Source organism: Devosia sp. YIM 151766 (assembly GCF_030285925.1).
Classification (GTDB): Bacteria; Pseudomonadota; Alphaproteobacteria; order Rhizobiales; family Devosiaceae; genus Devosia.
In genome coordinates this window covers 2,652,397-2,708,545 of the sequence record NZ_CP127251.1, presented here as the reverse complement: position 1 = coordinate 2,708,545, position 56,149 = coordinate 2,652,397, and the positions used below count along the sequence as shown (strand labels likewise).

At 61.5% G+C, this 56,149-nt stretch carries 53 protein-coding genes and 2 tRNA genes; 28 read left to right on the top strand and 27 right to left on the bottom strand.

Features of this window, described 5'->3' with window-relative positions; translation table 11 throughout:
- Positions 1–457: 457 nt before the first annotated feature.
- The 3 genes from O9Z70_RS13325 (at position 458) to O9Z70_RS13315 (ending at position 2,879) form a co-directional block, all read left to right on the top strand.
- Entirely contained in the window at positions 458–580 is a 123-nt protein-coding gene (locus O9Z70_RS13325; RefSeq protein WP_286019931.1) for a hypothetical protein, read from the top strand.
- 191 nt (positions 581–771) lie between these two features.
- The gene (locus O9Z70_RS13320) at positions 772–1,881 is read left to right on the top strand and encodes a helix-turn-helix transcriptional regulator (protein ID WP_286019930.1); all 1,110 of its coding nucleotides are present in this window, start codon (positions 772–774) and stop codon (positions 1,879–1,881) included.
- 134 nt (positions 1,882–2,015) lie between these two features.
- Positions 2,016–2,879: a hypothetical protein gene (locus O9Z70_RS13315; protein ID WP_286019929.1), complete on the top strand. Its 864-nt coding sequence runs from the start codon at positions 2,016–2,018 to the stop codon at positions 2,877–2,879.
- A gap of 32 nt (positions 2,880–2,911) precedes the next feature.
- Here O9Z70_RS13315 and O9Z70_RS13310 read toward each other — a convergent pair whose 3' ends face one another.
- The 6 genes from O9Z70_RS13310 to O9Z70_RS13285 are packed head-to-tail and all read right to left on the bottom strand — an operon-like array spanning position 2,912 to position 9,949.
- Positions 2,912–3,715 carry a hypothetical protein gene (locus O9Z70_RS13310; RefSeq protein ID WP_286019928.1) on the bottom strand — a complete coding sequence of 268 codons (804 nt, stop codon included), beginning with the start codon at positions 3,713–3,715 and terminating at the stop codon, positions 2,912–2,914.
- Position 3,716: 1 nt separating this feature from the next.
- Positions 3,717–4,451, bottom strand: coding sequence for a hypothetical protein (locus O9Z70_RS13305; RefSeq protein ID WP_286019927.1), 735 nt, complete (start codon positions 4,449–4,451; stop codon positions 3,717–3,719).
- Positions 4,452–4,459: 8 nt separating this feature from the next.
- A complete protein-coding gene (locus O9Z70_RS13300; RefSeq protein ID WP_286019926.1) occupies positions 4,460–5,887 on the bottom strand; it encodes a hypothetical protein in 1,428 nt (475 codons plus the stop codon).
- A gap of 59 nt (positions 5,888–5,946) precedes the next feature.
- Positions 5,947–6,831 carry a peptidoglycan-binding domain-containing protein gene (locus O9Z70_RS13295; protein ID WP_286019925.1) on the bottom strand — a complete coding sequence of 295 codons (885 nt, stop codon included), beginning with the start codon at positions 6,829–6,831 and terminating at the stop codon, positions 5,947–5,949.
- A gap of 5 nt (positions 6,832–6,836) precedes the next feature.
- Entirely contained in the window at positions 6,837–8,420 is a 1,584-nt protein-coding gene (locus O9Z70_RS13290; protein WP_286019924.1) for an ankyrin repeat domain-containing protein, read from the bottom strand.
- A gap of 29 nt (positions 8,421–8,449) precedes the next feature.
- A complete protein-coding gene (locus tag O9Z70_RS13285) occupies positions 8,450–9,949 on the bottom strand; it encodes a hypothetical protein (protein WP_286019923.1) in 1,500 nt (499 codons plus the stop codon).
- A 269-nt stretch (positions 9,950–10,218) separates the two neighbouring features.
- Between O9Z70_RS13285 and O9Z70_RS13280 the strand changes: the two genes are divergently transcribed.
- The 8 genes from O9Z70_RS13280 (at position 10,219) to O9Z70_RS13245 (ending at position 18,915) form a co-directional block, all read left to right on the top strand.
- Positions 10,219–10,707, top strand: a complete 489-nt coding sequence (locus O9Z70_RS13280; protein WP_286019922.1) for a hypothetical protein — start codon at positions 10,219–10,221, stop codon at positions 10,705–10,707.
- A gap of 250 nt (positions 10,708–10,957) precedes the next feature.
- On the top strand, positions 10,958–11,665 hold the full coding sequence (locus O9Z70_RS13275) for a lysozyme inhibitor LprI family protein (protein ID WP_286019921.1): 708 nt from the start codon (positions 10,958–10,960) through the stop codon (positions 11,663–11,665).
- Entirely contained in the window at positions 11,658–12,092 is a 435-nt protein-coding gene (locus tag O9Z70_RS13270) for a hypothetical protein (RefSeq protein ID WP_286019920.1), read from the top strand. The genes O9Z70_RS13275 and O9Z70_RS13270 overlap by 8 nt, the downstream gene beginning before the upstream one ends.
- Positions 12,093–12,433: 341 nt before the next feature.
- Positions 12,434–14,755 (top strand): LPS-assembly protein LptD, encoded by a 2,322-nt coding sequence (locus O9Z70_RS13265; RefSeq protein ID WP_286019919.1) that lies wholly within the window; start codon positions 12,434–12,436, stop codon positions 14,753–14,755.
- The gene (locus O9Z70_RS13260; protein ID WP_286019918.1) at positions 14,752–15,267 is read left to right on the top strand and encodes a hypothetical protein; all 516 of its coding nucleotides are present in this window, start codon (positions 14,752–14,754) and stop codon (positions 15,265–15,267) included. Before O9Z70_RS13265 ends, O9Z70_RS13260 begins: the two co-directional genes overlap by 4 nt.
- A 118-nt stretch (positions 15,268–15,385) precedes the next feature.
- Positions 15,386–15,979 carry an alpha/beta hydrolase gene (locus tag O9Z70_RS13255; protein ID WP_286019917.1) on the top strand — a complete coding sequence of 198 codons (594 nt, stop codon included), beginning with the start codon at positions 15,386–15,388 and terminating at the stop codon, positions 15,977–15,979.
- A gap of 107 nt (positions 15,980–16,086) precedes the next feature.
- Positions 16,087–17,793 carry a sensor domain-containing diguanylate cyclase gene (locus O9Z70_RS13250; protein ID WP_286019916.1) on the top strand — a complete coding sequence of 569 codons (1,707 nt, stop codon included), beginning with the start codon at positions 16,087–16,089 and terminating at the stop codon, positions 17,791–17,793.
- A 66-nt stretch (positions 17,794–17,859) separates the two neighbouring features.
- Entirely contained in the window at positions 17,860–18,915 is a 1,056-nt protein-coding gene (locus tag O9Z70_RS13245; protein ID WP_286019915.1) for a DUF3298 domain-containing protein, read from the top strand.
- A gap of 4 nt (positions 18,916–18,919) precedes the next feature.
- On the opposite strand, the gene O9Z70_RS13240 is transcribed toward O9Z70_RS13245, so the two are convergent.
- Positions 18,920–19,216, bottom strand: a complete 297-nt coding sequence (locus O9Z70_RS13240; protein ID WP_286019914.1) for a GNAT family N-acetyltransferase — start codon at positions 19,214–19,216, stop codon at positions 18,920–18,922.
- A gap of 265 nt (positions 19,217–19,481) precedes the next feature.
- On the opposite strand from O9Z70_RS13240, the gene eda reads away from it, so the two are divergent.
- From eda to O9Z70_RS13215, 5 genes are all read left to right on the top strand, one after another.
- Positions 19,482–20,117, top strand: a complete 636-nt coding sequence (eda, locus tag O9Z70_RS13235) for a bifunctional 4-hydroxy-2-oxoglutarate aldolase/2-dehydro-3-deoxy-phosphogluconate aldolase (protein WP_286019913.1) — start codon at positions 19,482–19,484, stop codon at positions 20,115–20,117.
- Positions 20,118–20,144: 27 nt separating this feature from the next.
- Positions 20,145–20,513, top strand: coding sequence for a winged helix-turn-helix domain-containing protein (locus tag O9Z70_RS13230; protein WP_286019912.1), 369 nt, complete (start codon positions 20,145–20,147; stop codon positions 20,511–20,513).
- Between the two features lie 60 nt (positions 20,514–20,573).
- Entirely contained in the window at positions 20,574–21,311 is a 738-nt protein-coding gene (gene modA / locus O9Z70_RS13225; protein ID WP_286022018.1) for a molybdate ABC transporter substrate-binding protein, read from the top strand.
- 286 nt (positions 21,312–21,597) lie between these two features.
- Entirely contained in the window at positions 21,598–22,278 is a 681-nt protein-coding gene (gene modB, locus O9Z70_RS13220) for a molybdate ABC transporter permease subunit (RefSeq protein WP_286019911.1), read from the top strand.
- Positions 22,279–22,625: 347 nt separating this feature from the next.
- Positions 22,626–23,810: an alpha-hydroxy acid oxidase gene (locus tag O9Z70_RS13215; protein ID WP_502870132.1), complete on the top strand. Its 1,185-nt coding sequence runs from the start codon at positions 22,626–22,628 to the stop codon at positions 23,808–23,810.
- A 19-nt stretch (positions 23,811–23,829) separates the two neighbouring features.
- On the opposite strand, the gene O9Z70_RS13210 is transcribed toward O9Z70_RS13215, so the two are convergent.
- Positions 23,830–25,467, bottom strand: a complete 1,638-nt coding sequence (locus tag O9Z70_RS13210; RefSeq protein WP_286019910.1) for a Na/Pi cotransporter family protein — start codon at positions 25,465–25,467, stop codon at positions 23,830–23,832.
- A 192-nt stretch (positions 25,468–25,659) separates the two neighbouring features.
- Between O9Z70_RS13210 and O9Z70_RS13205 the strand changes: the two genes are divergently transcribed.
- Positions 25,660–26,613: a PfkB family carbohydrate kinase gene (locus O9Z70_RS13205; protein WP_286019909.1), complete on the top strand. Its 954-nt coding sequence runs from the start codon at positions 25,660–25,662 to the stop codon at positions 26,611–26,613.
- Between the two features lie 52 nt (positions 26,614–26,665).
- Here O9Z70_RS13205 and O9Z70_RS13200 read toward each other — a convergent pair whose 3' ends face one another.
- The 3 genes from O9Z70_RS13200 to O9Z70_RS13190 all read right to left on the bottom strand — a co-directional run bounded on the left by O9Z70_RS13200 (position 26,666) and on the right by O9Z70_RS13190 (position 28,798).
- A complete protein-coding gene (locus O9Z70_RS13200) occupies positions 26,666–27,517 on the bottom strand; it encodes a fumarylacetoacetate hydrolase family protein (protein WP_286019908.1) in 852 nt (283 codons plus the stop codon).
- An 81-nt stretch (positions 27,518–27,598) separates the two neighbouring features.
- The gene (locus tag O9Z70_RS13195; RefSeq protein WP_286019907.1) at positions 27,599–28,033 is read right to left on the bottom strand and encodes an RbsD/FucU family protein; all 435 of its coding nucleotides are present in this window, start codon (positions 28,031–28,033) and stop codon (positions 27,599–27,601) included.
- Positions 28,034–28,048: 15 nt separating this feature from the next.
- Positions 28,049–28,798: a GntR family transcriptional regulator gene (locus O9Z70_RS13190; RefSeq protein WP_286019906.1), complete on the bottom strand. Its 750-nt coding sequence runs from the start codon at positions 28,796–28,798 to the stop codon at positions 28,049–28,051.
- 128 nt (positions 28,799–28,926) lie between these two features.
- Between O9Z70_RS13190 and O9Z70_RS13185 the strand changes: the two genes are divergently transcribed.
- Positions 28,927–30,486, top strand: coding sequence for a UxaA family hydrolase (locus O9Z70_RS13185; protein ID WP_286019905.1), 1,560 nt, complete (start codon positions 28,927–28,929; stop codon positions 30,484–30,486).
- A 40-nt stretch (positions 30,487–30,526) separates the two neighbouring features.
- On the opposite strand, the gene hpt is transcribed toward O9Z70_RS13185, so the two are convergent.
- The 5 genes from hpt to O9Z70_RS13160 all read right to left on the bottom strand — a co-directional run bounded on the left by hpt (position 30,527) and on the right by O9Z70_RS13160 (position 39,112).
- A complete protein-coding gene (gene hpt / locus O9Z70_RS13180; RefSeq protein ID WP_286019904.1) occupies positions 30,527–31,066 on the bottom strand; it encodes a hypoxanthine phosphoribosyltransferase in 540 nt (179 codons plus the stop codon).
- Between the two features lie 179 nt (positions 31,067–31,245).
- Positions 31,246–32,673, bottom strand: a complete 1,428-nt coding sequence (locus O9Z70_RS13175) for a glutamate synthase subunit beta (RefSeq protein WP_286019903.1) — start codon at positions 32,671–32,673, stop codon at positions 31,246–31,248.
- Between the two features lie 159 nt (positions 32,674–32,832).
- Entirely contained in the window at positions 32,833–37,545 is a 4,713-nt protein-coding gene (gltB, locus tag O9Z70_RS13170; RefSeq protein ID WP_286019902.1) for a glutamate synthase large subunit, read from the bottom strand.
- Between the two features lie 492 nt (positions 37,546–38,037).
- Positions 38,038–38,511, bottom strand: a complete 474-nt coding sequence (gene dps, locus O9Z70_RS13165; RefSeq protein ID WP_286019901.1) for a DNA starvation/stationary phase protection protein Dps — start codon at positions 38,509–38,511, stop codon at positions 38,038–38,040.
- Positions 38,512–38,656: 145 nt separating this feature from the next.
- Positions 38,657–39,112 (bottom strand): Hsp20 family protein, encoded by a 456-nt coding sequence (locus O9Z70_RS13160; RefSeq protein WP_286019900.1) that lies wholly within the window; start codon positions 39,110–39,112, stop codon positions 38,657–38,659.
- A 421-nt stretch (positions 39,113–39,533) separates the two neighbouring features.
- Between O9Z70_RS13160 and O9Z70_RS13155 the strand changes: the two genes are divergently transcribed.
- Positions 39,534–40,505: an alpha/beta fold hydrolase gene (locus O9Z70_RS13155; RefSeq protein ID WP_286019899.1), complete on the top strand. Its 972-nt coding sequence runs from the start codon at positions 39,534–39,536 to the stop codon at positions 40,503–40,505.
- 396 nt (positions 40,506–40,901) lie between these two features.
- On the opposite strand, the gene O9Z70_RS13150 is transcribed toward O9Z70_RS13155, so the two are convergent.
- Together O9Z70_RS13150 and O9Z70_RS13145 are read right to left on the bottom strand one after the other, a co-directional pair.
- Positions 40,902–41,693, bottom strand: a complete 792-nt coding sequence (locus O9Z70_RS13150) for an inositol monophosphatase family protein (protein ID WP_286019898.1) — start codon at positions 41,691–41,693, stop codon at positions 40,902–40,904.
- Positions 41,694–42,134: 441 nt separating this feature from the next.
- Positions 42,135–43,031: an N-formylglutamate amidohydrolase gene (locus tag O9Z70_RS13145; RefSeq protein ID WP_286019897.1), complete on the bottom strand. Its 897-nt coding sequence runs from the start codon at positions 43,029–43,031 to the stop codon at positions 42,135–42,137.
- A 209-nt stretch (positions 43,032–43,240) separates the two neighbouring features.
- Here O9Z70_RS13145 and cpdR point away from each other — a divergent pair, with 209 nt between their 5' ends.
- From cpdR to O9Z70_RS13130, 3 genes are all read left to right on the top strand, one after another.
- A complete protein-coding gene (gene cpdR / locus O9Z70_RS13140) occupies positions 43,241–43,600 on the top strand; it encodes a cell cycle two-component system response regulator CpdR (RefSeq protein ID WP_286019896.1) in 360 nt (119 codons plus the stop codon).
- A 211-nt stretch (positions 43,601–43,811) separates the two neighbouring features.
- Positions 43,812–43,886: transfer RNA gene (locus O9Z70_RS13135), tRNA-Val, on the top strand.
- A 26-nt stretch (positions 43,887–43,912) separates the two neighbouring features.
- Positions 43,913–43,987 (top strand) — tRNA-Val (locus tag O9Z70_RS13130).
- Between the two features lie 104 nt (positions 43,988–44,091).
- Here the strand turns inward: O9Z70_RS13130 and O9Z70_RS13125 are convergent.
- The 7 genes from O9Z70_RS13125 to O9Z70_RS13095 all read right to left on the bottom strand — a co-directional run bounded on the left by O9Z70_RS13125 (position 44,092) and on the right by O9Z70_RS13095 (position 49,216).
- Positions 44,092–44,289, bottom strand: coding sequence for a hypothetical protein (locus O9Z70_RS13125; RefSeq protein WP_286019895.1), 198 nt, complete (start codon positions 44,287–44,289; stop codon positions 44,092–44,094).
- Between the two features lie 71 nt (positions 44,290–44,360).
- On the bottom strand, positions 44,361–44,990 hold the full coding sequence (locus tag O9Z70_RS13120; RefSeq protein ID WP_286019894.1) for a hypothetical protein: 630 nt from the start codon (positions 44,988–44,990) through the stop codon (positions 44,361–44,363).
- Positions 44,991–45,037: 47 nt separating this feature from the next.
- Positions 45,038–45,409, bottom strand: a complete 372-nt coding sequence (locus tag O9Z70_RS13115) for a SpoIIAA family protein (protein WP_286019893.1) — start codon at positions 45,407–45,409, stop codon at positions 45,038–45,040.
- 175 nt (positions 45,410–45,584) lie between these two features.
- A complete protein-coding gene (locus O9Z70_RS13110; protein ID WP_286019892.1) occupies positions 45,585–46,238 on the bottom strand; it encodes an HD domain-containing protein in 654 nt (217 codons plus the stop codon).
- A 28-nt stretch (positions 46,239–46,266) separates the two neighbouring features.
- Positions 46,267–47,553 carry a TRAP transporter large permease gene (locus O9Z70_RS13105; RefSeq protein WP_286019891.1) on the bottom strand — a complete coding sequence of 429 codons (1,287 nt, stop codon included), beginning with the start codon at positions 47,551–47,553 and terminating at the stop codon, positions 46,267–46,269.
- A complete protein-coding gene (locus tag O9Z70_RS13100) occupies positions 47,550–48,104 on the bottom strand; it encodes a TRAP transporter small permease (protein WP_286019890.1) in 555 nt (184 codons plus the stop codon). Before O9Z70_RS13100 ends, O9Z70_RS13105 begins: the two co-directional genes overlap by 4 nt.
- A gap of 44 nt (positions 48,105–48,148) precedes the next feature.
- Complete coding sequence (locus O9Z70_RS13095) at positions 48,149–49,216, bottom strand: TRAP transporter substrate-binding protein (protein ID WP_286019889.1); 1,068 nt, start codon at positions 49,214–49,216, stop codon at positions 48,149–48,151.
- A 130-nt stretch (positions 49,217–49,346) separates the two neighbouring features.
- Here O9Z70_RS13095 and O9Z70_RS13090 point away from each other — a divergent pair, with 130 nt between their 5' ends.
- The 6 genes from O9Z70_RS13090 (at position 49,347) to O9Z70_RS13065 (ending at position 55,407) form a co-directional block, all read left to right on the top strand.
- Positions 49,347–50,249: a LysR family transcriptional regulator gene (locus tag O9Z70_RS13090; protein ID WP_286019888.1), complete on the top strand. Its 903-nt coding sequence runs from the start codon at positions 49,347–49,349 to the stop codon at positions 50,247–50,249.
- Positions 50,250–50,683: 434 nt separating this feature from the next.
- On the top strand, positions 50,684–51,487 hold the full coding sequence (locus O9Z70_RS13085; RefSeq protein WP_286019887.1) for an IclR family transcriptional regulator: 804 nt from the start codon (positions 50,684–50,686) through the stop codon (positions 51,485–51,487).
- Entirely contained in the window at positions 51,484–52,272 is a 789-nt protein-coding gene (locus tag O9Z70_RS13080) for an RraA family protein (protein WP_286019886.1), read from the top strand. The genes O9Z70_RS13085 and O9Z70_RS13080 overlap by 4 nt, the downstream gene beginning before the upstream one ends.
- Positions 52,273–52,359: 87 nt before the next feature.
- Entirely contained in the window at positions 52,360–53,349 is a 990-nt protein-coding gene (locus O9Z70_RS13075) for a tripartite tricarboxylate transporter substrate binding protein (RefSeq protein ID WP_286019885.1), read from the top strand.
- Positions 53,350–53,431: 82 nt separating this feature from the next.
- Positions 53,432–53,881: a tripartite tricarboxylate transporter TctB family protein gene (locus O9Z70_RS13070; RefSeq protein ID WP_286019884.1), complete on the top strand. Its 450-nt coding sequence runs from the start codon at positions 53,432–53,434 to the stop codon at positions 53,879–53,881.
- A complete protein-coding gene (locus O9Z70_RS13065) occupies positions 53,881–55,407 on the top strand; it encodes a tripartite tricarboxylate transporter permease (protein WP_286019883.1) in 1,527 nt (508 codons plus the stop codon). Before O9Z70_RS13070 ends, O9Z70_RS13065 begins: the two co-directional genes overlap by 1 nt.
- 182 nt (positions 55,408–55,589) lie before the next feature.
- Here the strand turns inward: O9Z70_RS13065 and O9Z70_RS13060 are convergent, their stop codons facing one another.
- Both O9Z70_RS13060 and O9Z70_RS13055 read right to left on the bottom strand, forming a co-directional pair.
- A complete protein-coding gene (locus O9Z70_RS13060) occupies positions 55,590–55,778 on the bottom strand; it encodes a hypothetical protein (RefSeq protein ID WP_286019882.1) in 189 nt (62 codons plus the stop codon).
- A 123-nt stretch (positions 55,779–55,901) separates the two neighbouring features.
- Positions 55,902–56,141, bottom strand: a complete 240-nt coding sequence (locus tag O9Z70_RS13055; protein WP_286019881.1) for a PepSY domain-containing protein — start codon at positions 56,139–56,141, stop codon at positions 55,902–55,904.
- Positions 56,142–56,149: the final 8 nt, after the last annotated feature.

Genomic DNA, 56,149 nt, shown 5'->3' with positions numbered 1-56,149 from the left:
GTACTCACGCGGCGGGACGCCCCGAGAGCGATGGTAGTGAGCCGGTCATTGCGCTCGATACAGGCTTTGACGTGGTGGGGTAGGGTTGCCACACCGTCCGCTTTGCAGAATCTCCATGTTCGAGTCGGGCAATCAATTGCTAAAAGGTGTCCTTCGGGACGCCTTTTGCTTACTTGGAGCACTCGCTGGTCTCGTGTAGGCATTGTGTAAGCATGCGAGCACGATTGCAGGGTAGTTTGGCCGCGCCAATGAACTCCGATTTCGTCTGATGGCTCCCTCTCAGGCCCCGGGTACGGGCCGGGCGCTACGGCGGCGCCCGAAACCCCGGCTGATGACAACAGGAACCGCGGTCAATGCTACGCTGACCCGGCACGCCGTGATGATCGTCAATGGAACACCCGTAATCCAGCGCGTCGAGCCCGTACGGAGCCGGATCCCCAAGATAGGAGGACCGAAGATGGTCCTCGTGATCGTGCTGGCCGTGCTCCTGATCGGCATGCTGTGTGCATTCGCCTCTATTGAGCACCAACAAACGCTTGTGAGTTCTAGCATCGAGTCGCGTATCCGCCATGCAGTGTAGAATTTGGCGGAGCCGAAAGCGCTGAAAATATCGGCATCAATACATTATAATCAAAGGCCATTCTTCCGGTTCCTCGACAGGAGCTTAAATCTCGAGCGATCGACTGCATTGACTAGCCAATCTCAGTGTGGGCTAATCTTAAAACAGCATCGAAACATCTTTTAAGGTGACGGGGAAAGGGAGGTCCTGGGATGCGGTCTGAATCGGTACACGAGAGCGCACGACGCGAAGATCTGGTCGATCATCTCTATGCGGCATTGCTCGGCGAATCTTCCTGGAATGTATTTTTTGATCAATTGCTGGATCGAAAGGGCGATGGCTGGGCCGTTCTTGTCTCTCACGATGCCCGCGACGGCGAGGGTATGTTCGGGCACTATTATGGCTGCGATGAAGTCCTGGTCTCCGATTACGAAGACTATTTCGCGGCGATCAATCCCTGGGCTCCCAATTGCGTCGCCAAGGATGAGGGCCAGGCAGTGATCGGTGACGATCTGCTGCGGCGGGACCGTTTCGTCCAATCCGAGTTCTTTAACGATTTCCTGTTGCCCTATGATACGCGGGATGGCGCGGGGCTCACGATCGTCAAGAATGCTTCGCGTTCCGTCATGTTGAGCGTCCTGACCGCCGACGAGGATCAGGAACACGTTCAAACCTTGTCGGATCGGCTGGCGTTTCTTTATCCGCATCTGCGTCGGGCGGCGGATTATTATCGTCGCCGGGAGGGCCAGGAACTGTCTGGTTTCGGCGAACAGTTGTTCGAAGCCATCGATGTTGGCGTTGTGGTGCTCGGCGAGGGCATGCGTCCGAAAACCATCTCCAATACCGCAGCTGCTTTGATAGACCGCCATCCGGAGCTGGCGCTCCTGGCCACGGGCCGTCTCCACATTGCCGGTGAGGAAGCGCGGCTCGCAGCAACAAAAATGCTTCAGCACGGCTATAGGGGCGAGAAGTCCCGCAGCTTTCGGGTCGGCGCCCTCAAGCTCACGCTCACCCGCATCGAAAAAGACCGATTGTCCTGGTATTTCGCCGGTCCTACTGTCGTCGTCTTGATCGAGCCGCTCGGCGGCGCGGGGCGCCGGTTCGATCCGGAGGGTTTCGCGCTTCGATACGATTTGACGCCCGCCGAACTTCGGGCCCTCATTGGCATCGCTGGCGGAAAATCCTACTCGCAGATCGCATTGGAAGCCGGCGTCTCGGTGGAAACTGTGCGAACGCAGGTCAAGCACCTCTATCTCAAGCTGGGCGTGAATAGTCAGTCGGCCTTGCTGCGGCTGATCCATGCGCCGGTGCAATTGGGATAGGCGAGCGCGTGGAGCCATCACCCCGGCGGGGGATTTTTCTGGGACGAAATAAGCCAGGATCGGCGTGGGCTCCGCCACCGCGCCGACACGAGGGCTCAACCTGGCGCTGGTTGAGGTGAGAAAGTGGTGTTCCGATGAATATGCGAGCCGTTCTTTGTGCATCTCTTCTGGCGCTTACTGTTGGATCATCCGGGCAGGCCGGGCAACTCGCCACCCCTATCACCATCGATGAAAACAGCATGGTGGAATGGGGTTTTCAGGGCGGCGCAACGCTCTACCAGTATGGCGATTTCAGCTTCTCCGCGGCGCGCGCTGCGGAGAACGCGCTAGAATTGCGGATCCTCAAGAACGGTTTGCTGTTCAGCCAGGAGATATTCGAAACCAGTTATGGGGCAGGCATCGGCATCTATGCGATGGCTCTTGGCGCCCCGGTGCTGGTCATCGCGACATATTCGGGGGGCGCGCATTGCTGCACGGATTTCAATCTGCTGCCCTTGGCTTCCCCGCCCGTCTGGATGAGTGCCGGCGGATTTGAAGGCGATGTCTTCGAGCTCGATGACGTCGATGGCGATGGAGTTTTCGAAATTGCCCGGCCGGACCCGCGCTTCGGTCATGCCGAAGGCGCTATGGCCGAGATGTGGGCGCCGCCGCTTATCCTCGGTATGCGGGATGGCCGGTTGAGCGATGTCACCCCGGACCCACGCTACCGAAACCATCTTTTGGAGGCCGCAATAACCATAGCGGACGATTGCGGCGGCGACGGGGGATGGCACAGGCAAGCATGCGTGGCCTGGGGCGCGATTGCCTATCGGCTCGGTACGCTGGATGAGGTCCTGCCACAAATCTCGGCCCGCATGGAGGCGGCGCCGGCGGATGCCGGCCTGGCCGGGGCAGAGATCGACACCATCGAAAATGAAATCAACGAGACGATACGCGCGCTGCAGCTAACTGGCCCAGGTGCGCCCGCGCCCCCCAGTCCACTGCAAACGGACCGCTAGCCTGGCCTCAGGCCGGCGCGAACTGAACGGCATCAATCGCCGCCGCCCTGATAGCCGGCGATCTGCCAGCCCTGCTCGGTTTGGTCGAAACAGATGCGGTGGTCGAGCCAGTTCTCGACCTGCGCATCCATCAGATAGCCGCGCGCGCCGGTTGGCAAGGCCACCTCATACCAGAAGGAATCGTCTTCTTCCTGCAGGAATGTCCAGCCGGCGATCTGTGCTGCTTCGTTCTCTAGCTGCGCGATAACGGGCGCGGCTGCATCGGGAATATTCCGAACGTCCTGACGGTTCCGGACGTAAATCCAGTCGATGTCATATTGGCTCTCGGTCGCTCGAGCGACCGTCTCGGCCAAGACCGGATCGATAAAGGCCGGGTCGGCGCGCGTGCAATACACCCCCGCGCGTTCGGGGTGCGCCATGAACGTGTTTTCCCGCAGGAGCCGATCGAGATCGTTCCAACGTTTGGCGACGAACGATCTCGAGGTCTTGGTCGCATCGAGTGAGAGCGCCGCCTTGAAGTTGTCCAGAGCCAATGCAGCCTGCTCGAAGCCGCCGCCATAATCTCGTTCCCAGAAAAAGTCCCGGGCCAGGAACGGCTCCAGACGTTGGGCATCGCGGCCCGTAGCAATGTCGGCCAGTTCGGACGTAAACCCGGTCAGCCCTGGCGGTGGCGGTGGAGAAACGAATTCGAGCAATATCCGCTCATAGGGTGCGACGCTTGCGCCAAACGCCTCATTCTCGTTGGCATCACTATCGGCAATAGCCCCATTGGATGCGGCCAGGACGGCACCCGATAGGGCGATTGCGCTCAGCCATCGACGATCAAAAGACGACATTTCATTCCCCTTCCATGAATGTCCCGTTTGCGTGGGCAGTATTGTCGGTGACATCCCGCAGTTCCGGCCCTCGCAGTGCATAGACCAGAACGGGAATCGGCTCCGGCCGTGTCCGTCTCCCAGCCGCCAGATAGTCGCTGTCGAGGCCGACGAGTTCGGCATAACCGTCTCCGTCGACATCCATGATCCTGTAATGCAGGTCGGCATATTGATAGGGCGCCTCGATCCGCTCCCAGCCGCTCGCGATCTTGGAAAAAATGGTGGTCTCAAAACAGCAAATCGCGCCGCCGCCCTGATTGCGCGTCATCACGATCTGGGGCTTTTCGGTGCCGGGATCGAGCCGGGCAAACGCCACCCATACCGACCCGCTGACGGTTTCGCTGTCGCTGAAGACAGCCGAAATCGCGGGCATGTGCTCGTCGAATATCTGGATGACCGGCACGACATTTTCGGCCAGGCGCTGAGAAGGGAGATGGTCGATATAGATGACAACGCCGTCCTGTTCGACCCGCAACGACTCGTCACGATTCACCGACTGGTACGGCATGTCCGGATGCCCTTTGGCGAAGAAGAAATACTGGGCGTCACCGTGCCATTGCAAAGCTACAAAATCAGCAGGTAATGGATCGCCCCTGGCTGTCGTGCAGAAAAATGACAGAACAAGGATAGCCACGACATTTCTTGGCAGCAGCAAATTGTTCAAAAGCACGTGAATATGGGATATAAATACCTGCAATTTATATCCTACTTCCTAGTTATATCTCGCAAGCAATCTCTAATAATTTGATTGAACGTGGGGTATTGGCTGGATGGGTGAGCAAATCCGATATATGTATCTCTATCGCAAGTGTATTCAAATCCGTTATTTATGACCGGAATATTTGTATTATTCAGAGACACGTCGTAATCGCAGTGGTTGCGCACGTGAATTTTTCCCGGGTGGTGGCTCAACTCCTCCACTTCAACACAATCTGGTTTTGAAAGCTCGCCCCCACTCGAACTCTGAGCAGAATAAACATTCTGCGATTCCCAGATTTGCTGCTGCACTTGCATGGCCCACTGTCTTTCCGCTTCCGCCAGCCGCTCGCTTTCGAGACGAGCCTGAACCTCACCGAGGCTGGCCAGCCTCTGCTGTTGCAATAGCCCATCTTCATATTCTGACGCCTGCCGCAATGGCTCCTCGTCCTCGATGATCGCCAAGCTCGCGCCTTGTCCGCCAGTGACGCTCCCCGCGCTTATGGCGGACTGGATTTGCGTCTGCGACAGGGGCGTCGTCAGCGTGCCGTTGGCACGCGCATAGGCGAGGTCGGTCAAATATTGGGCGTTCGCACCGACGACGGCGCTCTCGCCGCCAAAGGGCAGATGCACTTGCAGCGCAGCGGCCCGCTCCGCCTGGTCCAGCGGAGCGTTCAACTCGTAAGCGATCTGCGCCTGGGTCGGCCGGCGGTCATAGGGCGATGAAGCATTCGGCCCCGCCCCTTCCGTGCTCATGCCCAGCGCGGCGTTCAGCGCATTCTCGAGCTGGTTGAGCGAATCCATGCGGATGCGATTGGCTGCGGCGCCGCCGATCGCCGAAAATTCATTCGACAGATGCAGGGCGCCTATCGGCAATCCCACGGGAATGCCGCCAGCGGCTGCTGCGCCAAGACCCCCCGCAACCGCGCCTATCTGAACATCGATCGCCGCCGCCATTGGATTGCCTTGCGCACGCTCGAGTTCGGCGGCTTCTCTCTGGCGCGCCGCCTCCGCCCGCTTTTCATCGGCCTGTCGGCGTCTTTCCTCCGCCTCTTCCTGCTGGTGAAGTCTCACGCGGGCCACGCACGCGTCACGCGCCAGTCTTTTCTGTGCCTCCAGTTCGCATAACTGATTGTCCAACGGTAAGCAGGATTGGGCGTTTGAACGGCCGCACTGCGAAACCGGTCCCCATGGTTCGCCGGGCACTCGCCTCATAATACATATGTGCAGTTGCTCTCTTACGGACGATAACCTGCTGCTGAACTGCGCAGTCTCGGCGTTACAATCTTCAATACGGGTTGGATTATTCGGATTTGCCAATGCGGGCGTGGTGCCTGCGAGGCCAGTGGCAACAATTACCATAGCAAGGATGCGCAGCGGCAGAGACCGGCATGAAAGATGCTGCGGACTGTCGCTTGAAACGCCTAATTCAAACATTCTTGCGACCTTTCCTTGGTCTTGGAATCCGGCCTAGGCCGGCCTGACGGCGACGCGGCTTACTCGATGATATGCGTTGGTATTTGGGTCGGGGTCTGGTGCCACCGGAATTCTCCAAAAAGTTCTATAACCCCATCAATATTCATCCCCAAAGCTGTGAAAGGAAAATCGAGAATATAACCGTTTCCAAGTATAATTTCGCCATTCAACAAGGGGCATGTGAATGCGCGATCTATCGGGCGGAGGTCAGATAGAATTTCGTCGTCATTATGCACTTTGCAGGCTTGGTCGGGGCTGCCCTCGATTGCATAGGAGAACTGATAAATGTGGGCCCCGTCTCGCTCGAACGAGTACCCGCTATAGCCTGCGGGCTGCATCGCCGGCGCCCCATCTACCGCCACCCTTCTGAACTCGCCGGCCCGGTCTCCTTCCACGCCATAGCCCAATTCGGAATGGCCATCGCGCCATGGTGCGGCCTTCTTGCCTCGTCTGATGGCCTCGATGCCCCGGTCCACCAAGCTCTGTTCCAGGTTTTCCATATAGGCCAGCAATGCCGCGTGGGTTTTTTCGCCCGGAATTCCATCGATGGCGGCGTCATAGAAACCGGCGGCCTGGAGCTTTTGCTGGACCTGCCTCCAGCCATTGCGGTCGGCAGGCATGCCGAAAGGCAGATCGTATTCAAGCGGCGGCAGGAATTCGGGGGCGGATGTGCCATATTCCAGCCTGAAGTCTTCCAATTGTTGCAAGAGGTCCTGGCGCAGATTCTCCAGAAATTCATCTCCCTCGCGCAGGAGTTCTTCCGCTTCCGGGGTTAGCGGTTCGGGACCGCCGGTGACAATGCCGCCCTGCGCCGCGGCCCCGGAGACCAAATGTGCCCCCGCCGCAATGACGAGCACCGGCAGCAGGAGGGGACGCATGAATTGCAGAACTGATGCTGCGAACATTGTCGTTATTGTCCTCCCGGTCGCGGTATCTGGAACGGAGAGGAGCGATTTGTAAGGGTGAGGACGCTGTCTTCGCCCGAGCCGAAATCGAGCGACAACCAGGTTGAATCGTAACTGCTGGTATTGGTCAGCGTCACCACGCCGTTCAGCAATGGGCAGCGGAACATGCGGCTGCGCGTGTCCGGGTCGTCATTGGTGACAATGCAGTGTTGCGGCCCGCCATCGAGGGCAAATTTGAAGCTGTAGCGGGGCTCGCCGCCATCCGGGTAATAGATATATCCGGTATATCCAGCGGGTATTCTGCGGTCAGTCCCGTCGACAATGGCGATTTTATATTCGCCTTTGCTATCGCCGACCTCGCCATACCCGAAATAAGCCCCGGGCACCGGCTGGCTATCCGCATTATCGGCCCGGATCATTGCCTCCATGGCGCGATCGGCAAGAATTTGCTCAAGGGGTTCCAGATAGGAAAGCAGGGCGGAATAGGTATTCGGCCCCGGAAAATCGTCGACAATTTCGAGCAACCCCTCGGACTCAAGCACCGTTTGCACGATCCACCAGCCGGTCTGGTTGTCCGCAATGGCATAGGGCAGGTAATATTCGAATTCAGGCAGAAATTCCGGGGATGACAGGCGGTCGGAACTCCGCCCGGCATCCGCGCCCGGCTCCAACGCAGGATCGATGATGAGCGGATCATAATTCATGCGCTCCGCTACAGATCGATAAAGCCGGAGGCGCTCTGCCGGAAAGTCGCCATCGAACAAATCGGTCCGCAGCCTGCCGAGCAATTCGACGACCTTTTGGTGATCTGGCTCCAAGCCGCCGCCTTCGCCGACCAATGCGGCCAGCACCACATCGAATTTATCTTGTCCTACGGTCCGGTTCCGCTCGCTGGCCAGACCATCGGCACCGTCCCGCTTCAGTTCCGACACCAGCAGACTCAGGATCTCTTCATCGCCTGCCAGCGCTGCAAGCATCACAGCCGACCAGCCATTGACGGCAGAGGCTCCAAGGCTGGCGCCATTAGCCAAGGCGAAATTAATGCCCTCGAGGTCACCATGCTCGACAGCCAGCAGCAGCAGACGATCGGCTTGAGCCTGATCGAGGGTCAGCACCGGCGCAGTCCGTCCGGAATCAAAGCCCTCGGCGCCGATAAGCTCGGCGAGGGTTTCGGCGCTGTGGCCGTCATGGCCCAGCACGTCAAGTTTGACGCCGCGCTCGCGGAAGAGCAGCGCATTCTCCAGATTTCCCGCTGCCAGGGCGGCCATTACCAGAGTGTAACCCATAGCGTTGCGCGCCTGGACATCACCTCCCAGCCCGATCAGGAGATCGATGGTTGTTTCCTGCGCTTCTTCCGCCGCAAGGAACATCAAACGCCGGCCGTCATCGCCAAGAAGGGCGAGATTGAGCCCTACTTTCGAGAACGCCTCCAGGTGCTCCGCGTCATTTCGCAGAATAGCCGATTGGAGTTGGCCCACCATCGTCTGCGCCACCGGGTCCGCCACAGGCTGCGCGACGCCCTGCGAAGGATATAGCGCTGCGGTGGAAGCGCCCATCAGAATGGCAATGGCGCGAAGCAGTGCCAGCATCCTGGCTCTCCGCAGGACTATGAGCCGCATTACAAGCCTGCCTCCCCGACGGCCGCGCCGCATCCGGCCTCTGAGAGCAGGGCCGGCAGGTCGATATCGTCGCCGAAAGCGCTGACAATTCGTCTGATCGAGAAATGGGCGCGCATGGCGGCGTCGCCTGAAGTGGTGAGATCGAAGCTCTCGCCGCGCAAGGCGTTCCCAAAGAACCTTGCGATATCGCCGTCATCGAACGCCAGTGTTGATCCATCCCTATCGGCGACCAGCACGAATGCGGTGTCATGCTCCTCGTCCCACCGCCCTTTCACATTGGCGGAAACCGGCTCGCCGGCCGCCCAGAGCGGCGAATGGGCCGCATACAGCATGGCGGCGCCCAACTGCCCCGCGCCGCAGGTAATCTTGAGATAGGGCGTGCCATCGCTTCGTTCCCTTTCAGAAATTTCAAACTCTGCTAGCGGCCCGTATTCAAGCGAATGCGCGCGGATAAAGAACGCCGCGCCGCCGGGCTCGTCCCGCCGGATCAGCCTGGGAGAACGCCAATGGGGCAATGCCGCGGCGGGCTGGTCCTGTGTGCCGGTAAGCGCGGCAAATGCCTGGCACCGGGGCAATTTGGACCCGTCATCGCCCTGTTGGGGCAGGCACCAATCCGCAATCGTGTCGGGCGCCTCTGCATGGAAGAGGTCGGTGAGGCATCCGGTATCGTCGCGCGCGCATCGGCTGAGCGCCCCCAGAATAGCGCCGCTTTGGGCAACGGCACCGAGACAGTCCGGCTGCTCCCATGGCTCTCCCCCCCGGCAGGCCGCAACATCTGCCGGAAATACCGTCCCATACCGTACCGCCAGCGGCAGGTCCGCCTGATAGTTCTCGGGAACCTCGACTATTTCGATCCTGTCCTCGTGTTCAATGTCGAACCGGGCCAGCCCGTCACTGCTGAAACTGTCGGGCGGGAATGACAGCCCAGCCTCCTCGGTGCTCAATGACTCGATCCGGTTCCAGCCGGTCCCCGGATCGAAGCTGACCAAAACCGCCGCAACTCTCTCCGAGCCCATCTGGTAGCGTTGCGCGACCGCCGGCGACCAATTGGCGGTATAATCGAAGAAATAGACCCGTCCCGGCCGCCCGTCATCGAGCGTTACGGGAATGATCGATGTGGGCCGGATATCGGCGAAACTGCCCTGCAAGGCAAAACAGGCGGAACGCGTGTCGGGGGCGACCTCTATCAGGGGATCATCGGCTGCGACCAGTTCGACCAGCACGGCACCGCCGTCGACGGATGGTTCGGGGGTTGGATTGCCCAGGTAATCCGAAAAAGTCACCGTCACCGCGTCGATCTTGTCCCACCCGCCCAGATCGACCGCGCGGTCGAAGCTCAGCCCGGCCTGTTCGGCGCCCGACGCCGCTGGTGCCTCGGCGGCATATTGATGATTGCCGAGCGGAATAGTGACGCAGGATGACGCCCAGCTCTCACGCAGTTGAAGCGCCACCTCTTCGAGTATTTCGGCCTCGAGAGCGAGCGCCGGCGCGGACGCCATCAACGCCAGAGGCAGAGCGATAAATCGAAGACCGTTCAACATTTATGCCTGCCCAGCCGGTTTCGTTTCAAGACTGCGTTTTCCGCCGGCGAAAAAGCTTTGTACTGTCATGGTGTCCGCCGGAATCCCGTCAGCAATTGACGATAACAGCGACTGCCGGCGACGGCATCACCCTTACGGGTGATTGCGCGCCCCTTGTTCCCGTCTAACGTCAAGCATTTGCGGCCGTGCTGACCGGACGCAATTGTTGAAATGCGAAGGAGTGGACTGTGAGGATAATCCTGCAGCTATTGGTGCTGGTCACGACGCTGACATTTTCAGGCGCCGCTTTCGCGAATTGCGGGCCGGCGTTCTATGGGTACTGGCGAAATGATATTGGTCCGATCAGCGGGCAGTACGCCAGAATGAATTTTATGGCGCAATCGTACTACGTATTTCTTGACACTTTGACGGCAACGAGTTCTGACTTTGGCTCAAGAGCGACAATATACGAAGCGTCATACATGGAGCCGCAGCACCTTTCTGCCACGGCAACAGGCACGAATACCTGCGTAATAAAGTTCGTCGGCAAGCCGAGTATTCTTAAAGATACATATAACGCCTACAGAGATTATGCGCAGACGGCCAATTTGACGGTCAATGGAAGCAATCTGCGGTGGTGTTGGAGCCGGGCCGGACATCATGGCGGCGATTGTGTGAATTTCCGGCTGTTGCGCAAAGGTGTCGAAGATTGGGGGACTGTCTCAAGGATGGAATGAGACAGCTCGTGTGACGATTGCTGGAATATTGCGGACAAATGCGTCAGGGGAATAGGACGATGCGAGCAGTGGCGATATGAAGAGTGCCGGCGGCCTATCGACTATTGCAATATCATTGGTATTCGCTTCGGCCCTCCTTGGGCTGGCTGGCACGCCGACCGGGGCTGAGTCCTTCAGTCTCGGCGAAGCCTATGAGGCTTGCCTCGATCAGCCTGATTACGCTCTCGGCGGCGCGATGGCCGGCGATTGCATGATCGATCGGAGCGCCGTCCTCGATCTGGATATCGAGACCGCGCTCGCGCGAGCGGCAAAGAACTATTGCCGCGCGGCGGATCGCGATGCGATTGCCGCTGCGCAATCGGCCTGGCTCGACTATCGCGAGAGCTATTGCACGCTGATCGAGAATTCCCCCGGCAATACCGGCGCCTGGATCAATGCTGGCGCCTGCCGGCTGGACCTGACGCAAAAACGGCTTGAGAGCCTCGTCTTTCTCACCGACCATGCCTATGCGTGGTGCCGGGACCTGCAATTGCTGCGCGCCGCCAGCCATTTCGGCGACCCCACCGGTCTCGCCCGCAGCGATGAGGAAGCCGGCATTGCCTGGGCCACGCGGCAGGATGGCGATCAGCGCTTGCTCGACATCTCACTGGCCGATGGGCAGCGCGAAACGATAGACATCACCTCGTGCAGCTATTGCAATGGCGGCGCGGACTGCGACGACGGCATTTTCCTGTTCGCCAGAGAAAACGATGAAGGCGACGTCAGTCATGCCATCGCCAATCTGTGTACCGTCGACGGCAATGGGCCGCGTCTTGAAATCCTCGGGCCAGTGCCGGCCGCCCCACCCGCGCGGGCCGTTTTCAGCGCGACCAACCACATTGGCTGGGTGATCGAGAGCGGCCAATTGAGGATCACGCAGGACGGCGAGCAGGGCGCGGTCTGGCCGACTGATGAATAGTCTGATCAGCGCATCATTCGTCGCGGTACTCGCGTCGTTTGGTTTACCCACCGGGCTCCGAGCTGACCAGCCGGCGGCAAGTTGCGTCTATTCAAGCAAGACTATCGACGCCGAACTGAAATTCAACCATGCCGGCGAAGCCAGTCTTTCCGGCGTCCTTGGCGAGGTCGCGTTCCAATGTCAAATGCACCTTGCCGACATCAAGGATTGCCGCCGCTGCGCGTCCATCGTGAACTATATCCTGACATTTGATCGCCGGGAATGCAGCACAAACCCCGCCAACATCCCGCTGGGCCAAATGTCGGACCCTATTCCACTGCATATCTTCTCATCACGCGCCGAGCTTGGCCTTCTGGCAGGAATGCCGCGCGTCGATTGTCGAACCTATTCGTTTGATGAAGATTTCGAACTTTTTGAAGACGGCTAAGGCGTCCAGGAAGCGACTAAATTCCTGTGGTGCGGTCCCCGGATACAATTCCGCATTCACGACGATCCTTGCGGGTGGCTTAGGAGACCGGACAGGAAAATCGTGCCGTTGCGTCCGAGCGGGGTGACCAGCGACCAGGCCCCGCAATGTTGCGGAGATGGCGCTATGGCACGGCGCGACTGCGTGGTTTGCACATTGTTCATTGCCCGGGGCTAGATTGGGCGGTACTTTATCGATCTGGTTTGGTCCGCCATTGCGCGTAGGGAAGCGATAGTGTTTGAGTTCGGGCGCAGCGCGGCGCTTTCTTCCTGGCGAGAGCCTGGAAAGAAGGGCGAGAATTCTTGAGGCCGGTATATCGCCATAATCTTCTGGGCCTGGCGGCTTTGGCCGCCATTGTCGGTTTCGGACTGGCGGGCCTTGTGCCGGCCCAGGCGCAGCGGCTGGTGCCCGAGAGCTTTTTCAATGCTCCCATCGATCCGGCGGCCTCCACGGCGGTCGAGGCTGAGGAGCTGGTTTTCGATTCGGTGCGCAATATCATCACCGCCCGTGGCGAGGTGGTGCTACGGGTCAGCGGCTATACCATTACCGGCAATGAGCTGGTCTATCGTCGCGGCGGCGGTGAGATGGATGTGGTGGGCAATGTCCGGGTCACCGACCCGGCGGGCAATGTTTCGCAGAGTTCCACCCTGGCGCTAACCGGCAATCTCAAGCGCACATTGCTCGATTCGATGACGATCACGGCCTATGACGGATCGCGGATCACTGCCGATAGCGCCGATTTCGACCGGGAATTGCGCTCTATCCTGATGAATGCGGATTATGCGCCTTGCGGGGAATGTATCGGCAAACATGGTGGCCGGATCGGCTGGTCGATGAGCGCCGCCAAAGTGGTGCAGAATGTCGACGATGGTTCGGTCAGCTTCGAGCAGCCGATCCTGTCGCTGCTCGGCGTGCCGGTGGCATGGCTGCCCTATTTGTGGCTGCCCGATCTCAGCAATGAAGCGCTGGACGCCCTGCCGCGGCCCAGCCTGGGCTATAGCGAGCAGATCGGCATGCGGGCGGAAATGTCGTTCCCGGTCTATTCGACCCGCACGACCGATATCATTCTGACGCCAACGCTTTTGTCCCGCCAGGGATTTCTCCTTGGCGCCGAATGGGTGCAGCGGTTCGATCAGGGCTCGTTCCGCATCAAGGCTTCGGGCCTGCACCAATTCGATCCGAACGCCTTCAGCTTCCCCGATGCCAAACGCGATTGGCGCGGCGCCGTGCAGGCACAGGGCGAGTTCCGGCCGGTCGAGGATTGGACGCTCGGCTTTGCCTATGCGGCCTTTACCGACAGCGCCTATTTCAAGGATTATCAGCTCAGCCCCCGCCGCGCGGCGGTCAATGAAGTCTATGCGACGCATCTGACCGAGGACACTTACATCGATGCGCGGCTGCAGCAATTCAATCTGCTTGGCGACAATACGGATCAGAAGCGCGAGCAACAGGGCATGGCGTTGCCCAATCTGCGGGTGGAACGGACCTTCAAGCTGGCTCCGGGAGCCGGACAGGTCGCGGTGGAAGCGCGGATGCTGGGTATTTATCGCGAGCGAGATCATTATTCCGCTCCTGGTGGTGTCCCTTACGACTTTGGATATGCAGGAACCCGTATGCATGGCATGGCGCAGGCGAGCTGGCAGAACCAGTGGATCGCTGGCGGCGCCGTGGTGACGCCGTTTGCCGGTATCAGGCTAGATACGGCAGGATATGATGGGCAAAGCTCGGCGAAGGAAGCCCCTGCTGCCAGTACGCTCCTGGGCGCGACGCCCATTGCGGCGCTCGATGTCCGCTATCCATTAGTGGCGCGCAGTCCGGGCATCACCCATCTGGTCGAGCCCATTGCGCAAATCGTCTATCGGGGCGCTTCGAGCATCCAGCCAGGCATCACCAATGAAGATTCGCAAAGCGTGATCTTCGACGATACCAATCTGTTCAGCTATAACCGCTTTACCGGCATCGACCGGCAGGAGACCGGGCTGCGGCTGAATGTCGGCGGCCGCTATCTGGCCAGCCTTGATGATGGAAATTATCTCGAATTGGTGGCCGGGCAATCCTTCCAGCTTGCCGGAACCAATGTCTTTGCCGCGCCCAACCGGCAACGGGCCGGTGTCGCATCCGGCCTCGACAGCGCGGCTTCTTATGCGGTGCTCGGCGCCTATGGTGTCGTCGCCGATGCCTTCAAGTTCGGCGGCAAGGCGCAGCTTGACACCGATGATCTGAGCCTGGCGCGGGCCGGGCTGGGCGTCGCCTATAGCCAGGACGGCTGGGGCGGCGCGCTCAATTATCGCTATGCCGCGGCGACGCCATTGGCGGGGAATACAAGAAATCTGCATGAGATCGGCGCCGAGTTGACCGTGCCCATTGACGAATATTGGTCGGCCTCCGGCAATTATTATTGGGACATTGCCGGCAATAGCTGGCTGCAGGTCGGCGGCGGCGTCGCTTACAATGATGGCTATCTCAATATGGCCGCCAACCTCACCCGCACAGGCCCGACGCATATAGACAAGAATGACCTGCGCGCCACGGTCACATTCCGCCTGTCGGCGCCGGCCGGTTTCAATGTGGGCTATTCGGGCGCCGTGCCGCTGCAATCCTGGCTCAGCGGAGGAACACCATGAAAAGACGCGATGTCATGAGCTTGCTGGGTGGTGCCTTGCTGGCTGGCCTCTTAAGCGGCTGTACCAGTTTTGCGCCGGTCTATGGGGATCGATCGAGCGCGAGTCTGGCCGACGCGCGGTTCAATTTCGCACCGCCGGCCAATCGTCTGGAACGGATTATCCTTGACCGATTGAGCGTGGCGTTTCCGAACCAGGCGGGGCCGGACGACCCGGTTCTGCGCGTCTCGGCAAGCAGCAGATCGGTCGCCTCCGCCCTGTCGGATGCCTTTGCCGTGGGGCGGCCGGTCAATGTCCGGGTCGAAGCGCGGATCGCGATCGTTCAGGATGGGGAAACGCTGTTCGCCGCTACCCGCTTTGCCGATAGCGCCTATCAGGGCGGAAAATTGTCCCCGACCAATCTCGCCTCGGCGCGCGGTGTGGAAGAGCAGGCAGCGGAAAGCGCGGCCGAAGCCTTGCGCGCCGCAATCCTGGCCGGATACCGGCCCGGGCTGGTCAGCACTCAACCGCGTTGACGTCCGGGCATTGGCCTGGCGCAATTGTTTCTGAATATGCAACGGAGTGTGGCGTAGCCGGCATATTGTGTCGGCGCCGATGATCGCCAATATCGGGGCCGACAGCCAGGAGAAGAAGATGTCTCGATATCATTTCCGCAGCGCCGAGGGCGCCGATAAGGCAGCTCCCGTCATTTTCCTGTTTCATGGCACGGGCGGCGATGAAGACCAGTTCTTCGACCTTGCCGGACAATTGCTGCCTGGAGCCCGGCGGGTGGCGCCTCGCGGCGACGTCAGCGAGCAGGGGGCGCTCCGCTATTTCCGCCGCACCGCGGAGGGCGTCTATGACATGGATGACCTGGCGCAGCGTAAAGCCGCGATGACGGATTTCATTGCGGAGCAGATCGGGGATAGCCGTCCGTCTCGCGTGCTGGGGCTGGGCTATTCCAACGGCGCCAATATCCTAGCTTCGGTGATGTTCGCGGCGCCCGATCTGTTCGACGCCGCCGTACTTATGCATCCGCTCATTCCGTTTACGCCGGCCGAGGCTGATTTTTCCGACCGACAGGTATTGATCACGGCGGGCCGGTACGATCCGATCGCCCCGGCCGCCGCAAGCCAGGCGCTGGCAGATTATTTCACGGCCAATGGCGCCAATGTCAGCCTGACCTGGCATGAGGGCGGGCATGAATTGCGCCAGGAGGAATTGGCGGCCGTCCAGCAATTTTTGTGAGCGCGGCGCGGATTGGCTTTAACGGGTTTTTGAGGCGTTGCCAGCCAATATCGACGCCTTGAACGAGGTGTTCCATCCGCTCCATCGGTCAGCACATCGCCCGCACCTTGTCGTTGAGGGTCCTGGTTTTCGTCCTGCTCGGCTTTGCCGCGGTGGCCATGCCCGCCTATGCCGCGTTTAACTGGATCGCCAATTCCACCATTATCCAACTCGGTACGCTATTTGCCGAAAAGCAGGTTCTCTATGACCGGCATCGCGGCCTGGGGGCGTTGACGCGGGAAGTGGCGCTGGCCGAGGCGCTTGCCGGCAGCCAGGCCATGCGCGACTGGGCCAGCGACGAGAACAATCCGAGCCTGAGGCGGCGCGGTATTGCCGAGCTTGAGCATTATCGCCGGAGCTTCGCGGACGGCTCCTATTTTTTCGTCATCGACCGGTCCGGCAATTACTATTTCAACGATGCGGCCAATTCCTATGCCGGGGACCAGTTCCGCTATGCGGTGGACGCTAAAAATTCTCGTGACGCCTGGTATTTCACCACCAAGGCGCTGGGAGAAGGCTGCCATCTCAATGTCGATAACGACGCCAATCTGCATGTAACCAAAGTCTGGATGAATTGCGTCATTCGCGACGGGGATACGGTGCTTGGCGTCTTGGGCACCGGCATCGATCTCTCCGCCTTCATTCAGGAAGTGGTCAACATTCCTCAAATCGGCGTGACCTCCATGTTCGTGGACCGTCACGGCCAGGTGCAGGCCCATCGCGACGAGAATCTGGTCGATCTGGCGAGCCTGGCGGCGGAAACGGCCGGCAAACGCAGCATTTTCTCACTGGTGGACAACGATGATGACCGGATGCGGCTGCGGGCCTTGATGGCGGAGGTCGCATCCGGAACCAGCTTGGTCCGTTCGACCTTTGTAACCGTTGGCGGCCAGCAGGCGCTGGCCGGTATCGGCTATCTCGACCGGCTTGGCTGGTTCAACATCACCCTGATGGATGTGGACGCGATCATCGACCGGCGCCTGTTCCTGCCAATTGGATTGCTGCTGGTTGGCGTCATGGGGCTCGTCGCCTTCATGTTGATGATGGTTTTCAAGCAGACGGTGCTCGACCGTCTGGTCCGGCTCGAACAGGTGGTGCATGCGGCGCGGGCCGGCAATTTCGAGCCGGCCCTGGGATTCGGCAGCGGCACCCGGGATGAGATCGGCCGGCTTGGCCGGGCTTTTGCCGAAATGGCCGCGGTGGTGGACGACAATACCCGACTGCTCGAAGCCCGGGTCAGCGATCGGACCCGGGAACTGCAGCAATTGGCGTTCAAAGACGGGCAGACCGGCGTTCTCAATCGACGCGGCTTGGCCGCCGTCCATGCGGAAACCGCCTCGACAACCCAATATGGATTGCTGCTGGTCGATATTGATCACTTCAAGCTGGTCAATGACAATTACGGCCATGCCGCTGGCGATATCGTCGTGATCGAGGTGGTCCGGCGCATTACCGGCGCTATCGCGGATCGACACACTTGCGCTCGGTGGGGCGGGGACGAATTCATCGTCCTGCTGCCCGATGCCACGCCGCAGATGGTGCGGAACGCGGCGGAATCGGTGTTGGCGGCAATGGGGCAATTGCCGGTTCTATTGCCGGATGGCCGGGAGATTTCCATGTCAGTCAGTATCGGCGCTTGCCTCGCCGAAAAGGGAGATGCGCTGGAAATCGTCGCCGATATGGCCGATGCGGCGCTTTACATGGCCAAGTCGCAGGGGCGCGACCGGCTGGTCGTGTTCGACCATCAAATGCAGACCCGGCCATTGCGGGCCTGACTGCAGGTGACGGAATGGCGCTTCGCCGCTATCGTGGGGGCGATATCGGCACAATGGAGGCTTAAGATGATCCGCTTCTTTTCCGGTCTTGCCGTGGTTTTTGCTGGATTCTTCGGCTCCGTGGGAGTGACGGCGGCAGCGAGCTTCGACTGCGCCGAGGCCGCGACGCCGTTTGAACAGGCCATTTGCAATAGTCCCGACCTTTCGGCTGTCGATGAGCGGCTTGCGGCAACCTATGAGACGGCAACCGGGGGGCTGTCGGAATCGGCGCGGGGCGAGATGCGTATCGGCCAGCGCGAATGGCTGAGCTATGCCCAGCGCGCCTGCACCAGCGATGCCACGCCGCTGGCGGCCGGGGCCTATGACGAGCGCGGAATAGCCTGTCTGGTCGATCTTTTCACCAATCGCAGCAAGGCTCTGGAGCAGAGCCGGATGATCGAGGGGCTGCGTTTCTATCCCGTCTCCCGCTATGCGGCGCTGCCCGATCCCCGTGAGACCGGGAACCCGGATTCCTGGTGGCCGGTGGCCCGGCATGAATTTTCCATGGTGCAACTCGATTCCAGCGAGGACTTCGCCGCCGGCTTCAACGAGGCGGTGCAGGCCGAGGGCGAGCGCATGGCGCCGGTCATTGTCGAGGGGGAAAGCTCGGGTGAAAACGACGACGACAACAGCATCGACACTAATAATTCGCTGATTATACAAGAGGTTGCGGGGACGGGGCGGATCAGTCTCAAGGCCAGTACATATTGGTATGGTCATGGCGCCGCCCACGGCAATTGGGGTATCAGCTATCGGCATTACCTGATCAAGGAGGGGAGGTTCCTCGAGGCGCAGGACCTGTTCGCCGGCGCGGGATGGCAGGAGGCCCTGATCGAATTGGCGCTGGCTGCGGCCAGGCTCGAACATGGCGACAACCTGATGCTGGACGATATCAGCTATCTGAGCGAAGCCGTGGTCGATCCGACGCGCTGGAACCTCTCCGATGCTTACGCCCTGGTCATCCAGTTCCAGCCCTATGAAATCTCGGCCTATGCCTATGGCGCGCCGGAGGCGCGGGTGCGCTGGAGCGATCTGGAGCCATATCTGGCCACGGGAGCGGAGGAAATCCGCTATGGTTTTTAAGGGCTTAGCTTAAAAGTACGGCCCATTCGGGATGACGGCGGAATTGCGCGACCACATAGGAGCAGACCGGCGTAATCCTGAAGCTTTCCTGGCGGGCATCGGCAATGGCGGCCTTGACCAATCGCAGGGCAATGCCCCGGCCCTCGAACTCGGGGGGGACGCCGGTATGATCGATGATCATCGGGCCGGAGCCGGCTTTTCTATAGGTCATCTCGGCCTCGGCGCCCGGAGCCAGGCGAATGACATAGCGGCCGCGCGTCGGGCCTTCCTCGCGGGTGATCTTGTATTCGCCTTCGGTCATGATCGCTTCCTTCAAGCATCGAATGGACAATGTGGGCGTTTCGCATCCCAGTCGCAAGTCGGTCGAGTGGGTAACACATCGTCAACGTCGAGCGCGGCACATCGGTCCATCGGCTAACGGATCGGCCGCTTAACGGGTGATCGCCGGCACGGTTTCTTCCTTCACGCCGGTTCGGTATTTTCTCCCGGCAATTCAATGAAGGAGCTTGCAGGAAATTGGCCGGGCGCCTAACGCTGGGGCAAATTCCAGCCGAGGAGTAGTTTTCATGCCGCAGGACGCCAATGCCATTCGCTCCATTCTGTCGCTTGCCCCGGTAGTACCGGTCATCATTCTGGACGATGTAGCGCAGGCGAGACCCTTGGCGGAGGCTCTGGTGGCGGGGGGCCTGCCAGTGCTGGAGGTGACGCTGCGCACCCCCAATGCGCTCAAGGTGATGGAAGAGATGGCCAAGGTCACCGGCGCCATTGTCGGCTCGGGCACGGTGCGCAATGCGGCGCATATGCAATCGTCGATCGATGCCGGCTGCCGTTTCATGGTGTCGCCGGGCGCCTCGCCGCGCCTGCTCGATGCGGCCGAAGACGTGGCCATTCCGCTGCTGCCGGGAATCGGCACGCCGACCGAGGCGATGGCGGCGGCCGAGCGGGGCTATTCGTTCCTGAAATTTTTCCCGGCCGAAGCGCTGGGCGGTGCGCCGGTGCTCAAGGCCTTCGCTTCGCCCTTGCCCGATATCACCTTCTGCCCCACTGGCGGCATCGACGCGGCCAAGGCCAGGACCTATCTGGCGCTGCCCAATGTGATCTGCGTGGGCGGCTCCTGGGTCATGCCGGCCGATGCCATGGCGAGCGGCGACTTCGCCCGGATCGAGGCGTTGGCGCAGGAAGCGAGCGGATTGCGGGGATAATTTTGCGCGGGAAGGCGAGCGGCGCTCATGAGCAAACCCGTTCCCGAACACGGCCTCGGCCATCTGCGTATCGTGCTGACCGACACGGCCTATATCGGGCCGGGCCGGGCGGATCTGCTGGAGGGGATCGTGCGCACCGGCTCGATCAGCGCCGCCGGCAAGGCGATGGGGATGAGCTATAAAAGGGCCTGGAGCCTGGTGCAGGCGCTCAATGAGGGATTCGGGCGGGCGCTGGTGGTGTCGAGCCGCGGCGGCGCGGCGCAGGGCGGGGCCAGCCTGACGCCGCTGGGGCATGAGGTATTGGAGAAATACCGGGCCATGCAGGACAAGGCGCAGGCGGCGATCGGGGAGGATGTCGCGGCGCTGCGGTCGCTGATCACCGATAGGTCTGGCTAAACATATCGCTTGCGCCGGCGCGGGATTTTGGCCATCGATATGTACAGTCAAACATATCGGATGATTGCCGTGACCCGTATTCTGCTTTCCGCCGCCCTGCTGGCAACGACCGCGCTTCCGGCTTTTGCCGAGAGCGTCAATGTGGCCGTTGCCGCCAATTTCACCGCCGTTTCCGAAGAACTGGCGGCCCTGTTCGAAGCCGAGACCGGTCATGAGGTGGTGCTGAGCTTCGGCGCCACCGGGCAGCTCTATACCCAGATCACCCAGGCGGCGCCCTTTGGCGTGTTCCTGGCCGCCGATATCGACCGTCCGCAAAGGGCCATTGACGAGGGCTTCGGCGTCGAGGGCACGTTCTTCGTCTATGCCGAGGGGCGGCTGGCGCTATACGGGCCGGGCCGCGATCTCAGCGATGGGCGGGCGGCGCTGGGCGCTGAATTCGGCAATCTGGCGGTCGCCGATCCGCAGGCCGCGCCCTATGGCGCCGCGGCGGTGGAGACCATGACGGCGCTGGGACTTTACGATGCGCTGGAGCCCAGGATCGTCTGGGGCGAGAATATTTCGCAAACGCTGCAATTCATCGAAAGCGGCAATGCGGAACTGGGTTTCGTGGCCGCCAGCCAGGTGCTGGGCAAGACCGATCAATGGATCGTGCCGGCCGAATTGCACGAGCCGATCGCCCAGGGCGCGGTGCTGCTCAAGGAAGGCGAGAACAATCCGGCGGCCTTGGCCTTGGTGGATTTTCTGCGCTCGGAAACGGCTTTGGCGGTGATCGAGGCGGCGGGGTATTCGGTGCCGTGAGGGGTGGCATGGTCGGCGGTTCTTTCAGGGAGTCGCGGTTAGGCGCCAAGGTCGCGGTTCCTGCGCCCTCCCCCTTGAGGGGAGGGTAGCGTAGCTGGCCTGAAGGGCCATAGCGCAGCTGGGGTGGGGGTGGCGGAGCGCGGGCAAGACTGCTGATTTTGCGGGAACCGCAGCACCCCCACCCCGGCCCTCCCCTCAAGGGGGAGGGGGCGATGGGGTCGCTTTTCTTGAGGTAGCCGAATGTCCCATCGTAATGGGCTAAAACCGCGAATTTTTGGAAATCATCATGGACCTCGCTCCGCTCATTGCTCCGATCGGCCTCACATTGATGCTGGCGTTTTGCGTCACAGGCATCCTGTTGGTCGCCGGCACGCCCCTTGCCTGGTGGCTGGCGCATGGGCGCTGGGCGGGGAAAGAGGCGGTGGGGGCCTTGGTGACGCTGCCCCTGGTGCTGCCGCCCACGGTGCTGGGTTTCTATCTGCTGCTGGCGCTGGGGCCGAACGGGCCGGGCGGGGCGCTGGCCGGCCTATGGGGGGCGCGGACGCTGGCCTTTTCCTTTGGCGGATTGGTGATCGGCTCGGTCATCGCCTCCCTGCCTTTCATGGTGCAGCCGCTGCGCAATGCCTTTGCCGCCATCGAAAAAGAGGTGCTGGAGGCGGCCGATACGCTGGGCGCCAGGCGCTGGCAGCTTTACTGGCGGGTGGTGCTGCCCCTGGCGCGGCCCGGCTATCTGGTGGGCGGCATCATGGCCTTCGCCCATAGTGTGGGCGAATTCGGCGTGGTGCTGATGATCGGCGGCAATATTCCGGGCCGGACCAAGGTGATCTCGATCGCCATCTATGATTTTGTCGAGCGGCTGGAATGGGACAAGGCCCATATCCTGGCGCTGGGCATGGTGGTGTTCGCCTTCGTGGTGATTTTCGCGACGATGACGGTGAACAAGCGGATGAGTGCGCCGGTTCACTAGGGTGTGGGAAATTATCAGCCGTCAGTCGTCACTCGTCACTCGTCACCCTCGCGCTCGACGCGAGGGTTTTGTGTTTTCGGGGCGTGTCGCAAGAGCCCTCGCGTCGAGCGCGGGGGTGACGAGCCGGGGAGGACCGGCTGCGGGCTGCCATTCGAGCATAGCTCTCATGGCCTTCCGCGCTGGCGCAGCGCCACCGGCGCTGCTTGTCCTTCGGACACGCTTGGAAGTCTCATGGCCTTCATGCCTAAAATCGCTCCACCGGAGCGATTTTACCCGCAGGGCCGGCATGAAGTTGACTGCTAACATGTTAGTTGCTAGGGCAGGCGAAACAGCCGGAGTGCCCGTGAATGACCGCTATCGACAAGGTTCTGACCGTCGACGAAATGAAGCGACTGGCGCATCGGCGGGTGCCGAAGATGTTCTTCGACTATGCCGATAGCGGCTCCTATACCGAGAGCACCTATCGCGATAATGAGAGCGACTTTGCCAAGATCCTGCTTAACCAGAAGGTGGCGGTGAACCTGGAGGGGCGCAATCTCAAGGTGAAGATGCTGGGCCGGGACATCACCATGCCGGTGGCCATCGCCCCGGCGGCGACCGGCGGCATGCAGGTGGCGGATGGCGAGATCAAGGCGGCCAAGGCAGCCGAGAAATTCGGCATTCCCTTTTCGCTTTCCACCATGAGCGTCTGCTCGATCGAGGACATCGCCGAAAATACCGGCGCCCCGTTCTGGTTTCAGCTCTATGTGATGCGCGACCGCGATTTCATCCATCGGCTGATCGACCGCGCCAAGGCGGCGAAATGCTCGGCGCTGATCCTGACCATGGATTTGCAGATCCTGGGCCAGCGGCACAAGGATATCCGCAACGGGCTCTCCACCCCGCCCAAATTCACCCCGCATTCGATCTGGCAGATGATGCAGCATCCGCTCTGGTGCCTGCGCATGCTGGGGACGAAGCGGCGTACCTTCCGCAATATTGTCGGCCATGTGAGCGGCGACCACGACCTGGCCTCGCTGTCGGCCTGGACCGCCAGCCAGTTCGATCCGACGCTCAATTGGAGCGATGTGCGCTGGATCAAGGAGCGGTTCGGCGGCCCGGTCATCGTCAAGGGCGTGCTCGACGCCGACGACGCACAGGCGGCTATCGACAATGGCGCCGATGCCATCGTGGTCTCCAATCATGGCGGGCGGCAATTGGACGGCGCGCCATCGACGATCCGGGTCTTGCCGGAAATCGTCGACCGCGTCGGGCACAAGACCGAAATCTATCTCGATAGCGGCATCCGCTCGGGCCAGGACGTGATCAAGGCGCTGGCCTATGGCGCCAAGTCGACCTTTATCGGCCGGCCTATGCTCTATGGATTGGGTGCGGGAGGCGAAGCGGGCGTGACGCGGGTGCTCGAGATCATGCGCAGGGAACTCGACACCACCATGGCGCTGTGCGGAGAGCGCGACATTCTCAATGTCGGGCTGCACAATATCTATTCCAACGACCTTCCGCCGCGCAACGCGCCGATAGCGCGCGGGTGACGAGAAGGGGGCCGTCGGCCTATTGCGGCTGCGGGTCTTCGGTGCGCTGGAGTACCGGATAGGCGACGCTGGCCAGCAGGGAGTTGATATTCTTCAGCGCCCGGACGGTTTCCAGATGCAGATCGCTGGTGGCGATGGACCGTTGGGCGCCCTCGCGCAGGCGCACCAGATGCTCGGTGGCGCTGGCGCGGCCGGCATGGCCGAGCGAGGCTTTCTGCTCGAGCAGCAATTCGGCCGAGGCGCGGTCATCCGACATCAGCACATTGAGCGCCAGATGCAGGTTCTCGACCACGCGGTAATGCAGGTCGTTGAGCTCGCGCCAGCCGGCGGGGGAGAATTTCACCTTCTGCTCGGCGCGGGTTTCGGCGAGCTTGACCAGGGTTTTGACCACCGCATCCCCGACATATTCCAGATTGATCGCCAATTGCGCCAATTCCTGGCCGCGCAGGGCTTCCGGGCCGTTGGGATGGGCATAGCGGATGCGGGAGAGATAGAGCTTGATATCGGACTGGGCGGCATTGACCGCGTGTTCGAGCTGCTTGATCTCGCGAATCTTTTCGGGATCGGCGCTTTCATAAAGCTCCATGACTGGCTGCAGCATGCGCTCGACGATCTCGGCCATGCGCAGCAATTCGCGCTTGGCGCTGGCCAGGGCCAGGGCCGGTTGCTCGATCAGCCTGTCGTCGAGCCGGCTGGGCGGGACCAGGAGTTGCTCCCGCTCCGGCCCGGCGCGCACCAGGCGCAGGGTGAGCCGGGCCATGGGCGTCGTGAGCGGCAGGGCGATCAGCAGCAGGACGACGTTGAACAGCAGGTGGAAATTGATGATCTGCCGGGCGGCGTCGGGGCCGAGCCAGGTGCCGGGGAGATGGCTGAGCCAGAGCAGGCCGAGCCCGACCACGGCCAGGCTCGCCCGGAAGATGAAATTGCCCAGGGTGATGCGCCGCGCGGCGGCGGTGCCAGCGCGGGTCAGCATGAAGGCGATGATGGAGGAGCCCATATTGGCGCCCAGCACCAGGGCGGCGCCCAGCTCGAACGGCACCAGGCCCTGCATGGCGAAGGTGGCGACGAGCAGGACGAAGGCGACGCTGGAATGAATGATCCAGGTGAAGATGGCGGCGAGCAGGAAAGCGGTGAAGGGGTCGCCGGCGAGATAGGCCACCACATCGGGCAGAAGCGGGGCCTCGCGCAGGGGCGCGGTGGCTTCGCCGATCAGCCGCAGGGACATCAGGATCAGGGCAATGCCGATGACGATGCGCCCGGCCTGGCGGATGTCGCGGTTCTGGCTGCGAAAGAACATCAGGCCGCCGGCAATCATCAGCAGGGGCATGAGCCAGGCGGGATTGACGCTGAGCAATTGCACGACCACGGCGGAGCCCAGATCGGCGCCCAGCATGGTGGCCAGGCCCGCCGAAAGCGTCAGCTTGCCGCTGGCGGCGAAGCCGGCGGCGATCAGCGCCACGGCAGTGGAGCTTTGCAGCAGGATGGCGACGAAGCCGCCCAGGGCCGCGGATTTGATATGGCCACGCTTTCCCTGGCTCAGCAACCGGTGCAAAACGGCCTTTTGCGACCGCTCCATGCCGGTGCGGACCATGCGGGTCGCCCATAAGAGCAGCGTGACCGCACCGGCAATGTTGATGAGCACGAGATAGACGTTCATGGCATCCTGAAAAAGCGTGAGGGGCCCAGCTATGGCCGAAGATCATCGGCTAGTCCGCGGGCGGCCGCAATACCTTTGTTTTATAAGCGTTTATTACGGCCAAGTCATGGCCCCGCACCGGCCGTTCGCCGAGACGCTGGTGACAGGGTGGCAGAAAGTGTTATTGGCACGCTGCGAAGATTGGCGAGGGGAATGCAGGGCATGTTTGTCGTCGGCGGCGAGAGCCTTATCGATCTGGTGCCGGTCGCGGCCGGAGCGGATGCGGAGCGGGTGGCGCTGGCGGGCGGATCGCCGTTCAATTGCGCCATCGCGCTGGCCAAGCTGGGCAATGATGCCGGCTTTCTCTGCCCCATCAGCCAGGATGCGCATGGCGAGCTATTGCTGGCGCCATTGGCCGAAGCCGGCGTCAGCATATTGCTCGGCGAACGGGTGGCGGCGCCGACGACCCGGGCCATCGTCACCTTCAACGAGAAGATGCAGGCCTCTTATATATTCGAGCGCGGCGCCGACCGGGCCTTTAGCCGTGAGGGCCTGCTGGCGGCCCTGCCCGAGGCGGTGCAGCTCTATCAGATCGGCGGCTTCTGTCCGATCCTGGCCGAGGATGCGGCGATCTGGACCGATGTGGTGGCGGCGGCGGCGGGGCGCGGCGCCGTCATCTCGATCGACATCAATGTGCGCGAGAAGCTGATCGAGGACGAGAAGGGCTATCGCTCGCGGCTCTCCGGTTTCCTCGACAGCGCCCATATCATCAAGCTGTCCGAGGAGGACCATGCCTGGCTGGAGCCGGGACGCAGCATCGAGGACCATGCCGCCGATTTGCTGCGGCGCCGCCATTGCCGATTGGTGGTGGTGACGCTGGGGGAAGCGGGCAGCCTGGCGTTCTCACGCCGCGCCAAGGGGCAGGCGCCGATCTATGCGCCGCCCGTTTTCGGCGACACGGTGGGCGCGGGCGACAGCCTGATGGCGGGAATCCTCACCTGGCTGGCCGAGCATGACGCGCTCCGGCCCGCCGAGCTCGGTGAGCTGGGCAGCGAACAGCTTCACGCCATGCTGCGTTTCGGTGCGGTGGTGGCGGGGATCAATTGCGGGCGCAAGGGCTGCAATCCGCCGACGCGGGCGGAAGTGGATATCGTGCTGGGGCAATGAGCGCCTTCCCCCTTGAGGGGGAGGGGGAGGGGGAGGGCGCGGAAGCGTGCGGTCAGGCGCTATAGGCCTTGACGTTCTGGGTCTGCTCGCCGAGGCCGTCAATGCCCAGGCGCATGACATTGCCGGGCTTGAGCCAGACCGGATCGGGCTTGATGCCCATGCCGACGCCGGGCGGGGTGCCGGTGGAGATGATGTCGCCCGGCTGCAGGCTCATGAACTGGCTGACATAGGAAACCACATTGGCGACGCCGAAGATCATGGTCTTGGTCGAGCCGTCCTGGTAGCGCTTGCCGTCGACTTCGAGCCACATATTGAGGTTCTGCGGATCGGGAACCTCGTCGCGGGTGACGAGCCAGGGGCCGATGGGGCCGAAAGTGTCGCTGCCCTTGCCCTTATCCCAGGTGCCGCCGCGCTCGGTCTGGAAATGGCGCTCGGAGACGTCGTTGACGAGGCAATAGCCGGCGACGTGGTCGAAGGCGTCGGCCTCGTCGACATAGCGGGCTTCCTTGCCGATGACGATGCCGAGTTCGACTTCCCAATCCGGCTTGATGGCGTTTTTGGGGATGATGACGTCGTCATTGGGGCCGATAATGGCGCTGGTGGCCTTCATGAAGATGATCGGCTCGTCCGGGATCGGGGAGCCGGTCTCGGCGGCATGGTCGGCATAATTGAGGCCGATACAGATGAACTTGCCGACATTGGCCACGCAGGGCCCGATGCGCTCGGCGGCGTCCAATTGAGGCAAATTGGCGATGTCGGCGGCGGCGATCCTGGCGAGGCCGGCAGGCGTCAGCGCCTCGCCGCCAATATCGGCGACGACGCCCGACAGGTCACGGATGGAACCGTCCTGGGCAAGGATAGCGGGCTTTTCGGCGCCCTTGGCGCCGACGCGAAGCAATTTCATGGCAGGGTCTCCTAGTGTCGTGGCCCCTCATAGGGCTCACATGTTAGGCTGTCGAGGGCGGCTTTGGTCCAATCCGTCTTGTCAGGCGGCGGCGCGAATGACGCCCTTCTTGAGGATGACATTGCCATAGAGCCGGGTTTCGCCGGTCTGGATCACGGCGGCGGCCTGTCTGGCGCGGTCGTAAAAGGCGTAGCGCTCAATAGTGGAAAAACCGGCCTTGGGCTCGTGGCGGGCAATGATCGCCGCGAACTCGGCAAAGATGGGCGGGCGCGCCTCGGGATCGCCCACTACCGCCATGCCGATGGCGGCCTGGTCGACGAAATCGTCGAGCGGCAGCAGCGTCAGCACCGCATCGAGCATGTCGGTGGCGGCGATGCCGTCGGCGCGATGCACTTCCGGGCCGAGGAAACTGGCCGGAAAATTGGCGTCGGCGATGACGATCTCGTCGCCATGGCCCATGGCGCGCAGGGTGGCGAGAAGCTCGGGGCCGAGAAGCGGCGGGATATGTTTGAGCATGGCGGTTCCGTGGGTTCAGCCGAAAGGAAAATCGTCTTTGTCGGGAGTGAATTCGGCACCGTCGGCAAAAAGTTCGGGATGTTCGCCGGCAAAGGCGAAGAGCTCGACCATGACGGCGTCGATATGGGCGCGGATGGCGGCGATGGCCCGGGGGGCGTCGGCGGCGAGAATGCCGTCGAAAATGGCCTGATGCTCGGCAATGGTCAAAGCCAGTCGGCGCGGGGTGATGATCAGGCGGCGGGCGCGGTCGAGATTGGCGCGGGCCTTGTCGATGATGGCCTTGACCTTGCTGAGCCGCATGGTGCGGAAAATGGTGTCATGGAAGGCGACGTCGATCTGGTGAAAGGTTTCGGCGTCGTCGCGCGAGGCCGCGTCGCGCTGGGCCGCCATATTGGCGTGCAGCGCCGCGATGATTCCGGCATCATGCTTGCCGATCAGGACGCGCAGGGCCTCGCTTTCGAGGCCTTTGCGGATCAGCATATATTCGCGGACATCGGCGATTTTGACCAGCGACACGGTGGAGCCGCGCTGTGGAGCGATGTCGACCAGGCCTTCATCGGCCAGTCGCGCCAGCGCTTCGCTCACCGGGAAGCGCGAGACCCCGAGCTGGGTGCAGATGGCGGTCTTATCCAGCATGGCGCCGGGAGCCAGCGCCAGGGTGACGATGGCCTGCCGCAGGGTATTGGTGACATCCAGCGTGACGGTGCCGCGCGAAAAGGTGCCCGCCACCGGGAGAAAATCGTAAGGACCGGCTTCCGTTTTCATGCTAACATGTTAGCTAGAGCGCTGGTGAATGACAATGCCGGTTTCTCCCTTGGCACACGGCGAGGGGGTAAGCCAAGGCAGGACGAAGCACCTTGCGATGTTTTCAAGCCCCCGGAACCTTGATTGCCATGACCGAGACCATGACCATGACCCGCCCGCCAGAGGGCAAGACCCTTGTGCTCAATGTCGCCGACAATATCGGCGTGGCCCTGGCCAATCTAGAGGTGGGCGCACAAACGGCGCAGGGCGTCGCCATTATCCGCCGGGTGCCACGCGGGCATAAATTCGCGACCCGCCCGATCGCCGCCGGCGAGGCGGTGATGAAATTCGGCCAGATCATCGGCTTTGCCAAGGACGGCATCGCCCCGGGCGACTGGGTGCATGAGCACAATTGCGGCATGGGCGGCGCCGACGGCACGCTGACCCATGATTATGCCTTTGCCGAAGGCGTGATGCCGGTGGATTTCGTGCCGGAAGCGCAGCGCCCGACCTTCGAGGGCTTCAGGCGCGCCAATGGCTCGGTGGGCACGCGCAATTATATCGGCATCCTGACCTCGGTGAACTGCTCGGCGACGGTGGCCAAGTTCATGGCGGAGGCGATCAATCGTTCCGGCGCGCTGGACGACTATCCCGAGATCGACGGGGTGATCCCCTTCGTGCATGGCACCGGCTGCGCCATGGATTTGAGCGGAGAAGGCTACCAGATCTTCCGCCGCACCCAATGGGGCTATACGTCCAATCCCAATCTCGGCGCCGCCTTGCTGGTGGGTTTGGGCTGCGAGGCGTTCCAGATCGACAAGATGAAGGAAGCCTATAACCTCAAGGAAACCGACACCTTCCAGACCATGACGATCCAGGAGATCGGCGGGACGCAGAAGATGATCGACTGGGGCGTGGAGCGGATCAAGGAAATGCTGCCCATCGCCGCCAGGGCGCGGCGCGAAACCGTGGATGCCAGCCATCTGACCCTGGCGCTGCAATGCGGCGGCTCGGACGGCTATTCAGGGATCACCGCCAATCCGGCCTTGGGCGTCGCCGCCGACATCCTGGTGCGCAATGGCGGCACGGCCATCCTCTCGGAAACGCCGGAAATCTATGGCGCCGAGCATCTGCTGACGCGCCGCGCCGTCTCTAAGGAAGTGGGCGAAAAGCTGATCCAGCGCATCCATTGGTGGGAAGATTATACCGGCCGCAATGGCGGGGAGATGAACAATAATCCCTCGCCCGGCAACAAGCTGGGCGGGCTGACCACCATTCTGGAAAAATCGCTGGGCGCGGCGGCCAAGGGCGGCACCACGCCGCTTACGGCGGTCTATGAATATGCCGAGAAGGTGACCGAAAAGGGCTTCGTGTTCATGGACACGCCGGGCTTCGATCCGGTCTCGGCGACCGGGCAGGTGGCGGGCGGCGCCAATATCCTGGCCTTCACCACCGGACGCGGCTCGGCCTATGGCTGCAAGCCGGTGCCATCGATCAAGCTGGCGACCAATTCGGACATGTATGCGCGCATGATGGACGACATGGACATCAATTGCGGCGATATCGTCGAAGGCGTGTCCATCGAGGACAAGGGGCAGGAGATTTTCGAGTGCCTGCTGCGCGTGGCTTCGGGCGAGAAGACCAAGTCCGAGGCGCTGGGCTATGGCGACAATGAATTCGTGCCCTGGCAGGTCGGGGCGGTGATGTAGGGGTTTTCTTCTCCCCTTGTGGGAGAAGGGAGAACGGAGATTATTCGACGAACCTCACCTTGCCGATATGGGGCAGGTTGCGGTTGCGCTGGGCATAGTCGATGCCGTAGCCGACGACGAATTCGTCGGGAATGTCGAAGCCGATCCAGCGGGCGGGAACCTCGGTCTCGCGGCGGCTGGGCTTGTTGAGCAGGGCACAGACTTCCATGCGGCGGGGATGGCGGGTTTCGAGAATCTGCAGCACGTGCTTGAGCGTGTGGCCGGTATCGATGATGTCTTCCACCACCAGCACGTCGCGCCCGGCGATCTCGCCCCGCAAATCCTTGAGAATGCGGACTTCCCGGCTCGATTCCATGGCACTGCCATAGGAGGAGGCCTCGATGAAATCGACCTCGACCGGCAGGTCGATCTCGCGCACCAGATCGGCGATGAAGATGAAGGAGCCGCGCAGCAGGCCGATAACGACGAGCTTGTCGGTCTCCTTGAAGGTCTCGGTGATCTCGCGGGCCAGCGCTTCGACGCGGGCGGCGATGGCCTTGGCGGAAATCAGCTGGTCGACGACATAGGGGGCTGGGGGCATCGGCCTCTTGAACCTCATCCTGAGCCTGTCGGAGCATGGGTTCGCGGATGCTGGATATTCCGCGGGCCCGACCTCGTGGTTCGACAGGCTCACCATGAGGTCTTCGAGCCGAAGTGCTGGCGGAAACTGGCCCCCGGGTCAAGCCCGGGGGCAGCTGGATGCCTGAGAAAAGGCCGGTATCAGCGCGGCAAATCCGTTCGGCCCATCAGGTCCTTGTCGATGGCGCGGGCGGCCTGGCGGCCTTCGCGGATGGCCCAGACGACCAGGGATTGGCCACGGCGCATGTCGCCGGCGGCATAGATTCCGGGAATGGAGGTCTGGTAGCCGAAGGTGTCGGCGAAGAGATTGCCGCGCTCGTCGAGGTCGGCGCCCAGTTCGCCGAGCAAGCCTTCCTGGATCGGGCCGGCAAAGCCGATGGCGAAGAGCACCAGGTCCGCCTTGATAATAAACTGTGTTCCGTCAATGGGTTGGCGCTGGCGGTCGACGCGGGCGCATTCGACGCCGGTGACCTGGCCCTTGGCATTGCCGAGGATTTTCATGGTGCCGGCGGCGAATTCGCGCATGGCGCCTTCGGCCTGGGAGGAAGAGGTGCGCATCTTGACCGCCCAATTGGGCCAATTGGTCAGCTTGTTTTCCATTTCCGGCGGCATGGGGCGCACGTCGAGCTGCGTCACCGCCAGGGCGCCCTGGCGGAAAGAGACGCCAATACAATCACTTGCGGTATCGCCGCCGCCCACGACCACGACATGTCTGCCGGCGGCGCTGAGCGGGAATTCGCCCGAGACATCCTCGCCGCCGGTGCGGCGATTCTGCTGGACCAGGAAGGGCATGGCGAAGTGGACGCCGGCCAGGGCGCTGCCTTCGACATCGACGGGGCGGGGCTTTTCGGCGCCGCCGCAGAGCAGCACGGCGTCGTGACGTCCGGCCAGATCGGTTAGCGGAGTGTTAACGCCGACATTGACGCCATAGTGAAAAACCACCCCTTCGGCTTCCATCTGCGAAACGCGGAAATCGATATGGTGCTTGTCTAGCTTGAAATCGGGAATGCCGTAGCGCAGCAGGCCGCCGGCCTTGGGCTCGCGTTCATAGACCTGCACCGCGTGGCCGGCCCGGGCCAATTGCTGGGCGGCGGCGAGACCGGCGGGGCCGGAGCCGACAATGGCGATTGTCTTGCCGGTCCGCTGAGTAGGCCGCTGCGGCGTGACCCAGCCGGAGCGGATGGCCCGGTCGGCAATGGCCTGTTCCACCGTCTTGATGGCGACCGGAACGTCCTCGAGGTTCAGCGTGCAGGCTTCCTCGCAGGGGGCGGGGCAGATGCGGCCGGTGAATTCGGGGAAGTTGTTGGTCGAGTGGAGATTGCGCGCCGCCTGCTGCCAATCGCCATGATAGACGAGGTCGTTCCAGTCGGGGATTTGATTGTTGACCGGACAGCCATTGTCGCCATGGCAGAAGGGGATGCCGCAATCCATGCAGCGGGCGGCCTGATCCACCACCCGGCTCTCGGTGAGCGGAATGGTGAATTCGCCAAAATGGCGGATGCGGTCGGAGGCCGGCTCATAGCGGGGCTCTTCGCGTTCGATTTCGAGAAAGCCGGTGACTTTACCCATGGCTGTTTCCCTATCTGTATTGAGCGCCGGGGCGCTTTCGACATTTTCGGGGTCATCCCCGCGACAGCGGGGATCTCTGTTTTCGCCGTTGGCTTGGCAATTGAGGTTCCCGCTCTCGCGGAAATGACCCGGTGGACTTAGTCGTCTAACGCCGGCGGCTTATTCGGCCGCCACATGGGCGCCGCTGGCGCGCTTCCGTTCCATTTCGAGGATGGCGCGGCGATATTCGACCGGCATGACCTTGACGAATTTCGGCCGCATCTCGACCCAGTTCTCCAGAATCTGCCGGGCCTTGGTGGAGCCGGTATAGTGCAGATGGTTGGAGATGAGCTGATGCAGGCGCTCGTCGTCGTGTCGGGTCATATCGCCGGAAATATCGACGCGGCCATGCCATTCGAGGTCGCCGCCATGATGGTGGAGCTTCTGCATGAGGTCTTCCTCCTCCTGCACCGGCTCGAGATCGACCATGGCGAGGTTGCAGCGGGAGCGGAAGCTGGCATCCTCGTCGAGCACATAGGCGACGCCGCCCGACATGCCGGCGGCGAAATTGCGACCGGTGGGGCCAATGACGACGACGAGGCCGCCGGTCATATATTCGCAGCCATGATCGCCGGTGCCTTCGACCACGGCGATGGCCCCGGAATTGCGCACGGCGAAGCGTTCGCCGGCCACGCCGCGGAAATAGCATTCACCGGCAATGGCGCCATAAAGCACGGTATTGCCCACGATGATCGCCTTGTCCGGATCGAAGCCCGCCCGGTCGGAAGGGCGCACGACGATGCGGCCGCCGGACAGGCCCTTGCCGACATAATCATTGGCATCGCCCACCAGGTCGATGGCAATGCCCTTGGCGAGGAAAGCGCCGAAAGCCTGGCCGGCCGTGCCGGTGAACTTGATGGCGATGCTGTCCTCGGGCAGGCCCTCATGGCCGTATTTCCGGGCCAGCGCGCCCGAAAGCATGGCGCCGGTGGAGCGGTCGCGGCTGCGGATCGGCAGGTCGATCTGCACCGGATTGGCGCTGTCCAGCGCCGGGGCGGCCAATTCGAGCAATTGGCGGTCGAGCACCGTGTCGAGATGGTGATCCTGGCGCTCGGAATGGTGCAGGCTGTCGCCGCCGAGCGGTTCGGGCTTGTAGAAGATTTTGGCGAGGTCGAGCCCGAAGCTTTTCCAATGGGTGTCGGCGCGGCGCTGGTCGAGCAGGTCGGAACGGCCGATCAAGTGGTCAAGCGTGCGGGCGCCGAGCCCGGCCATCAGACCGCGCAGTTCCTCGGCGACGAAGAAGAAGTAGTTGATGACATGCTCGGGCGTGCCCTTGAAGCGCTTGCGCAGCACCGGGTCCTGGGTGGCGACGCCAACCGGGCAGGTATTGAGATGGCATTTGCGCATCATGATGCAGCCCGCCGCGATCAGCGGGGCGGTGGAGAAGGCGAATTCATCGGCGCCGAGCAGGGCGCCGATCAGCACGTCGCGACCGGTCTTGAGGCCACCATCGACCTGAAGGCGGACGCGGGAGCGCAGGCGGTTGAGCACCAGCGTCTGGTGGGTTTCGGCCAAGCCGATTTCCCAAGGGCCGCCGGCATGCTTGAGCGAGGTCAGCGGCGAGGCGCCGGTGCCGCCGTCATAGCCGGAAATGGTGATGTGATCGGCGCGCGCCTTGGCGACGCCGGCGGCGACGGTGCCGACGCCCATTTCCGACACCAGCTTGACCGAGATATCGGCCTGCTCATTGACGTTCTTGAGATCGTAGATGAGCTGGGCCAGGTCTTCGATGGAATAGATGTCGTGGTGCGGCGGCGGGCTGATGAGGCCGACGCCGGGGGTGGAATGGCGTGTCTTGGCGACGACCCAATCGACCTTGTGGCCGGGCAATTGACCGCCTTCGCCGGGCTTGGCGCCCTGGGCCACCTTGATCTGGATCTGGTCGGCATTGACCAGATATTCGGTGGTGACGCCGAAGCGACCGGAGGCAACCTGCTTGATGGCGCTGCGCAGCGGGTTCCGCGACCCGTCGGGCAGGGGCTTGTAGCGGTCGGGCTCCTCGCCGCCCTCGCCGGTATTGGATTTGCCGCCGATGCGGTTCATGGCGATGGCGAGGGTGGTGTGGGCCTCGCGGCTGATCGAGCCGAAGCTCATGGCGCCGGTGACGAAGCGCCTGACAATCTCGGCGGCCGGCTCGACCTCGTCGAGCGCCAGCGCCTCGCCCAGCGGGCGGATGTCGAACAGGTGGCGGATGGCCAGATAGCCGTTTTCCGCCGCGTTCACCCGGGCGGCGAAGCTGTTATAGCGGTCCTGGGCATTTTCGGGGCTTTCCCCCTGCATGCGCACGGCATGTTGCAGGTCGGCGACCACGTCAGGCGACCAGGCATGCTTCTCGCCTCTTATGCGATAGGCATATTCGCCGCCGACATCGAGCTGCTTGCGCAGGACGGCGTCGTCGCCGAAGGCGAGGCTGTGGCGGCGGACGGTTTCCTCGGCGACTTCCTTGAGACCGACGCCCTCGATGGCGGTGGCGGTGCCGAAGAAATATTTGGCGACGAAAGCGGAATTGAGCCCGACGGCGTCGAAAATCTGGGCGCCGCAATAGGATTGATAGGTGGAAATGCCCATTTTGGACATGACCTTGAGCAGTCCCTTGCCGACGCTCTTGATGTAGCGATAGACCACTTCGTCGGCCGAGACTTCCTCGGGATAATTGCCCTCGGCATGCAGGGCCTGCAATGCCTCGAAGGCGAGATAGGGGTTGATGGCCTCGGCGCCATAGCCGGCCAGCATGGCGAAGTGGTGGATTTCGCGAGCTTCGCCGGTTTCGACCACCAGGCCCGTCGAGGTGCGCAGGCCCTTGCGGATCAGGTGGTGATGCACGGCGGCCAGCGCCAATAGGGTCGGGATGTCGAGCCGATCGGCCGAAACCAGCCGGTCGGAGAGGATGATGATGTTATATTCACCCCGCACCGCCTGCTCGGCTTCCCGGCAGAGCGCCTCGATGGCCGCTTCCATGCCCGCCGCGCCGTTTTCGCGCGGATAGGTGATGTCGAGCGTTCGGGTCTTGAACTGGTTGCTCGCGATATCGCCGATGCCGCGAATCTTTTCCAGATCCTCATTGGTGAGGATGGGCTGGCGCACTTCGAGGCGCTTGAGCGTGGACAGACCCTCAAGATCGAACAGGTTGGGGCGCGGCCCGATGAAGGACACCAGGCTCATCACCGATTCCTCGCGGATCGGGTCGATGGGCGGATTGGTGACCTGGGCGAAGTTCTGCTTGAAATAGGTATAGAGCAGCTTGGGCTTGTTGGAGAGCGCCGAAATGGGCGTATCGGTGCCCATCGAGCCCACGGCTTCCTGGCCGGTAACGGCCATGGGCGCCATCAGCAGCTTGAAATCTTCCTCCGTATAGGCAAAGGCCTGGAGCCGGTCGAGCAGGGCTGCGGTGGCCTCGGGCGCTTTGGGGGCGACCGGGGGCAGGTCCTCCAGCACGATCTGGGTGCGGGCCAGCCAGTCGCCATAGGGATTGGCGGTGGCCAGGCCCGCCTTGATCTCGTCATCGGAAATGATGCGGCCCTGTTCGAGGTCGATCAGCAGCATCTTGCCCGGTTGCAGGCGCCACCGCTCGATCACGTCCTCGTCGGCAATGTCGAGCACGCCGGATTCGGAGGCGAGCACCACATGGCCTTCCCGGGTGACGAGGTAGCGCGCGGGGCGCAGCCCGTTGCGGTCCAGCATGGCCAAGACGTAGCGGCCATCGGAAATGGACATGGCGGCGGGACCGTCCCAGGGCTCCATCAGGGCGGCGTGATATTGATAGAAGGCGCGGCGCTTTTCATCCATCAGCGGATTGCCGGCCCAGGCTTCGGGCACCAGCATCATCGCCGCATGGGGCAGCGGATAGCCACCGCGCACCAGGAATTCGAGCGCATTGTCGAAACAGGCGGTGTCGGACTGGCCTTCGTAGGAAATCGGCCAGAGCTTGCCGATATCGTCGCCGAAATAGCGCGAATGCACCGAGGCCTGGCGGGCGGCCATCCAGTTGACGTTGCCGCGAATGGTGTTGATCTCACCATTATGGGTGGTCATGCGATAGGGATGGGCCAGCTTCCAGGAGGGGAAGGTATTGGTCGAAAAGCGCTGGTGCACCAGGGCGATGGCGCTTTCGAAAGCGGGGTCGGAGAGGTCGGGATAGAAGGCGCCCAATTGGTCGGCCAGGAACATGCCCTTATAGACCAGGGTGCGGGCCGACATGGAGACGACATAGAAACCGTTATCGCTGTCGCTTTCGGGGATGTCCTCATAGACGCTGTTGGAAATGACCTTGCGGGCGATGAGCAGCTTGCGCTCGAACTCGTCGAGGGTGAGGTCGGCGGGGCGGGCGATGACCATCTGCTCGATGAGCGGCTGGGTTTCGATGACGCCGGGGCTGAGCCGGCTATTGTCGGTGGGAACGATGCGGGTGCCCAGCAGCGTCAGGCCCTCATCGGCAAGGCAGCGCTGGACCAAGTCGGCACAGCGGTCGCGCAGGGCTTGCACATTGGGGTAGAAGAGCATGGCGACGGCATAATGATGCCGGGGCGGAAGCTCGAAGGGCAGCGCCTTGGCGAAGAAGGCGTGCGGGGTCTGAACCAGGATGCCGGCGCCGTCGCCCATTAGCGGGTCGGCGCCCACCGCACCGCGATGTTCCAGATTTCTGAGGATTTCCAGGCCCTTTCGCACCACGTCGTGGCTGGGCCGGTTGCCGATATTGGCGATCATGCCGATGCCGCAGGCATCGTGTTCGTTGTTCGGGTTGTACAGTCCTTGTGCCGCCGGCCGTCCCTGTTCCGGGCCGGCGGCGCGATGTCGTGTGGGCGTTTGCTTCGATCCGCTCGGGCTGATGACCATGACAGGCTTTCCTCGCTATGGGCCCTTGCGGGCCGGATGATGATGTGGCGGCAGGCCGCCGGAGAGCAGGGTCGCGTCGGCGCCCGGGTCGTAGCGGCTACGGCTCGGCGGCGCTTTCACTCATGTCACATGGAGTGGCGCTGCATCCAAATGGCCGCTCGAATTCGGGCGCTCAAGCCCCGCCGATTCGCCACCGCCCTCGATCGGCGGAACCGCGAACCGGCCGGCGCTGACCGCGGAGAGCGGCGCGGCGCCTGGTTTTTAGGGCAGGATCACTGTCCTAGTCTGGCGACATTTGCATGTTTTGAAATTTCCGGCAAGCGATTTCGCACATCGGGAGCAGCAAAAATAGGGTTTTCGCTGAAAATACGATAGGAAAATGTAGGAGTTTTGCCTGAATCCGCCGGCAACAGGCCGGCGGAGCAGCGGATTGGTAAAAAGAGAAGCCGAAGTCCTATCGCCGGCGGCATCCCGCCGGAGCCGGCCGGGCGCCTATTCGAGGTGGGACTTGATGAACCACAGATTCTTGTCGAGCTCGCGGGAAAAGGCGGTGAGGATATCGGCCGCGTCGGCGTCGCCGGCTTCGTCGGTGGTGTCGATATCCTCGCGGACCTGATTGGCCAGCGCCGCATAGCGGTCGGCCAGGGCGGCGAGATGGTCGGTGACCTTGCGTATATCGGTGGGATAGGGGGCAAGGCTGGTCGCCTTGGCGACGACCTGGCTGGTGCCCAGGGCGATGCCGTCGAGCTGGGCGACGCGCTCGGCGATGATGTCGACATGTTCGTCGATGGCGGCGCGCATGGGATCGAGCATTTCATGCACGGCGATGAAATTGGGACCCTTGAGGTTCCAATGCGCCTGCTTGGTGATCAGCGCCAGATCGATGGCATCGGCGAGGCGGGCATTGAGCACGTCGATCACGGCGGACTTGGCATTGGCCTTGAGGGCGATGGAGGGGGTTTTCATGAAGGATATCCTTGACGCTGGGTAAAAAACGGGAGGCGTGGGGCCTGCATGCGCTCAACTGGCAGAAGCGGAACTTGTTCCCTGGACAAGAAAAAAGGCGCGGACCTTGCGGACCGCGCCCCTTTCTCATCCGCTGGACAAGGCCTTAATTGACGGACTTGTCCTCAAGAACAGCGCTGCCGCCATCGATCTGGATGGTGCGCGCCTTCTTGCTCTCGGGCAATTCGCGCTTCAGCTCCAGATGCAGCAGGCCGTTTTCGAGCTTGGCGCCGGTGACCTCGACATAATCGGCAAGCTGGAAGCGCAGCTCGAAAGCGCGCTCGGCAATGCCGCGATGGAGGAATTCACGCTTGCCGTCGCCATTGTCGGCGGCCTTGGCGCCCTTGACCACCAGGCTGTTCTCCTTGGTCTCCACGGCGATATCGCCATTGGAAAACCCGGCTACGGCGATGGAGATGCGATAGGCATCGTCGCCGGTGCGCTCGATATTATAGGGCGGGTAGGTCTTGGCTTCCTGCCCGGACAGGGAATCGAGGCGGCTGAACAGACGGTCGAAACCGACGGTGGAGCGATAGAAGGGGGAAAAATCATAAGTCTGCATTGGTCACATTCTCCATGAGCAACGTGTGGTCTCGGCCCCTCATCCCGCGATGTTCCCGAAAGCGGCGAACATCATCTCTGGGCAGGGCCGGAATCCCCGGATAGCCGGCGGATACCAGAAATGTAGGTGGGGATTTGAGGGGTTCAAGAGCCCGTTGGCGTGGAATCGAACCAGGATTGGCCGCATGAACGGCGGATGAACACATCGCTCCGCTGCCGTTCAGCGGCGCGGCTCTAGAAAGCGGTATGTGGACGCGGCCGGAACAATCCGGTTCGGGAGTTCACTGCCCTGACGGTTCCTTCATCCGCCCCCCGCAAGGAACCGCGCAGACGGAAAAGCCAGCAGCCCGTTCGGTTGCTGGCTTTTCTTTTTTTACCTGGTCCCGATATGGTCTGGTGCCAATGTCGCTGCGAGGCCGAACGTGACCGCCCAAGTCGATCCGAATGGACCGAAATTGACCGCCATCCCGTCCAATCCGGTGCCGGAAGGCGCGCGGGTGGGCTATTTCACCACCCCGGACAGGGTGCGGCTGCGCTACGCGCTCTGGCCCAAGGGACAGGGAGCGCCCAAGGGCAGCGTGTGCCTGGTGCAGGGGCGGACCGAATATATCGAGAAATATTTCGAGACCATCGAGGATTTCCGCCAACGCGGCTTCGCCGTGGCGACCTTCGACTGGCGCGGGCAGGGCGGCTCGGACCGGCTAATCGGCAATCGGGAACTGGGCTATGTCGACCGGTTCGACGATTACTGGACCGACCTGAGGAGCTTTCATGCCGATATCCTGCTGCCCGATTGCCCCGGCCCCTATTATCTGGTGGGCCATTCGATGGGCGGGCTGGCCAGCCTTTATGCGGCGACGCGCGACCGGATGATGTTCGACCGGGTGTTTCTCTCGACGCCGATGGTGGGGCTGCACGGCATGGAGCAGAGCCTGCCGCGCTGGGCCTTGTTCGCGGAGACTGCAAGTTTTCTCGGTCTTGGGCGTCTGCCGATGGCGCGCCGGGGCGACCGGCGGCCGGACGAGGCCATGTATCCGGACAATCCGCTGACCTCGGACATGCTGCGCTACAAGCGCATGGTGGAGACCATCCGCGCCGATGACGGTCTCTATCTGGGATCGCCCACCTTCCGCTGGCTGGCCGCCGCCTTGCGCGCCATGGTGGAGGCGGGCAAGGACAGCTTTCCCGGTCAGCTCAAAATCCCGCTGCTGATGCTGGCGGCGGCGCGCGACCGGGTCGTCTCGACGCCGAATATCGAAAGTCTGGGCCTGCGGCTGCGAACCGGCCGGCATATGGTGATTGCCGGGGCGCGGCACGAGCTGTTCATGGAAAGCGATGCCATTCGCGGCCAGGTGCTGGCGGCGTTCGACGCGTTCATCACCGAGCAGAGCTAGGGCGGCGCGCGACCGTCCCAGCAGCACCGCTCGTCAGCCTCGCGACCGAGGGTCCCTTGTTCATGGGTGGTGCTGCAAGAGCCCTCGCGTCGAGCGCGAGGGTGACGAGTGGGGGGAGGGGCGCCGTCGCGGGAATGACATTGGGGTGCTTGCCCCGGCGACAGGATCGGCGGCTCTTTCGCCTCCCTCCCCCTTGAGGGGAGGGATTGAGGGTGGGGTGTCGGAGCCAGGGCGAGGCTGCCGGATATGTAGGAACCGCAGCACCCCCTCCCCGGCCTTCCCCTCAAGGGGGAGGGAGCTAAGGGCCTCATGTTCCGAGACAGCTTGGCTCGCAGTGCCGATGTAAACATTCCGCCTTGGAGGCGAGTCGTCCTCGCGCCAGGAGGGATGCTGGGCTCAAACGGCGTTGATGAGGGCCAGTGCCTTGTCCAGCAATTGGGGTGTCGCGGCGGCCACCACGTCGCCGCCGCCGGTCGGCTCGGACCCGTCCCAGCAGGCGATGGCGCCGCCGGCTTCGCGGATGATGGGGACAAGGGCGGCGATGTCATAGGTGTTGAGATAGGGTTCGATCACCAGATCGGCATGGCCGGCGGCGAGCAGGGCATAGCCGTAGCAATCCATGCCGAAGCGCTGCAATCGCGTCGCCGTCTCGATGGCTTGCCATTTGCTCCAATGCTCGCCCTGGAACAGGTTGGGCGTGGTGGTGAAGACGCGGGCGGCGGCCAGCTCGGTCTGGCCACTGCTGCGATTGGCCAGCGCGATGTCGCCGCGCCGATAGAGCGAGCGGCCGGGAATGGCCAGAAAGCTCTCGCCGATAAAGGGCTGGCTCATCAGTCCGGCCACGGCCACGCCGTCGATCGCGAAAGCGATTAGCGTGCCCCAGACCGGGGCGCCGGAGATGAAGGCGCGGGTGCCGTCCACCGGATCGATGATCCAGCTATAGCGGCCCTCGCCGGTGCGGCCCCATTCCTCGCCGATAATGGCATGGTCGGGAAAAGCCGCGGCGATGACGGCACGAATGGCGGATTCGGCGCCCTTATCGGCCTCAGTGACCGGATCGAAGCCGCTTTCGAGCTTGTTGTCGATGGCGAGCGGCGTGCGGAACAGGGGCAGGGTGCGCGCGGCGGCGGCGTCGGCAGCGGCCAGAAGCACGGATTGGATGCGAGCGAAGTCGATTGTGGCGGGCATGGGCTATATGTCCTGGGCGCCGGCGGGCAAGACCTTGAGATTAAAGGCCTTGTAGCCGAAAGTTGGTGAAATTACGGGTTGGAAATCGCGGCGGGCCGGCGAATAGGGCGAGATTGGCTGATTCTTTTTTGCAACAAAGTCGGCCCGTCTGCTGTGAAAAACCGACTTGTTCCTTGTGATCGGGGGCAAATCGGCTCATCCCGGTAGGGCATGGTGGATCACCGGGTCGGCGCCATATCGGCGGCGCGGCCGGTGAGACATCGTTCCTCCCTTGACTGGGGCCGTTTTTGGGAACGGCCCCTTCTTTTTCGCGATGGATGTAAACGCCCCATGCGGCGGCCCGGAGCCTCATGCGATTTGATTGCATCAAGTCGCCGGCTCGTACTCCTCGATGTCGCATTTCTTTGCGAAAAACCGGTTGCCACTTTTTCGCCCGATGCTCTATTCGGCGGCGGCTTTGTCAATCAGGACGCCGTGGCCGGCCAGGGTCGGCAGATCGATGCCCACCAGCGTCTGGATCAACAGCTCGACCAGGGCCTTGATGCGCTCGAAGCCGGCATGTTTCTCCAAGGTGGCCTCGTTCATATAGAGATGCCGGCTGATCTCGATCTGCAGGGCATGCACGCCATGCTGGGGCCGGCCATAGGTGCGGGTGCAGAAACCGCCGGCATAGGGCCGGTTGCGGGCGACGCGCAGGCCGGCGGCGGTGAAGACGGTTTCCACCAGATCGACCAGCGGGCCGGCGCAGGTGGTGCCGTAGCGGTCGCCCAGGACGATGTCGGGCGCGGCCCGCTCGCCGTGGCGGCCGATGCGCGGCATGGAATGGCAATCGATGAGCACGGCGAGCCCGAACCCGCCCAGCGATTCGCCGAGCAGCTTTTGCAGGGCCGCGTGATAGGGGTGATAGATGCCCTCGATGCGCATGCGGGCATCGTCCAGCGTCAGCCGGTCGCGATAGATCGGCTTGTTCTCGGCCACCACCCGGGCCAGCGTGCCCAGCCCAGCGGCGACCCGGGGCGACGTGGTGTTGAACCGCTCGGATAGCGGCTCGGCGAACATGGCGGGATCGAGTTCCCAGGGCTCGCGATTGACGTCGAGATAGGCGCGGGGGAAATGGGCGCGGAGCAGCGGTGCGCCCAGATGCGGCGCCCGGGAAAACAGCTCGTCGACAAAGGCGTCTTCGGACTGGCGGATCGACAGATGATCCAGCCGGGTCATGGCCAGGAACCGGGCCGGATAGACCCGGCCCGAATGGGGCGAATTGAACACGACCGGCGCCACGACGCGCCGTGGTCTGATGGTTTCGAATGCCGGTTGATCCCAATAGTCGGATCGCACGTCCACTCCCCCGTTCGGGCAGCTGCTGGCCGCCGGTGATTTGCCTATGGACCAGTGTGAAGCGGCGCGGCGGACTTGTCCAGTTGCCCGGAAACGGGCAAGAGCGCGGAAAACCAGGGCAATGTGACCCGCCAAGTGTTGCGAAAGCGCGCAAGTGGCATAAACATCGCCCAGACCGATTCACCGCCGAACGGCCCAAGGGGTTATTGATGAAGCGAATCCTGCTCGCCGAAGACGACAACGACATGCGCCAGTTCCTGACGCGGGCGCTGAAAGGCGCCGGCTATGAGGTGGTGTCGTTCGACAACGGGCTTTCCGCCTATGAGCGGCTGCGGGAAGAACCGTTCTCGCTGCTGCTCAGCGATATCGTGATGCCGGAAATGGACGGGATCGAATTGGCGCGCCGGGCCACCGAGCTGGACCCCGACCTCAAGGTCATGTTCATCACCGGCTTTGCCGCGGTGGCGCTGAACCCCGATAGCGACGCGCCCAAGGACGCTTCGGTCTTGTCCAAGCCCTTCCATTTGAAGGATCTGGTCAGCGAGGTCGAACGGCTGCTGGCGGCCTGATCCGCACAGGCGGGCGGGGGCAGAGGGGCGCTTGATTTAATCCACAGCTTTCCGGGCGGCATTCGAGCCGGCCTTCCTGGCTTTCCCGGACGAATCCGGCACATTGGCGCGAAATCGACCGCGGTGCGGCGCGAAGCCTCTTGACCCCCCGATGGGTTTCATGGTCTATCCGCGCCACCGGAAACGCCACGCGCTTCCGTCCCGGAGAGATGGGCGTGTAGCTCAGCGGGAGAGCACTACGTTGACATCGTAGGGGTCACAAGTTCGATCCTTGTCACGCCCACCATCTCTTTTCCCTGCCCTTGGAGCAGCGGGTGCGTAGCTCAGCGGGAGAGCACTGCCTTCACACGGCAGGGGTCACAGGTTCAATCCCTGTCGCACCCACCATCCAGCCTTGCGAAATTGAGAGAATTTCGAATCCCGTCGCTGTTCTAGGCGGCGATCGCAAGCTTGGGACCGCGCCGCCATTTGAAGCAGCGCCCATGCGACGTCTAATCGGCCGGCTCGATACTGACGACAGCCCGCTCGAGGATGGATATCTGGGTGGTCTGGCTGGAATAGGCCGAGCCGCGGCGCTTCACGATCACGAAGCCATCAGTGCACAGCTCTTCGGAGATTTTTTCGATGCCTCGCGAGTCATCGACAATAAAAGACTGGCCCGATTGAAGGGTGATTTTGTAGCTAGGCATGCGCGATTTTCCGTGTTCGGCGTGACCATAGCTGCCGCAGCTGAATGAAGAGCTAATCCAGAAGCAACGAACTAAGCCGGTTCGCGTCGTCTTTTCCATTCTCGGGCGAAACTGATTGCTCCTGCAATGAGGAGAAAAGCCAAGCCGCTAGCCATTACGGGAAGAAAGAGTGCCGGTAGGCGCGAACGTTCTGAGGCCGTGCTGGCGGTCACCGTTGTCACAATGGGTGAAACGAGGCCTGAATTGACCCCTTCGATGAAGGCCTTGGTTTCTAGATAGAGCGGGAGCGCGTTCTCGTTCGCCGGCAAAAGCCGCTCGAGTTCGGTTTCCTGCGTCTTGACTTCTGCCATCATGGCATCAGTTAAAGCCGCGATCTCCGCCCTGAGACTGCCGGCAAGTTGACTATCGCCCGTTCGGAAAATGACCGGGTTGGCGGCGGGAGCGGATATCAGCTCCAGCCTTGGATCATCTAATCCAGCAACCAGGATATCCGCTATCTCTCCCGGCCCGCGCACCGGTGTGCCGCCCGAGAATATCTGCAGTTTTATTTCGTAAGACGGTGCAGGGGTGCTGCTGCTGTTTTGCCAGGCCACAAAAGCTGAGACGATGCCGATGGCTGCGCATACAAGCATCAACCACCGGAATGACCAGAGCCAATCAGCGACATCGAATAAGGAAATTTCCGAATTATCTTCTGTCATTGGCGTCGTCCCCCTGTGCGGCGCTTGGGCGGCATGATCCGGGACGATTATTGCAGATCGGAAACCCATTGGAGCGCTTCGTCCCTCTCATCCGGCGAAAACACCTGGGTGTCGATCTGAGGAAAGAGCTTTCCCGCCATGTCCGTGGCGCCCTTGATCCATTGCTTGTCCGAGATGACGGCGGCGCGTTTGAACCGGTGAAGCTCACCGAGCTTGCCCATTCCGTATTGAAGGTCACGCTGGATAGCTTCGCCGGTCATGTCCTCCATCCCCGACAAATCGGCGAGGACGCCAATCTCCGGATGATCGGCAAGCGTCTCCTCGATCTCGGGAATAATCTTGTCATAATCCGCTGCGGTAACGGTCCCGGCGACGTGGAAGGCTGCGACATGATCTGGTGCGTCGATAACTTCAATCATGATCCTCTCCTATGTGGGGCATAGGATCGTAACGACAGCAGGGACCCCTCGTTCCACATTTATTTGGGCGGCGGCCGGGGATTCGGTAGCCGGGTCTGTTAGCCGCGCTAGCGCTGTCCACGTAGAAAAGGCCGGGCGAGCCGGCCTCTTCCATATCTCGCGATCAGAGGGGGTATTAGCTAACCTTGGCCGGGGGCAGCCAGGTATCGACTTCCGATACCATGCGGCCCTTCTCGATGATCATCCAGAAACTATGGTCGGCCCAGCGGATAATCGTGTTCTCGAGGCTGCGCTCCAGCAGTTCGCCCTCGCCCGAATGGGCACCGGCGCAGTGGGCGACGGCTTCCGGCAGTTCCAGCGTCAGACAGATATAAACCCCATAGCCCGGGTGCCGGATCGAGGGCATTCCATTCTCGTTCGGATCGGCGCGCCAGCGCGCGACGTTGTCGGGATCGAACTCCCAGACCTTGCCGATATCGTGGCAAAGCGCCCCGGCGATCAGGATGTCGCGGTTATAGGTGAAACCGGGAAAGTTCTTATTCAGATCCTCGGCCATGCTGAGCGCGATGCGGGCCACCGAGCGGATGTGATCGCCCTGCGTACCGGTGACCAATGGCTTGGAATCGTAATTGCCGGAGGGCTTCATGTCCCCGATACACTTGAAGCCGCTGGCGGCGATCGCCGCTGCCCAGGCATTCAGCACCTTGGTGCGCAATTCTGCGCTGGCGATCCAGCCGATCTCCGGCATTTCCTCGAGGATGGCCTCACGCATCGGCTCGGTGATGGTGACCGTCTTGCCGCGCAGGCGAACGACGAGATTTTCAGACATAGATAGATTACTCCAATACTTTGATGCGTCAGCCACGCAGCAGCTGCGGTAGCCACAGGGCCATCTGGGGGAATGCGACGACGGCTGCGATCATCAGCAGCAGCGCCACGATGAACGGGGACACGCCGATCATGATGTCGGTGATCGAACCCTGGCGCCGTACGCCTTGCACGACGAACAGGTTCATGCCGATCGGGGGTGTTATGAGTGCGGTTTCGCTCAGCAGCACGATGACGATGCCGAACCATACCGGATCGTAGCCGGCGCTGATTACCAGCGGAGTGAGCACTGGAACCGTCACGATCATCATCGGCAGCGGATCCATGAAGCACCCGAGAACCAGATAGATCGCGATGATCGCCAGCATCAGCTCCACCGGCCCCAAGCCCCAGGCAATAACCGCCGCGTTGACGGCGGGGATCAGACCCAGCGCCGAGAGCACGAAGTTGAGAAACCATGCCGCCATAACGATCAGCATGATCAGGCCGGTGGTGCGGATCGTACCATCGATGGCCTCGACCAGCATCCTGAGGTTCAGCCGGCGATAGGCGGCGGCGAGCAGCAGCGCGGCAAGCACGCCGAGCGCGGCCGATTCTGTCGGCGTCGCAATACCCATATAGATCGAGCCGATGATGACGCCGAAGATGAGCAGCGGTGGCAGCAGATTGGGCAGCGAGGCGATGCGTCGTTTCCAGTCCGTTTCGATCTTCTGCCCGCCCAGTGATGGACGGATGAGGCAGATGACGAGGATGGTCAGCGAGAACAGCACCGCCAGCAGGATGCCGGGCACGACCCCTGCCATATAGAGCTGCGGCACCGAGGTGCTGGTCAGCCAGCCATAAAGGATGAGGCTGATCGAAGGCGGAATGAGGATGCCCAATGTGCCGCCGGCGGCGACCGAGCCATAGAACAGCCTATCGCTATAGCGATAGCGCTCGATCATCGGCTTGGCCACGACGCTGATCGTGGCGGCCGTGGCGACGCTTGAACCCGAAGTTGCCGCAAACGCCGTGCTGGCGCCGATATTGGCGTGCATGAGGCCCCCGGGCAGCCAGCCGATCCATTGCACGATGGCCGAATAGAGCCGTTCGGCGATGCCGGCGCGCAGCAGGATTTCGCCCAGCAGCACGAAGAGCGGAACGCTGACCAGCAGATAGTTGGAGGAGGCGACCCAGCTGAGTTCGCCTGCCGCCTTAAACAGGTCGATGGGTGAGAAAAAGAAGTCGAGGCTGAGCGCCACGATTATCATCACTGCGCCGACCGGCAGTCCGATGGCGAGCAATCCGAAAAGAATGAGAAGGGTGGCCTGAATCATGCTGCGTCATCCCGGGATAGGCGCTGCTCGGTATCGGCGATCGCATCTTCGACTTCGTCGTCCGCACTTGGCGCGGCGCTGATGCGCGCGGCCTCGGCATAGTCATGACGGGCGATGGCCATTGCCCCCTGAACCAGACGGAACAGCGATACGGCGGTGAACCAGATCAGCCCGAAGGTCCACGCGCCATGCGGGATGACCAATGGCATGCCCAGCGTGGTGTTGGACTTCGAGGCGAGACGCAGCGAGGTTGTGAACATTTCAATGCCGCCGGAGGCGAGTACGGCACCGACGGCTGCAAGGCTGGCCAGCGCCAGCAGGTCGAGCAGCGCCTTGGGCAGAGGCGGCAGCCGCTGCGCCAGCACGTCGACCCGCACATGGGCGCGTTCGAACACGACATAGGCGAGAGACCATGTGGCCGCCACGGCCAGCGCATAGGTCGCGAGTTCGGTGCCCAGGCTGATGACAAACAGGTGAGACGAGCGTCCGATAACCTCGACGGTGACAAGGATGGCGGCTCCCAGAAGCAGGAAGCCGCCAAGCCTGGCCATCCACAGCGAGATCCCTCGGATCAAGCGTGTAATGGGCTGCATAATCAGTGAGCCGCGATCTGGAGATCGATGACCGAACCGGCCTTTTCGTTCCAATTGGCCACGCAGTCGGCGCCGCAGCGGTCGGCCCAGTGCTTCAGCACGTTGTTGGAGACGATTTCCGCCACCTTGGCGCGGTCGGCATCCGAAAGCTCCACCAGCGTCATGGGCCGATCGGCCACGATGCCGAGCTCGCACTCGCCCTGCGCGGTATTGCAGTTGATGCCGTCTTCCACGTCGGCGGCGGCCTGGGCCCACATGCGGTCTTCCATCGCAGCGAACTGTTCGGTGAGGAAAGCCTGCGTTTCGGCCGGGAGGCGATCCCAATTGTTCGAATTGGCGCCGAAGAAGATCATCGACCAGCCCATTGGCAGGATTACGAGGTGATCGGTGACTTCCCACCATCGTGCCGTGTTGCCGCCAGACGTCGCTGTGATGGCGCAGTCGGCCACGCCACGATCCAGCGCCGGCACGACTTCGGCGAACGGAATGTTCACCGATTGGGCGCCGAGGCCCTCGATCAGTTCGGCCATCGAGCGGCTGAACGTGCGCACCTTGAGGCCGGCCAGATCGTCCACTCCGGAGATCGGCGCGTTGCAGTACAGGACCTGCAACGAGACCGGCGACATGGTGAGCAGCTTCACGTTGAACTTCTCGGCCATGATCTGGGTGAGTTCTTCACGCAGGCCCTCGGCCATTTTCCGTTGCTCAGTGATGTCTCCGGTGAGGCCCGGCAGATCGAGGGATTCGAATTCCGGTGCCTCGCCTGCCATGTAGCTCAGGGTGCCTTCGGAGATGTCGAACATGCCCAGGCCCAGCAGCCGCAGCACTTCCGGGCCCTGAATGCCCATATCCTCAAGCGATCCGAAGGTCGCGGTGATCTTACCGTTCGACGCTTCGGGCAGTTCCTGGGTAAAGAACGGCTCCTCGATGAAGCGGAACATGTTCTGCGTCCGGTTGCCGCCGGACACTTTCAGGTTGACGCTGTCCAGTTCCTGGGCGACGGCGCCCCCGGCGGGCAGCATCAGCATCCCCAAGGCCAGACCGGTCAAGAATTTATTGCGCAATGACATGGCTTTCATTCCTCCTCATCGATTTTTGCAACGGACGGGCGGTGCTCGCCCACTGGGAAATGCCTTAGCACTATTGACGTCGCTCGACTAATTGGCAATTCTTGCCCCTATTAATTGGAATTTCCGATAGATGCGCATCACGCTCGCTCAGCTCGAGGCAATTGTCTGGGTCGACCGGCTCGGCAGCGTGAGCGCGGCGGCCGTCCAGCTCAATCTGACGCAATCGTCGGTTTCTCTGCGGCTAAAAGAGTTGCGCGAGGCCCTGGGGCGCCCTCTGTTCAGCAAGCAGGGGCGGCGACTGGTGCTGAACGATGATGGCCGGAGCGTGCTCGATCACGCCACCACGATTATCGAGCATGTGGAGTTGCTCTATGATCGCTCCCGCCCCGAGCGCATTACCGGCTCGATCCGCTTCGGGATCGTCGAGGCGCTGTCGGTCGCGGCACTGCCGGGCATCATCTCAGAGCTGGAAACCCGCTATCCTGCTTTGCGGGTGGAGATGACCGTTGGCACCAGCATCGATCTCGAACGGCAATTGCTGGCTGGGGCGCTCGACGTGGTCATCGGGATCAACCTGCACGACGATCCGCGACTGAGGCTGTCCGAACTGGGCGTCCAGACCGCCGCCTGGTATGCGCCGCCGGATTCAGAGCTCCCGGCGATCGTCCGGCCCCGCGACTTGGCGCGCTTCACCGTTCTCAGCAATCCCGGTCCGTCGCCGATGTATCAGCAGACCATGAACTGGTTCCGCTCCGAGAAGCTGACGCCGCGCCAGATCTCGGTGAGCTTCTCAATCATCATCATCGCTCATCTCGTCGCGGCTGGGAGCGGTGTCGCCATTCTGCCCACCAAGCTGGTCGAAACCACGTTTCCCAAAGGCGCCTTGCTGCGGCTGATGAGTGAACAGGGGATCGATGAATCGCGCATGTTTGCGGCGCATCGCGCCGATGACTGGCGGCCGGCGATCAACGCCGTGGTCGAGGTGACGCGCGAACGGGTACAGGAACTGGACTGGCTGGTGGCGCCCACCTAACCGTCAGTGCCGGAAGCGGCGCGTGGCCGTGAACAGCACGGACTATATGTTGTGTCAGCCTGAAATCGGTTCCTGCCCTTGGTCGCCTGGATGGGCTGGGCGCTGCCGCTGCCGTTGAAGCGCAATTGGGGTCACCAGGGCAAATCCGGCTCGATCCTTCGGGGAATCGTGCATCGAGATGTGCGGTGCGTCTCAATTCGTGGCCAGCACTTCGCACCGTTTGCTGGCGAAATATGCCTGAACGAACCCATCCACAGCCGCCACTGGAATGAGCCGAGACAGGGGGCGAATTCTCGGAAATTTCCATGCTCCCGGACGGCTTGGCGGCAGCAAAACCTGACAAAAACTCCTGCTTTGCCACGAAGGCATTGCGCCGGCGGGTGATAAATGCTTATGTTCAAAATAATAGAAACCAATGTCTACTAGGTAGAAATATGCAAGAAGAAGACCGACATGTACAGGCCTTGGTAGCGGCCTTGTCGCTCCTCGATGCATTCGATGATGACGTTGGATTGCAGTTGAAGGATTTCCACACAAGAACAGGGCTGAATCGAAGCCGCATCCTTCGTTTTGCAGGTACCTTGAAGGCGTGCGGCTACCTGTATGTCGACCCGGTGACCAATGCCTACCATCTTGGCCCGCGTCTGCAGGCCATAGCCTGGATGCTTCAGAAAAGCAGAGGGCGGTTTTTGGCTGTTGTGCGGCCGGCCCTGCGTGATCTCGCAGGAGCCACCGGCGACACGGCCTTCTTTTCATCAATTCACAATGGGCTTCGTCTCGTGGTGGCCCGGGAAGAATCCAGTGAGGGGCTCAGGTTTGTGGTTGATGAAGGACAGACGCGCCCATTGCATGTGGGGGCGAGCAGCAGGGTTCTGCTGGCCTTCGCGCCTTCCGCCTACCGCGAGCGCATCCTTGCCCAGCTCACGGAGGAAAGCTCCGACCAAATCGAAGCGTTGCTTGCGGAACTGGAAAGCATCAGGCGCATCGGGTTTTCGGTCAGCCGTGGGGAAGTGACGGCGCATGGATTTGCCATTGCGGTTCCTGTCGAAAACGAAACCGATTTCCCCGACGTGATCACCCTTGCCGGGCCGCTCACGAAACTAACCGACGTCCTCATCGAGAAATACGTCGACAGGCTGAAGATTGCCTCCGCGAGCTTGACGGATGCGGTCGCACGTTTCTCCGGCTCAAAAATCCCACCAACCCTTAACGAACACCAAGGAGCAAGCTCACGATGATCCAATCAGACGTCGCTAAAGATTACGAGGACTATAAGGCGCAAGGCCGCGTATGGGGGCAGGTCGCACCCGAGCGCATCAAGAAAATTCGTTTGCCACGGCCGTCAAAGGAGGTTGTGGATCAATATCTGGCGCTCGAGGATCTGACTGGCACCGTTTCCGACGTCCTCGATTCCCTGGGTTTGCGCGGCGTTGTCGCTGCCTCACATCTTCGCCCGGTGCTGCCAGGTAAAAAAATCGTCGGCACTGCCGCCACCGTCCGCAGCATCCCGGAGCGCAAGACTCCCACCCAGGGCTACGTTGATAACGACTTCATCGGCATGTCCACGCGCGAGTCATATTATCTCGGCGAACCAGGTGACATCCTCGTCTGCGATTTCGGTGGCAATCTCGATGTTTCGAATATGGGCGGCCAGTCTGCCACCGTCGCAAAGTCGCGGGGCTTTGCCGGAGCCATCGTCAATGGCGCGTGCCGAGACGTGCCGGCGATCAACGCCCTTGACTATCCCGTCTGGAGTAAAGGCGTCACGCCCATCACGGGCAAATTCCGTATGGAAGCCGTGGAGCTAAACGGCCCGGTTACAGTGCACGACGTGGTGGTTCATGCCGGCGACCTGGTTGTCGCAGATGATTCCGGCGTCTGCTTCATTCCCGCTGAGCATGTCGTCACCGTGCTTGAAAAGGTGAAGTCGATCATCGCGGAAGAAGAAGCGATGCGCGTACTGATCAATGAAAATCGTCCCCTCGACGAACTCCGCCCACTCTATCGGAAGCGCTATTCCTAAACGATACCGTGAGCGTGGACAGCTGGGGAATGATCAGATGTCCACGCTCATAATTTTCCAACTGAATTCAAAATTAGGGAGGAATTCATGAGCACGCATACCCCCATCAAGCTTTTTGCTGCTGCTGCAACGCTTATCCTAGGGTCCGCCGGATTAGCGTACGGAGAAGATTGGCGCCCCACGCAACCGGTCAATATGATCGTCCCGTCCAACCCAGGAGGAGGGCACGATAATAATGCGCGTGTCCTAGCCTCGATTTTGTCGCAACACGCTGGACAGCCGGTCAATATCATCAATCAGCCGGCCGGTGGCGGAGTGGTGGCCTATAATGAAATGCGCAGCGCCAGCCCAGATGGCCTGACGATCGGCCAAGTGTCCATTTCACTCGTCTCTGACGTTTATCGGATCGAAGGTGTGGATTACGACGAGAATAGCTTCGCATATATCGGTCAAATTTCCACCGACCAGAATGTGCTGACGGTAAGCGCGTCCGGCCCTTACGCGGACATGAACATCATCAAGTTCATCGATCACGCAAAAGAGCGCCCCGGCGATATTGTCTTCGGGGTTTCGGGCAATTGGACGAACCACGACTATACGCGCCTCAAATTTGAGTTGGCGACGGATACCAGCTTTCTTCGGGTGCCCATCAAGGGCGGGAGCCAAATCGTCCTGTCACTGATGGCGGGAGATGTCGGCATCGGCGCGCTTTATCCATCGGAGATCAAAGCTCAGGTTGAGGCCGGAAACCTGAAGATGCTGGCGCATAATGGCGACGCGCCTATTGAAGAATGGCCCGAGGTTCCAAGCCTTGTCGATGAAGGTATCGATGTCGATCTGGCGATCTGGAGAGCCTTGGTGCTTCCTCCTGAGACATCGGAGGAAATTCAGGCGGGCTGGAGCGCTATCCTGGAGAATACAATGAATGATCCTGCTCTGAAAGAAGCATATCGTTCTGCAGGAATTGGATTCGCTTACAGGAATTCTGCGGATACCAAGGATCTGATCTCCGCATCGGCTCAGGTTTATAGGGATCTCTCTATTGCCGCTGAGTTGACCCCTGAGGCGGTAGAGTAACCAGCAGCCCTCCAACCCTTATTATACGGCAGTCTCATTCGGCCTCGGATTATGAAGCTGTTTGGGGCTGCCTGGAGGTCAAATGCCCAAGTTTATAAGCAGAGAATTCTGTAGCGGAATTGTATTGTCCAGCGTCGGAGCGACATACACAATTTACGCTCTTACGCGCTATCCGCTTGGCTCGTTGAACGAAATGGGCCCAGGTATGTTTCCGGTGATGGCCGGCGCAGTTCTTGGCATATTCGGTCTTGCGGTTCTGGCTAGCAGTCTAATAGTCCCCGGAACCCGCATTTCGATCGATTGGGGGCCGTTTTCCTATATAATTGGTGGCCTGGTGGCTTTCGCTATTTTGCTTCCGCTTTTCGGCTTTATTCCGGCAATCGCCGTCATGACGATTGTTGTAACTTTTTGGAACAGTACGGCTTCTGTACGAGCCAAGGTAATTCTTGTCGTTCTGCTTCCTGCGCTTGCGTATGTCATATTTTACTGGGGCCTGAACGTTCGCATGGCTCCCTTCAGGATTCCACTCTGATGAACGCTCTCGAAATGCTGCCAGCCAACATCATGATTGGTCTCGAGACGGCCTTTTCCCTATCAAATTTATTCTACTGCTTCATCGGCGTCTTCCTTGGAACGCTGATCGGGGTCATTCCGGGTATAGGCGCGCTAGCAGCGATATCCATGCTGTTTCCATTGACGCTTTACCTTGATCCTACCGCCGCTCTGGTGATGCTCGCCGGTATTTACTATGGCACGAGCTATGGCGGCTCCACCGCTTCGATACTTCTGAATGTGCCCGGCACGCCATCGGGGGCAGTCGCCACGCTCGACGGTTATCCGATGACGAAGCAAGGAAGGGGCGGCATTGCTCTTTCCACAACGACAATCGCTTCGTTTATTGGAGGAAGCATCGGCATCATTCTGATGATGTTGCTTTCCCCATTGATTGTGGAATTTGCGCTCCGCTTCGGTTCGCCGGAATACTTCTCTCTGATGCTGCTCGGGTTAATCGCGGCTTCCTCGATATCGACCGGTTCCATGCTGACTGGAATAGCGATGGTGGCCTTCGGCATTTGCCTCGGGCTCGTGGGAACCGACATCTCCAGTGGGGTTCAGCGTTTTACCTTCGGAGCATTTGGTCTGCTGGACGGTGTCAGCCTTGTGGCGCTGGCAATGGGGCTTTTCGGCGTGACGGAGGTAATCTCAGCTATCCGCTCCAGCCAGAAACAGGCAAAGGAAGGAGAACGTGTGGCGAAGGTAACTCTTCGATCAATGATTCCTACCCGAGACGATGTGCGTCGATCCTGGATGCCTATGTTCCGTGGAACGGCGCTGGGTTCGTTTTTTGGAACACTTCCAGGTACGGGCGCCATCATCGCGTCCTTCATGGCATATGCCGTAGAAAAAAAGGTGTCCAAGACGCCCGAGGAGTTCGGCCAAGGCGCGATTGAAGGAGTAGTCGCTCCAGAAGCTGCGAACAATGCTGCTGACCAGACAGCGTTCATTCCCACGCTCACGCTTGGCATTCCTGGCAGCGCGAGCATGGCTATCATGCTGGGTGTGCTGATGATTCACGGGATCGCGCCCGGCCCGATGCTGCTCAGCTCGCATCCCGACATCTTCTGGGGACTCGTAATGAGTTTCTGGATCGGAAATGTCATGCTGGTGGTTCTAAATCTTCCTCTGATCGGCATCTGGGTCCGCCTCGTGGCCGTCCCTTTCTCGGTGCTTTATCCAGCAATCGTCATGTTCGTGGCTATCGGCGTCTACAGCGTAAACAATTCGATCTTTGACGTGTGGATGGTGATCGCTATCGGTGCGCTGGGCTATCTGATGCGGGTTCTCAACCTGCCGCCAGCACCCTTGCTGCTGGGATACGTCTTGGGACCGCTGATGGAAGAACACTTCAGAAGGGCAATGATGTTCTCGAGGGGCGATTTCATGACATTCGTAAATCGCCCCATCAGCGGCACCATTCTCGCTTTGACGGTACTCATTCTGGTCTATGGCGCGTGGAGCGGTATCAAGGGAAAGAAAAATAGAATTGCCCCTGTGTGACGTGAACGCGCCAGGGCTGTTTTGTTACGCCAGTGCTCCAACGGTCGGGCCAAAGCGACGGCGTCTCTATGATGGTGAGTGAAGATGCGCGCCGGCGATTTCGGCATTGTCCGGTTTTGACGTGACCATATTCTGATCACCGGCCGGAGGGCGGGGTGTCCTCCGGCGCGATCGTGTGTGGGTCAGCTGTTCTTGTGGCTCTGCTGACCAGCTTTTACATGCTGTTCATGGGAGCCGCCGCGGCTGCCGGCGTTATGGCTGTCGTCGCGGTCATTTTGGTTCGAATTGCCATCGGCATTCTTGTGACTCTGCTGTCCAGCTCTGACGTGCTGCTCGTGCGAGCCGCCCTGGTTTTTACCGGTGTTAGGCATGATTAAATCCTTTTGACAATCGGTATAGGGTCGGGGCCATCCCCGACCGCGCTGGATAACGGGATGGCCCTGGCGGCGTTCCTTCACGTTCGCTGCGGCGGTTCACAAAGTCCGGAGGCATCTCTATCTGACCGGCTCGCCGCTTGCCGGATCGATCCTGATCTCCACCTTGGCGCCGTTCCGGGTGTAATATTCGATCTCGTAATAGCCGCGATCCTTCCACTCGATCTCGTCCAGGTAGTGGAAGTCGGCCGTCTGCTCGATCTGGGCGATAATCTGCGAAAGCTTGACGCCTTCGGGCGGCGCGGCCTGGACGCTCAGGGTGAACAGACCAAGAAGCGCGGCGCTGGCAAAAACTCGCATATCGTGTT

Excerpts from the sequence above, each read along its gene's own strand:
- dps (WP_286019901.1), bottom strand. The coding sequence starts at position 38,511 with ATGAAAACCCCCTCCATCGCCCTCAAGGCCAATGCCAAGTCCGCCGTG.
- O9Z70_RS13255 (WP_286019917.1), top strand. The coding sequence starts at position 15,386 with ATGTCTCGATATCATTTCCGCAGCGCCGAGGGCGCCGATAAGGCAGCT.
- O9Z70_RS13270 (WP_286019920.1), top strand. The coding sequence starts at position 11,658 with ATGAATAGTCTGATCAGCGCATCATTCGTCGCGGTACTCGCGTCGTTT.
- O9Z70_RS13215 (WP_502870132.1), top strand. The coding sequence starts at position 22,626 with ATGACCGCTATCGACAAGGTTCTGACCGTCGACGAAATGAAGCGACTG.
- O9Z70_RS13315 (WP_286019929.1), top strand. The coding sequence starts at position 2,016 with ATGAATATGCGAGCCGTTCTTTGTGCATCTCTTCTGGCGCTTACTGTT.
- O9Z70_RS13065 (WP_286019883.1), top strand. The coding sequence starts at position 53,881 with ATGAACGCTCTCGAAATGCTGCCAGCCAACATCATGATTGGTCTCGAG.
- O9Z70_RS13060 (WP_286019882.1), bottom strand. The coding sequence starts at position 55,778 with ATGCCTAACACCGGTAAAAACCAGGGCGGCTCGCACGAGCAGCACGTC.
- O9Z70_RS13120 (WP_286019894.1), bottom strand. The coding sequence starts at position 44,990 with ATGACAGAAGATAATTCGGAAATTTCCTTATTCGATGTCGCTGATTGG.
- O9Z70_RS13055 (WP_286019881.1), bottom strand. The coding sequence starts at position 56,141 with ATGCGAGTTTTTGCCAGCGCCGCGCTTCTTGGTCTGTTCACCCTGAGC.
- O9Z70_RS13080 (WP_286019886.1), top strand. The coding sequence starts at position 51,484 with ATGATCCAATCAGACGTCGCTAAAGATTACGAGGACTATAAGGCGCAA.
- O9Z70_RS13185 (WP_286019905.1), top strand. The coding sequence starts at position 28,927 with ATGACCGAGACCATGACCATGACCCGCCCGCCAGAGGGCAAGACCCTT.
- O9Z70_RS13070 (WP_286019884.1), top strand. The coding sequence starts at position 53,432 with ATGCCCAAGTTTATAAGCAGAGAATTCTGTAGCGGAATTGTATTGTCC.
- O9Z70_RS13205 (WP_286019909.1), top strand. The coding sequence starts at position 25,660 with ATGCAGGGCATGTTTGTCGTCGGCGGCGAGAGCCTTATCGATCTGGTG.
- O9Z70_RS13095 (WP_286019889.1), bottom strand. The coding sequence starts at position 49,216 with ATGTCATTGCGCAATAAATTCTTGACCGGTCTGGCCTTGGGGATGCTG.
- O9Z70_RS13190 (WP_286019906.1), bottom strand. The coding sequence starts at position 28,798 with ATGAAAACGGAAGCCGGTCCTTACGATTTTCTCCCGGTGGCGGGCACC.
- O9Z70_RS13090 (WP_286019888.1), top strand. The coding sequence starts at position 49,347 with ATGCGCATCACGCTCGCTCAGCTCGAGGCAATTGTCTGGGTCGACCGG.
- O9Z70_RS13105 (WP_286019891.1), bottom strand. The coding sequence starts at position 47,553 with ATGATTCAGGCCACCCTTCTCATTCTTTTCGGATTGCTCGCCATCGGA.
- O9Z70_RS13210 (WP_286019910.1), bottom strand. The coding sequence starts at position 25,467 with ATGAACGTCTATCTCGTGCTCATCAACATTGCCGGTGCGGTCACGCTG.
- O9Z70_RS13110 (WP_286019892.1), bottom strand. The coding sequence starts at position 46,238 with ATGTCTGAAAATCTCGTCGTTCGCCTGCGCGGCAAGACGGTCACCATC.
- hpt (WP_286019904.1), bottom strand. The coding sequence starts at position 31,066 with ATGCCCCCAGCCCCCTATGTCGTCGACCAGCTGATTTCCGCCAAGGCC.
- cpdR (WP_286019896.1), top strand. The coding sequence starts at position 43,241 with ATGAAGCGAATCCTGCTCGCCGAAGACGACAACGACATGCGCCAGTTC.
- O9Z70_RS13260 (WP_286019918.1), top strand. The coding sequence starts at position 14,752 with ATGAAAAGACGCGATGTCATGAGCTTGCTGGGTGGTGCCTTGCTGGCT.
- O9Z70_RS13245 (WP_286019915.1), top strand. The coding sequence starts at position 17,860 with ATGATCCGCTTCTTTTCCGGTCTTGCCGTGGTTTTTGCTGGATTCTTC.
- O9Z70_RS13295 (WP_286019925.1), bottom strand. The coding sequence starts at position 6,831 with ATGTTCGCAGCATCAGTTCTGCAATTCATGCGTCCCCTCCTGCTGCCG.
- O9Z70_RS13160 (WP_286019900.1), bottom strand. The coding sequence starts at position 39,112 with ATGCAGACTTATGATTTTTCCCCCTTCTATCGCTCCACCGTCGGTTTC.
- O9Z70_RS13115 (WP_286019893.1), bottom strand. The coding sequence starts at position 45,409 with ATGATTGAAGTTATCGACGCACCAGATCATGTCGCAGCCTTCCACGTC.
- O9Z70_RS13325 (WP_286019931.1), top strand. The coding sequence starts at position 458 with ATGGTCCTCGTGATCGTGCTGGCCGTGCTCCTGATCGGCATGCTGTGT.
- O9Z70_RS13285 (WP_286019923.1), bottom strand. The coding sequence starts at position 9,949 with ATGGCGTCCGCGCCGGCGCTCGCTCTCGAGGCCGAAATACTCGAAGAG.
- gltB (WP_286019902.1), bottom strand. The coding sequence starts at position 37,545 with ATGGTCATCAGCCCGAGCGGATCGAAGCAAACGCCCACACGACATCGC.
- O9Z70_RS13085 (WP_286019887.1), top strand. The coding sequence starts at position 50,684 with ATGCAAGAAGAAGACCGACATGTACAGGCCTTGGTAGCGGCCTTGTCG.
- modB (WP_286019911.1), top strand. The coding sequence starts at position 21,598 with ATGGACCTCGCTCCGCTCATTGCTCCGATCGGCCTCACATTGATGCTG.
- O9Z70_RS13275 (WP_286019921.1), top strand. The coding sequence starts at position 10,958 with ATGATCGATCGGAGCGCCGTCCTCGATCTGGATATCGAGACCGCGCTC.
- O9Z70_RS13175 (WP_286019903.1), bottom strand. The coding sequence starts at position 32,673 with ATGGGTAAAGTCACCGGCTTTCTCGAAATCGAACGCGAAGAGCCCCGC.
- O9Z70_RS13290 (WP_286019924.1), bottom strand. The coding sequence starts at position 8,420 with ATGCTGGCACTGCTTCGCGCCATTGCCATTCTGATGGGCGCTTCCACC.
- O9Z70_RS13300 (WP_286019926.1), bottom strand. The coding sequence starts at position 5,887 with ATGTTTGAATTAGGCGTTTCAAGCGACAGTCCGCAGCATCTTTCATGC.
- modA (WP_286022018.1), top strand. The coding sequence starts at position 20,574 with ATGATTGCCGTGACCCGTATTCTGCTTTCCGCCGCCCTGCTGGCAACG.
- O9Z70_RS13240 (WP_286019914.1), bottom strand. The coding sequence starts at position 19,216 with ATGACCGAAGGCGAATACAAGATCACCCGCGAGGAAGGCCCGACGCGC.
- O9Z70_RS13100 (WP_286019890.1), bottom strand. The coding sequence starts at position 48,104 with ATGGCCAGGCTTGGCGGCTTCCTGCTTCTGGGAGCCGCCATCCTTGTC.
- O9Z70_RS13195 (WP_286019907.1), bottom strand. The coding sequence starts at position 28,033 with ATGCTCAAACATATCCCGCCGCTTCTCGGCCCCGAGCTTCTCGCCACC.
- O9Z70_RS13230 (WP_286019912.1), top strand. The coding sequence starts at position 20,145 with ATGAGCAAACCCGTTCCCGAACACGGCCTCGGCCATCTGCGTATCGTG.
- O9Z70_RS13310 (WP_286019928.1), bottom strand. The coding sequence starts at position 3,715 with ATGTCGTCTTTTGATCGTCGATGGCTGAGCGCAATCGCCCTATCGGGT.
- eda (WP_286019913.1), top strand. The coding sequence starts at position 19,482 with ATGCCGCAGGACGCCAATGCCATTCGCTCCATTCTGTCGCTTGCCCCG.
- O9Z70_RS13200 (WP_286019908.1), bottom strand. The coding sequence starts at position 27,517 with ATGAAATTGCTTCGCGTCGGCGCCAAGGGCGCCGAAAAGCCCGCTATC.
- O9Z70_RS13125 (WP_286019895.1), bottom strand. The coding sequence starts at position 44,289 with ATGCCTAGCTACAAAATCACCCTTCAATCGGGCCAGTCTTTTATTGTC.
- O9Z70_RS13320 (WP_286019930.1), top strand. The coding sequence starts at position 772 with ATGCGGTCTGAATCGGTACACGAGAGCGCACGACGCGAAGATCTGGTC.
- O9Z70_RS13150 (WP_286019898.1), bottom strand. The coding sequence starts at position 41,693 with ATGCCCGCCACAATCGACTTCGCTCGCATCCAATCCGTGCTTCTGGCC.
- O9Z70_RS13075 (WP_286019885.1), top strand. The coding sequence starts at position 52,360 with ATGAGCACGCATACCCCCATCAAGCTTTTTGCTGCTGCTGCAACGCTT.